The sequence below is a fragment of the Vibrio pomeroyi genome, from assembly GCA_041879425.1.
In the GTDB taxonomy this organism is placed as follows: Bacteria; Pseudomonadota; Gammaproteobacteria; order Enterobacterales; family Vibrionaceae; genus Vibrio; species Vibrio pomeroyi_A.
Genome location: CP090854.1, coordinates 1,787,815 through 1,845,485, shown reverse-complemented (window position 1 = coordinate 1,845,485; position 57,671 = coordinate 1,787,815). Strand labels below are relative to the sequence as shown.

Annotated in this window: 53 protein-coding genes (2 of these 53 only partly in view); 34 read left to right on the top strand and 19 right to left on the bottom strand. The window is 44.5% G+C overall.

Translation table 11 applies throughout. The features are described 5' to 3' along the window. Both L0992_08375 and L0992_08370 read left to right on the top strand, forming a co-directional pair. Positions 1-723 carry the 3' end of an AAA family ATPase gene (locus L0992_08375; protein XGB65745.1) on the top strand. Its footprint begins 1,623 nt before the window's first position, so only the last 723 of its 2,346 coding nucleotides appear in the window; its start codon lies off the left edge, out of view; it ends in the stop codon at positions 721-723. Position 724: 1 nt separating this feature from the next. Continuing rightward, entirely contained in the window at positions 725-1,612 is an 888-nt protein-coding gene (locus L0992_08370; protein XGB65744.1) for a mechanosensitive ion channel family protein, read from the top strand. Positions 1,613-1,748: 136 nt separating this feature from the next. Here L0992_08370 and L0992_08365 read toward each other — a convergent pair whose 3' ends face one another. The 3 genes from L0992_08365 to L0992_08355 form a co-directional block, all read right to left on the bottom strand. Continuing rightward, complete coding sequence (locus tag L0992_08365; GenBank protein XGB65743.1) at positions 1,749-3,368, bottom strand: methyl-accepting chemotaxis protein; 1,620 nt, start codon at positions 3,366-3,368, stop codon at positions 1,749-1,751. A gap of 272 nt (positions 3,369-3,640) precedes the next feature. After that, on the bottom strand, positions 3,641-5,668 hold the full coding sequence (locus L0992_08360; GenBank protein XGB65742.1) for a cache domain-containing protein: 2,028 nt from the start codon (positions 5,666-5,668) through the stop codon (positions 3,641-3,643). Continuing rightward, positions 5,658-7,121, bottom strand: a complete 1,464-nt coding sequence (locus tag L0992_08355; GenBank protein XGB65741.1) for a sigma-54 dependent transcriptional regulator — start codon at positions 7,119-7,121, stop codon at positions 5,658-5,660. The genes L0992_08360 and L0992_08355 overlap by 11 nt, the downstream gene beginning before the upstream one ends. 302 nt (positions 7,122-7,423) lie before the next feature. Between L0992_08355 and L0992_08350 the strand changes: the two genes are divergently transcribed. From L0992_08350 to L0992_08330, 5 genes are all read left to right on the top strand, one after another. After that, positions 7,424-8,230 carry a substrate-binding domain-containing protein gene (locus tag L0992_08350; protein ID XGB65740.1) on the top strand — a complete coding sequence of 269 codons (807 nt, stop codon included), beginning with the start codon at positions 7,424-7,426 and terminating at the stop codon, positions 8,228-8,230. Between the two features lie 210 nt (positions 8,231-8,440). Further along, the gene (locus L0992_08345; GenBank protein XGB65739.1) at positions 8,441-9,139 is read left to right on the top strand and encodes an ABC transporter permease; all 699 of its coding nucleotides are present in this window, start codon (positions 8,441-8,443) and stop codon (positions 9,137-9,139) included. A 10-nt stretch (positions 9,140-9,149) separates the two neighbouring features. Further along, positions 9,150-9,869, top strand: coding sequence for an energy-coupling factor ABC transporter ATP-binding protein (locus tag L0992_08340; protein XGB65738.1), 720 nt, complete (start codon positions 9,150-9,152; stop codon positions 9,867-9,869). Beyond that, a complete protein-coding gene (gene mobA, locus L0992_08335; protein ID XGB65737.1) occupies positions 9,847-10,431 on the top strand; it encodes a molybdenum cofactor guanylyltransferase MobA in 585 nt (194 codons plus the stop codon). Before L0992_08340 ends, mobA begins: the two co-directional genes overlap by 23 nt. Beyond that, complete coding sequence (locus L0992_08330) at positions 10,431-12,248, top strand: bifunctional molybdopterin-guanine dinucleotide biosynthesis adaptor protein MobB/molybdopterin molybdotransferase MoeA (GenBank protein XGB65736.1); 1,818 nt, start codon at positions 10,431-10,433, stop codon at positions 12,246-12,248. The genes mobA and L0992_08330 overlap by 1 nt, the downstream gene beginning before the upstream one ends. 120 nt (positions 12,249-12,368) lie before the next feature. Here L0992_08330 and L0992_08325 read toward each other — a convergent pair whose 3' ends face one another. Then, positions 12,369-14,549 carry a GGDEF domain-containing protein gene (locus tag L0992_08325; GenBank protein XGB65735.1) on the bottom strand — a complete coding sequence of 727 codons (2,181 nt, stop codon included), beginning with the start codon at positions 14,547-14,549 and terminating at the stop codon, positions 12,369-12,371. A gap of 179 nt (positions 14,550-14,728) precedes the next feature. Here L0992_08325 and L0992_08320 point away from each other — a divergent pair, with 179 nt between their 5' ends. Beyond that, positions 14,729-14,995, top strand: a complete 267-nt coding sequence (locus tag L0992_08320) for a DUF2960 domain-containing protein (GenBank protein XGB65734.1) — start codon at positions 14,729-14,731, stop codon at positions 14,993-14,995. 172 nt (positions 14,996-15,167) lie between these two features. Here the strand turns inward: L0992_08320 and nagK are convergent, their stop codons facing one another. Beyond that, the gene (gene nagK / locus L0992_08315) at positions 15,168-16,076 is read right to left on the bottom strand and encodes an N-acetylglucosamine kinase (GenBank protein XGB65733.1); all 909 of its coding nucleotides are present in this window, start codon (positions 16,074-16,076) and stop codon (positions 15,168-15,170) included. A 163-nt stretch (positions 16,077-16,239) separates the two neighbouring features. Beyond that, complete coding sequence (locus L0992_08310) at positions 16,240-16,986, bottom strand: DTW domain-containing protein (protein ID XGB65732.1); 747 nt, start codon at positions 16,984-16,986, stop codon at positions 16,240-16,242. A 72-nt stretch (positions 16,987-17,058) separates the two neighbouring features. Here L0992_08310 and L0992_08305 point away from each other — a divergent pair, with 72 nt between their 5' ends. Beyond that, the gene (locus tag L0992_08305) at positions 17,059-17,862 is read left to right on the top strand and encodes a sterol desaturase family protein (protein ID XGB65731.1); all 804 of its coding nucleotides are present in this window, start codon (positions 17,059-17,061) and stop codon (positions 17,860-17,862) included. Between the two features lie 291 nt (positions 17,863-18,153). Here the strand turns inward: L0992_08305 and L0992_08300 are convergent, their stop codons facing one another. Then, entirely contained in the window at positions 18,154-20,208 is a 2,055-nt protein-coding gene (locus tag L0992_08300; GenBank protein XGB65730.1) for a methyl-accepting chemotaxis protein, read from the bottom strand. 104 nt (positions 20,209-20,312) lie between these two features. Here L0992_08300 and L0992_08295 point away from each other — a divergent pair, with 104 nt between their 5' ends. Further along, positions 20,313-20,798, top strand: coding sequence for an NlpC/P60 family protein (locus L0992_08295; GenBank protein ID XGB65729.1), 486 nt, complete (start codon positions 20,313-20,315; stop codon positions 20,796-20,798). 87 nt (positions 20,799-20,885) lie between these two features. On the opposite strand, the gene L0992_08290 is transcribed toward L0992_08295, so the two are convergent. Continuing rightward, positions 20,886-21,230, bottom strand: coding sequence for a DUF3802 family protein (locus L0992_08290; protein ID XGB65728.1), 345 nt, complete (start codon positions 21,228-21,230; stop codon positions 20,886-20,888). A 546-nt stretch (positions 21,231-21,776) separates the two neighbouring features. On the opposite strand from L0992_08290, the gene L0992_08285 reads away from it, so the two are divergent. Both L0992_08285 and L0992_08280 read left to right on the top strand, forming a co-directional pair. Then, positions 21,777-22,643: a fructosamine kinase family protein gene (locus L0992_08285; GenBank protein XGB65727.1), complete on the top strand. Its 867-nt coding sequence runs from the start codon at positions 21,777-21,779 to the stop codon at positions 22,641-22,643. Between the two features lie 63 nt (positions 22,644-22,706). Then, complete coding sequence (locus L0992_08280) at positions 22,707-22,910, top strand: CPXCG motif-containing cysteine-rich protein (protein ID XGB65726.1); 204 nt, start codon at positions 22,707-22,709, stop codon at positions 22,908-22,910. Positions 22,911-23,017: 107 nt separating this feature from the next. On the opposite strand, the gene L0992_08275 is transcribed toward L0992_08280, so the two are convergent. Then, complete coding sequence (locus tag L0992_08275; GenBank protein ID XGB65725.1) at positions 23,018-23,626, bottom strand: riboflavin synthase; 609 nt, start codon at positions 23,624-23,626, stop codon at positions 23,018-23,020. A 427-nt stretch (positions 23,627-24,053) separates the two neighbouring features. On the opposite strand from L0992_08275, the gene L0992_08270 reads away from it, so the two are divergent. Then, positions 24,054-25,424 (top strand): MATE family efflux transporter, encoded by a 1,371-nt coding sequence (locus L0992_08270; GenBank protein XGB65724.1) that lies wholly within the window; start codon positions 24,054-24,056, stop codon positions 25,422-25,424. Positions 25,425-25,548: 124 nt separating this feature from the next. Here L0992_08270 and L0992_08265 read toward each other — a convergent pair whose 3' ends face one another. Next, the gene (locus L0992_08265) at positions 25,549-26,391 is read right to left on the bottom strand and encodes a DNA ligase (GenBank protein ID XGB65723.1); all 843 of its coding nucleotides are present in this window, start codon (positions 26,389-26,391) and stop codon (positions 25,549-25,551) included. 336 nt (positions 26,392-26,727) lie between these two features. Between L0992_08265 and L0992_08260 the strand changes: the two genes are divergently transcribed. The 21 genes from L0992_08260 to L0992_08160 all read left to right on the top strand — a co-directional run bounded on the left by L0992_08260 (position 26,728) and on the right by L0992_08160 (position 53,366). After that, positions 26,728-27,057, top strand: coding sequence for an STAS domain-containing protein (locus tag L0992_08260; GenBank protein ID XGB65722.1), 330 nt, complete (start codon positions 26,728-26,730; stop codon positions 27,055-27,057). A 62-nt stretch (positions 27,058-27,119) separates the two neighbouring features. Further along, the gene (locus L0992_08255; protein ID XGB65721.1) at positions 27,120-27,953 is read left to right on the top strand and encodes an OmpA family protein; all 834 of its coding nucleotides are present in this window, start codon (positions 27,120-27,122) and stop codon (positions 27,951-27,953) included. Continuing rightward, the gene (locus L0992_08250; GenBank protein ID XGB65720.1) at positions 27,950-30,049 is read left to right on the top strand and encodes an SLBB domain-containing protein; all 2,100 of its coding nucleotides are present in this window, start codon (positions 27,950-27,952) and stop codon (positions 30,047-30,049) included. The genes L0992_08255 and L0992_08250 overlap by 4 nt, the downstream gene beginning before the upstream one ends. Then, positions 30,049-30,738, top strand: coding sequence for a chromosome partitioning protein ParA (locus tag L0992_08245; protein ID XGB65719.1), 690 nt, complete (start codon positions 30,049-30,051; stop codon positions 30,736-30,738). The genes L0992_08250 and L0992_08245 overlap by 1 nt, the downstream gene beginning before the upstream one ends. A gap of 554 nt (positions 30,739-31,292) precedes the next feature. After that, the gene (locus L0992_08240) at positions 31,293-32,285 is read left to right on the top strand and encodes an ABC transporter substrate-binding protein (GenBank protein XGB65718.1); all 993 of its coding nucleotides are present in this window, start codon (positions 31,293-31,295) and stop codon (positions 32,283-32,285) included. A 160-nt stretch (positions 32,286-32,445) separates the two neighbouring features. Then, positions 32,446-33,345: a proline/glycine betaine ABC transporter permease gene (locus L0992_08235; GenBank protein XGB65717.1), complete on the top strand. Its 900-nt coding sequence runs from the start codon at positions 32,446-32,448 to the stop codon at positions 33,343-33,345. Beyond that, positions 33,338-34,570: a glycine betaine/L-proline ABC transporter ATP-binding protein gene (locus L0992_08230; protein ID XGB65716.1), complete on the top strand. Its 1,233-nt coding sequence runs from the start codon at positions 33,338-33,340 to the stop codon at positions 34,568-34,570. Before L0992_08235 ends, L0992_08230 begins: the two co-directional genes overlap by 8 nt. Positions 34,571-34,949: 379 nt before the next feature. Then, positions 34,950-35,354, top strand: a complete 405-nt coding sequence (locus L0992_08225) for an Hpt domain-containing protein (GenBank protein ID XGB65715.1) — start codon at positions 34,950-34,952, stop codon at positions 35,352-35,354. A 164-nt stretch (positions 35,355-35,518) separates the two neighbouring features. After that, the gene (locus L0992_08220) at positions 35,519-37,033 is read left to right on the top strand and encodes a sigma-54 dependent transcriptional regulator (protein XGB65714.1); all 1,515 of its coding nucleotides are present in this window, start codon (positions 35,519-35,521) and stop codon (positions 37,031-37,033) included. Next, positions 37,014-38,150 carry a glycosyltransferase family 4 protein gene (locus tag L0992_08215; GenBank protein XGB65713.1) on the top strand — a complete coding sequence of 379 codons (1,137 nt, stop codon included), beginning with the start codon at positions 37,014-37,016 and terminating at the stop codon, positions 38,148-38,150. Before L0992_08220 ends, L0992_08215 begins: the two co-directional genes overlap by 20 nt. Before the next feature lie 204 nt (positions 38,151-38,354). Then, positions 38,355-39,728 carry an O-antigen ligase family protein gene (locus L0992_08210; GenBank protein ID XGB68653.1) on the top strand — a complete coding sequence of 458 codons (1,374 nt, stop codon included), beginning with the start codon at positions 38,355-38,357 and terminating at the stop codon, positions 39,726-39,728. A 93-nt stretch (positions 39,729-39,821) separates the two neighbouring features. Continuing rightward, positions 39,822-40,607, top strand: a complete 786-nt coding sequence (locus L0992_08205) for an acyltransferase (GenBank protein XGB68652.1) — start codon at positions 39,822-39,824, stop codon at positions 40,605-40,607. Further along, on the top strand, positions 40,600-41,718 hold the full coding sequence (locus L0992_08200; GenBank protein ID XGB68651.1) for a glycosyltransferase: 1,119 nt from the start codon (positions 40,600-40,602) through the stop codon (positions 41,716-41,718). Before L0992_08205 ends, L0992_08200 begins: the two co-directional genes overlap by 8 nt. Next, a complete protein-coding gene (locus tag L0992_08195; GenBank protein ID XGB68650.1) occupies positions 41,715-43,139 on the top strand; it encodes a Wzz/FepE/Etk N-terminal domain-containing protein in 1,425 nt (474 codons plus the stop codon). The genes L0992_08200 and L0992_08195 overlap by 4 nt, the downstream gene beginning before the upstream one ends. Before the next feature lie 376 nt (positions 43,140-43,515). Further along, positions 43,516-44,616 carry a glycosyltransferase gene (locus L0992_08190; protein ID XGB68649.1) on the top strand — a complete coding sequence of 367 codons (1,101 nt, stop codon included), beginning with the start codon at positions 43,516-43,518 and terminating at the stop codon, positions 44,614-44,616. Beyond that, complete coding sequence (locus tag L0992_08185) at positions 44,613-45,800, top strand: glycosyltransferase family 2 protein (GenBank protein XGB68648.1); 1,188 nt, start codon at positions 44,613-44,615, stop codon at positions 45,798-45,800. Before L0992_08190 ends, L0992_08185 begins: the two co-directional genes overlap by 4 nt. Positions 45,801-45,809: 9 nt before the next feature. Next, positions 45,810-46,469 carry a sugar transferase gene (locus tag L0992_08180; GenBank protein XGB68647.1) on the top strand — a complete coding sequence of 220 codons (660 nt, stop codon included), beginning with the start codon at positions 45,810-45,812 and terminating at the stop codon, positions 46,467-46,469. A 174-nt stretch (positions 46,470-46,643) separates the two neighbouring features. Beyond that, the gene (locus L0992_08175) at positions 46,644-47,522 is read left to right on the top strand and encodes a LysR family transcriptional regulator (GenBank protein XGB68646.1); all 879 of its coding nucleotides are present in this window, start codon (positions 46,644-46,646) and stop codon (positions 47,520-47,522) included. Positions 47,523-47,621: 99 nt separating this feature from the next. Continuing rightward, positions 47,622-48,731: an efflux RND transporter periplasmic adaptor subunit gene (locus L0992_08170; protein XGB68645.1), complete on the top strand. Its 1,110-nt coding sequence runs from the start codon at positions 47,622-47,624 to the stop codon at positions 48,729-48,731. Between the two features lie 9 nt (positions 48,732-48,740). Then, a complete protein-coding gene (locus L0992_08165; GenBank protein XGB68644.1) occupies positions 48,741-51,851 on the top strand; it encodes an efflux RND transporter permease subunit in 3,111 nt (1,036 codons plus the stop codon). A 12-nt stretch (positions 51,852-51,863) separates the two neighbouring features. Next, a complete protein-coding gene (locus tag L0992_08160) occupies positions 51,864-53,366 on the top strand; it encodes an efflux transporter outer membrane subunit (GenBank protein ID XGB68643.1) in 1,503 nt (500 codons plus the stop codon). An 87-nt stretch (positions 53,367-53,453) separates the two neighbouring features. On the opposite strand, the gene L0992_08155 is transcribed toward L0992_08160, so the two are convergent. The 9 genes from L0992_08155 to L0992_08115 all read right to left on the bottom strand — a co-directional run. Beyond that, positions 53,454-53,669 (bottom strand): DUF6434 domain-containing protein, encoded by a 216-nt coding sequence (locus L0992_08155; GenBank protein ID XGB68642.1) that lies wholly within the window; start codon positions 53,667-53,669, stop codon positions 53,454-53,456. Positions 53,670-53,727: 58 nt separating this feature from the next. Next, the gene (locus tag L0992_08150) at positions 53,728-54,060 is read right to left on the bottom strand and encodes a YnfA family protein (protein ID XGB68641.1); all 333 of its coding nucleotides are present in this window, start codon (positions 54,058-54,060) and stop codon (positions 53,728-53,730) included. A gap of 43 nt (positions 54,061-54,103) precedes the next feature. Further along, entirely contained in the window at positions 54,104-54,517 is a 414-nt protein-coding gene (locus L0992_08145; protein ID XGB68640.1) for a hypothetical protein, read from the bottom strand. A gap of 44 nt (positions 54,518-54,561) precedes the next feature. Beyond that, entirely contained in the window at positions 54,562-54,984 is a 423-nt protein-coding gene (locus L0992_08140; protein XGB68639.1) for a hypothetical protein, read from the bottom strand. Positions 54,985-55,230: 246 nt separating this feature from the next. Next, a complete protein-coding gene (locus L0992_08135) occupies positions 55,231-55,710 on the bottom strand; it encodes a GNAT family N-acetyltransferase (protein XGB68638.1) in 480 nt (159 codons plus the stop codon). Positions 55,711-55,837: 127 nt separating this feature from the next. Then, on the bottom strand, positions 55,838-56,392 hold the full coding sequence (locus tag L0992_08130; GenBank protein ID XGB68637.1) for a nucleotidyltransferase family protein: 555 nt from the start codon (positions 56,390-56,392) through the stop codon (positions 55,838-55,840). 73 nt (positions 56,393-56,465) lie between these two features. Then, entirely contained in the window at positions 56,466-56,921 is a 456-nt protein-coding gene (locus tag L0992_08125) for a GNAT family N-acetyltransferase (protein ID XGB68636.1), read from the bottom strand. Between the two features lie 158 nt (positions 56,922-57,079). Further along, entirely contained in the window at positions 57,080-57,517 is a 438-nt protein-coding gene (locus tag L0992_08120) for an NUDIX pyrophosphatase (GenBank protein ID XGB68635.1), read from the bottom strand. Between the two features lie 124 nt (positions 57,518-57,641). Then, positions 57,642-57,671 carry the 3' portion of a hypothetical protein gene (locus L0992_08115; GenBank protein XGB68634.1) on the bottom strand. It continues 492 nt past the right edge of the window, so the window shows 30 of its 522 coding nt (coding positions 493-522); its start codon lies beyond the right edge, outside the window; its stop codon occupies positions 57,642-57,644.

Here is a 57,671-nt window from a genome sequence, read left to right as displayed (position 1 = left end):
ACTTACTTAATCGCGATTGATAATGCGCAGCGCCTTGTTAAACCTATGGTTGGCGGCCTTTCTGATTTGATTCGTTTAACTAACTTGTTGCGTCGTTCTAAAAAGAATCACCGCATTGTGATGTCGATTGCGAAATCGAGCTGGCGTTTTGTAGACAGAGCGCGTGGTGAGCGTCTGTTGTTTGATTTGGTGTGCTTCCTTCCTCGTTGGACAGAGAAGCAAGTCGGTGAACTGCTAACAAGCCGTATCAACACACAACTAGAAAAGCCTCTGTCGTTTGATGGTTTGGTTGTACCTAAACAGTGGGACCAAGATGAGATGTCAGAAGAAGAACGTGCGCGCCAAGGCTTCTATCGTATCTTGTGGCACTACTCAGATGGTAACCCGACTGTTGCCCTGCGTTTCTTCCGTTTGTCTCTGAATCGAAACAAAGAGACGGATCAAGCAGTCGTGAGATTGTTCCACGTACCTGAAGCACAAGAGCTGGAAAACATGCCGAAACCTATGTTGGCTGTGTTGCGCTCTATCGTGCAGCTGGAGATAGCTTCTCCTGAAGTACTGTCTGAATGTACTCAGTTAAGCATTGCGGAAATAACCGGGATTCTGCGCTACTTCGAGAGCCGTGGTTACATTGGTTGGAATGAAGACAAGGCCAAGATTTCCGATCACTGGTTCCGTCACATTACTAACGTTCTCGACCGTCAACATTTATTGGTGAAGTAAAATGAAGAAGTTATTTGTCCTATTACTTGTTGGCTTAGCGACAGCGGTAAGTTTCCCGACTTACGCAACGGAAGAGTTAGCCAATGTAGAAAACATCTCGAAGATTGCGAGCCTAGTACGATGGAGCGGCGTGTTCTTCTCGCTCATCGTGATTGGTGCGATGTGGTTATTGCTTAAGTTCATCAACTCGATGGTGACAAGCTTTGGTAGCCAATTCGTGCAATACCGAATGCTGCTGCAAAAGCTTCAGTCGTTTATGCAGTTCTTCATCTATGTGAGCACGGGTCTTATCGTGTTCATGATGAGCTTCCGAATCAACGACCAAATATTGGCTCTGATTGGTGGTACCCTCGCCGTGTCTGTCGGTTTTGCGCTTAAAGACTTGGCAGCATCATTCATCGCCGGTATCACGGTAATGATTGATAGACCGTTCCAAGTTGGTGACCGAGTCACGTTTGAAGGTAACTACGGCGACATTATCACTATCGGTTTACGTTCTGTACGTATGAGAACGTTGAATGACGACATCATTACGATTCCGAACAACAAGTTCTTAAATGAAGTGACCACCAGTGGTAACTATGGTGCGTTGGATATGCAGGTGGTGATTCCGTTTTATGTCGGAATGAATGAAGATATCACCCTAGCCCGTGACTTGATTCAAGAAGCGGCGTCTTCAAGTCGTTACATCCACTTACCAAAGCCCGTGACTGTTCTGGTTAAGCAGACGATCACCGACAACTACCTAGCGATACAGTTGACTTGTAAGGCTTATGTGGTGGATACCGCGTATGAGAAGTTGTTTGAGACCGACATTACGCTGCGTGTGATGAAAGAGTTTAAGAAGCACAACATCAATCCACCGAAAATTTCAGTGGCAGCGCATTAGTCGCAGTTGGGTTAACGCTCAGAGAGCGAATTAATCTTCTAGTCAGCAACAAGCGAAAACACCTCCGAACTTATCTCAAGTGCGGAGGTGCTTTTTTATGAGGTTTTGTCTTTGTTAACGCTAAGTGCTTTTAGGTTTACACCTTAAAGTATTTCAACTGCTCTGTTAGGTGCTCTGTGGTGTTAGCCATTTTCTGGCTATCCTCTGCTAGCGATTGTGAGGCTTGCAGTACCTCATTAGCCGCTAAGTGAATCCCAGTGACACTTTCACTCATTTCCGTCGCTACTGTGCTCTGTTGTTCCGACGCCGCGGCAATCTGAGCCACCATGTCATTAGCGTTGTGAAGCTCATTCACTATCACATCCAGTTGTTGCCGTGTTTCGTTAGAAGCAACGACACTGTGGTCGACTTTCTCATTACTGCTTTGCATCGCTTTAAAGGTACGCTCAGCTTGCTGAGTCAGCTTTTCAATGGTTGATTGCACTTCGTTGGTCGAGTTCTGAGTACGACTCGCTAGGTTTCGCACTTCATCAGCCACAACCGCGAAGCCCCTACCTTGTTCACCCGCACGCGCTGCTTCTATCGCTGCGTTCAGTGCCAACAAGTTTGTCTGTTCTGAGACATCACGAATCACACCAACAACCTGGCTAATCTCAGTCACGCCAGATTGAAGATCTTTTACTAAGTTATTCGCTGTCGAAATGTTCTCTGAAACCTGCGAGATGGTTGTCGACGTTACCTGCATGTTCTCGTCGTTCTGATTTGCATGATCGACCACCTTATTGGTGCTCGCAGCTGTGTTCTCAGCATTCACTGCAACATCTGAGATAGTTGCACTCATTTCAGTCATCGCTGTAGACAGTAATTCCAACTGCGCATGTTGTGAGTTAACACTGGTTGCAGCCTCTTCACTGGCTTGGGCGATGTGACTTGCCATGTTGCTCGATAAGTCCGCTGACTCATTGGCAGTGCGAAGTGTGCTTTGCAGTTTATCGAGCATGGTATCGATCTGATGGCTCATATCACCTAGCTCATCTTTACGTGTCATGTTCATGCGTACACGAAGGTCGCCATCGGCAATCTTATGGGTGTTATCGATAAGCTTATTCAGTGGCACAAGGATATTGTTGGAAATCGCGTAGCCCATTGCGAACAGTAAGCCTGACAAAACAACTGCTACCATTCCTTCCTTAATGGCTAAGGCATAAAACGCCTCTTGGATATCCGCGACTAAGATTCCAGAGCCGATTACCCAGTTCCATTCAGGAAATAACTGAACATATGAGATCTTATCTTTGAGTTCGCCTTGAGGGCTCATCCATTGGTAATCAAGAAAGCCTTCTTCTTCAGGAGTACGAGATATGGTCACCATTTCTCGCCAGTGATGCTTACCTGCGCCGTCTCTCAGGTTTCCGGCATTGGTGCCATTGAGTTCAGGCTTTAATGGATGGCTGATGATGTTGAGTTGTTGGTTCAGAATCCAGAAGTAATTGGTGTTGTCATAGCGAAGCATATTGATGGCTTGTAGCGCGCGTTCCTTTGCGACCTCTTCACCCAGCACACTGCGTTGGTCGTAATAGTACCTTGCCAAACTTACCGCGGTTTCGACTTGCGCACTGAGCTTATCTTGTCGCTCTTCCATAGAGCCTGCGCGCTGTTGCATTAAATTAAACGTCGATGCCATTACCAGTAGAACGACCGATAAAATGACGATAGAGACGAGTTTTGATTTGATAGATAGATTACTTAATTTCATAGCTGACTGACTTTATTATTTGTTTTGATTATGGATTTTCGACCAAGTTATCAAAAATCCGTACAGTTCAGATGATATGCATCAAGATCGAAAGATATACACTGTGTTACATAACAAAAAAGAGGTATCCGTCAAACCGACAGAGGTTGAGGTTTGGCTAGCGATAGATTAGTAGTGCAGAATATTCGTGCTTGGGCTAAAACGTTCGTGTAATAGCCCAGCGCGTTAGAAATACTATCGGGTGATAATATCGGCGAATGGGTTGTTAGAACTTATAGATTTGATACCAGCAATTGAGGTGTCGCTTTTTGTTGAAGATAGATACTAAAGCGGCTTCCTTTACCGACTTCGGATTCAACACGTATTTCACCGCCCGTTTGGCTCAAGATACTTTGAGAAACGGATAAGCCTAAGCCTGTACCATCTCGCTTAGTCGTGTAGAAAGGCGAGAAAATACGTTTCAGCTGCTCTTCCTTGATGCCACAACCTTCATCTTCTACATGAACAATCGCCCCATGAGACACGCCATTTTCGACCCAGTCTTCACTTGAGATCGTCAATGTGCCCTGTCCGTCCATTGCGTGGATCGCGTTCATCTGTAGATTAACCAGAATTTGCAGCAATTGGTTTCGGTTAACTTCGACAGACGTTTTCGCGTGCAGCTGTGATACGTACACAATGCCTTTCTTCTTGGCGCCCGTTTTCACAAGCGTAATGCTCTCATCTACGATTGGGTTGATGTGTTGCCACGTGATCTCATCCTGCACACCACCGTGTCGGCTGTATTGAAGCAGACTTCGTGTGATGTTTCGGATGCGATCAATCTGCTCCATAATGGCGTGGACTTCTTCTTCTACGCGGCTCACTTCATCACCCAGCTCAAACTTCATCAGCTCAACGTTGCCAAGAATCACAGCGGTTGGGTTGTTAATCTCGTGGGCAATACCCGCGGTTAACTCACCTAACGCTGCTAACTTTTCATTAACCACCAGCTTATCTCTGGCTTGATTGAGCAGTTTGATGTGCAGTTCGAGTTCTTCCGTTTTCTCTTTCAAGCTAGCCGTACGTGAGTGAACTTTGCATTCCAGTTCAGAAGCCGCTTGTTGAATCTCTTGATTACGTTCATGAAGCAAATCCAACATCTTGTCGAACTGTTTAGCAAGTAAGGTAAGCTCATGTTGATCATCCAGCCCTAACGTACCAATTCGCTTGTCTTGTCCCATCTGGACTAGCTTGACGACCTTATGAATGCGTTCTATAGGGTTGAAAAGATCGCGCGCACCTCTGTGAACGATCAAACCTGAAACAAGCAGCAACAGAACGATAGTAATGCTGATTTCGCCAAGGTTAGTCAGGTAGGTTTCAATGAGCGGCCAGATTAGGTAACCGGTATATAGCATGCCGATCACGTTGCCAAACTGGTCGTGAATTGGTTGATAAGCCGTTATGTACCATGCATCGTATACATATGCTCTGTCGAGCCACTCTTTGCCCTCGTTTAAGACTTTAGAGTGAACCTCGTGAGAAACTCGCGTACCAATTGCACGCCCTGCACTGTCTTCACTGCTTAATGGCACGTTAGTGCTCACACGAAGGTCGTCAAGAAATACGGTGACGGTTCCTACATGACGGTTGAAGCCCTCTCTCTGCGGATAGATCAGGTTGCTGATTTGATCGACCAACTGAGTGCTGTTATTCAACAAGATCCCGCCATCAAGAAAGCCGATCACATGATCATTTTTATCTTTAATGGATACGACAGTACGGCTGACCAAGCCACGTGTTTCAACATCATGACCATTAAGCATCGGAACCTCTGCCTTTTTGGCAAGATCACGATCTAAGTAATTGAGTTCATTGCTGTCTAACACACTGAAAAATGATGATTTATGAGTGAGGTTCAGGTATTCAAGCTTCTTCTCCATGCTTTCTACGCTGCGCCAACGTAAAAAATCGAGCTCATATCGTGACTTATTCTCAGAAACCCAATGAATAAGTTCATTTTGAGAAACGTCACTCGCTAGCTTCATTTGAAAGTTGTAAGACTCAGCAAATGCGCGCACGTTATAAGCTTGCTGGTTTTGAATCAGATGAATACTGTTGTCTGCGACGTCGAGACGTTCATCAACATCAATCAAAGCGCCTTGCCACGTATAGTGAACAGACCAATAAAAGGTGATCGCAACGAGCGCACACAATGTAAGAAAGATCGGTGCTGACGTGAGAAACAGTAAACGGTAACGCACCATGGTCTTGAAACGGAACGCCCACTTTGACCACCACTGACGTCTAATCGGCATATTCAGAGCCTTCTGTATTCCAATCTTTGTATTTACGCTCTAGCGTTTTGCGTGCAACGCCAAGATCTCTTGCTGCAGCAGACTTATTGCCATCATGAAAACTTACTAGCTGTTCGATATGGGATTTTTCCACTTCTTTGAGCGTCCAAGTGTTTGGGTAGCCCTCTGCAGCGTCTGTGTTATTCAAGTTTGGCACTTCTGCGCCGTGTGACACCGTCACTGAAATACTGGTTGGAGCCGGGTCGCCATTTACTTCACGCCAATAGTGAGCTGGTGGCTTGTCTAATAGAATGCAACGTTCTACTAAGTTCTTAAGCTCACGGATATTGCCTGGCCATTCGTATTCGTTCATCGCCAAAATGTCTTCATGTGCCCAATTTGGAACGGGCATGCCTAGCTCACTTGATAATAGACGAGTGAAGTATGGAACCAGCTCAATCAGATCAGACGGACGCTCTCTTAGTGGCACCACATCAATCTTCAATACATTCAATCGGTAGAAAAGATCGCGGCGGAAGTGTCCTTTGTCGACCTCTTCTTGAAGGTTTCGGTTGGTCGCCGCGACGACACGCACGTCGACTGCGATCTCTTTCTCACTGCCGACAGGTCTGATTGTTCGTTGTTCTAACACACGTAAAAGCGCAGCTTGCATTGGCAGTGGCATTTCACCTATCTCATCAAGGAAAAGTGTGCCGCCGCTCGCCACTCTGAACAAGCCTTCACGATTTTTCTTCGCACCAGTAAACGCGCCAGAGGTGTGACCAAACAATTCGCTTTCCAAAAGTTCTGGAGCAATCGCGCCACAGTTAATTGGTACAAAAGGCCCAGTTCGCTTGCTGGCTTCATGTACGCCGCGTGCAACCAACTCTTTACCTGTGCCCGACTCGCCTTCAATAAGAACAGATGCTCGTGATGGTGCGAACTGGCTGATGAGCAGCTTTAATTGTTTGGTTTTGTCTGAACTGCCGATTAGCTCGGTTTTGATATGACGGCTAACATCGCGCTTCAACGCGTATTGCATTCGTTGGTCTAGACGTTTATCCATGCAACGCAGTACAGCTTGTATCAACTGCTCAAGGTTGAACGGTTTTAGGATAAAGTCAGAAGCGCCAAGCTTAAGTGCTGAAATGGTCATCTCTAAATCGGCATAGCCGGTCATAAAGATCACATCAGCTTTTCGGTCACTGTCGTTAAAGGCTTCTTCCCATTCAATACCAGAACGGCCTGGAAGGTTGATATCGAGAACAATGAGATCGAAGTGTTCGTTGCAACGCAGAACCTCGGCTTCTTCTACTGAACCTGCGCTCGACACCTTGCCAAAGTACTTACCTAGTGCTTTCTTAAGAATTGCCTGCATCCCAATTTCATCGTCAACAACCAAGACAGAAAATGCCTGATATTGAGTCAATGTGTTTGAATTGAGATGAGACGTACTTGAACTAGGTAAAGACATAATGATCAGCCGATAGGGAAAGTTGGGACAGAGTGTACCAATTAACCTTTTGATCAACAGGGTCAAAGTGCGACATTTTGTCCTAGCTCATGTTTTGATTCATTTTATAGGGTCAAATGGCGCAGTTTTGTCCGAAATAACAGCAATTTAATGAAATCTGATGCATCATTTATTGGCATTAAGCTTGCTTATAAGGTGATGATTTCTAATTACAAGAATTAGCATCTTATGTACATGCCCTTTTTTGAGCCCTTTAAAACGAAGGCATGTCATTCATTTATAACAGAATGGACATAATAATAATGAAAGCAATTCCCCTAACTATTGCAGCTCTATCTATCGTCAGTTATTCGGCTAGCAGCGCAGAAGACACCACGCATATCAAGCTTGCGACAACGACAAGCACATATCACTCTGGCCTACTGGATTACCTACTGCCTGAATTCGAAAAAGATTCTGGCATTAAAGTAGATGTCCTAGCTGCGGGTACAGGTAAATCTCTTCGCATGGGTGAAAATGGCGATGTGGATTTGGTGATGACTCACGCACCAAAGGCTGAAGCGAACTTTGTTGAAAAAGGCTACGGCGTTTTACCTCGTAAACTGATGTACAACGACTTTGTGATTGTTGGCCCTCAAAGTGACCCAGCAAAAATTGAATCTCAAAAAGCAGTGGCTGATGTATTTAAAGCAATCGCAACCAACAACGTGACGTTTGTGTCTCGTGGTGATGATTCAGGTACGCACAAGAAAGAGATGGGCATTTGGGCACAGACCAAAATGGAACCAAACTTTGGTGGCTACCGCAGTGTTGGTCAAGGCATGGGCCCTACTCTGAACATGGCGTCTGAAATGCAAGGCTACACCATGACAGACCGTGGTACATGGTTGGCTTACCAAAACAAACTGGATCTTAAAATCCTTTTCCAAGGCGACAAGAACCTATTCAACCCTTACCAAGTGATTCTTGTTAACCCTGAACGCTACCCAAGCATTAACTACCAAGCGGCGAAAGTATTCAGTGATTGGTTGGTGAACCCTAAAGGTCAGAAACTGATTAACGACTTTAAACTGCACGGCAAACAGCTGTTTATAGCGAGCGCAGAGTAGTTTTTCGTTAGCGTAGATTCGTTTATAACAAGCTGAGAATGGTTTGTTGTAAGTGCTAATTCCAATTAGCGCTACGCTTAACTAATCAGTTAACTGAAGCAATTAAAGAAACAATAGCTGGCCAATATAGGCTCAATAATATTGTGTCAGCTATGATTAACATCAGTCATTACCGATAAAGACCCATTATCGATTCACACGAGATACTTCATGACCCTATGGCAAACAACGCTTGATGCATTGAATTTACTAGTCAGTTTTGACCAAGAACTGTGGCAAATTGTAGCGGTATCCTTCAGCGTATCTTTGTCCGCCATTTCATTGGTGATTATTCCTGCAATCATCATGGCTTTCATATTGGCTTATACCGAGTTCCCCGGTAAATGGGCGCTGCTGTCAGTGATCAACACCTTGCAAGCTATCCCTACCGTGGTAATTGGTTTGTTGATGTACATGATGCTCTCTCGTTCCGGCCCATTAGGTGACTGGCAATTGCTGTTCACTCAAAAGGCGATGATTCTGGGTCAGATGCTGATCTGCTTCCCTATTCTGGTTGCGATGATGCACGGCGCGCTGCAAGCCAGTGACCGTCGAGCAGTAGAAACGGCACGCACTCTTGGTGTCTCAACGACTCGAGTTGCGTGTACCTTGATCTGGGAAACTCGTTTTCCTCTACTTGCAGCTGCCATTGCTGCCTTCTCTCGTATCGTCACTGAGGTGGGTTGTTCAATGATGGTAGGTGGCAACATTATGGGAATGACTCGAAATATCCCAACGGCTATAGCTATGGAAAGTCACAAAGGCGCATTCGCACAAGGTGTCGCGCTTGGCATGGTTTTATTAGCATTGGCATTAGCCCTTAACTTTTTCCTTTCCAGTGTGAGAGGAAAAGGCTATCTAAGAACTTAGGAACGCTGTCATGAGTATAAAAATAACAACGCAGCAAATTTCAATGCGCTACAAAGAGCGTGTTTTGTTCCATATCCCTGAGCTGTCGATCGGCCCTAACGATGCTATTTATCTGAAGGGTGACAACGGTGTTGGTAAAACAACCCTCCTCAAAATCTTGTCAGGTTTAATCAAACCAAGCTCTGGCCGTATTCAATGTCCGACACAAAGTTGGCAACATAACCTGTTTCCTAGACTAAAATTCCAAGACATCATCTATCTCCATCAAACCCCTTACCTATTTGATGGCTCGGTGTACCAAAATGTCGCTTATGGCATTCGCTTTAACAAAGAGAGCCAAAAAGATAAGCGAGCTCAAATAATTAATGCTTTGAGGATGGTAGGTTTAGAAACCCTAGCAGACGAGCACATTTCTGTGTTGTCTGGTGGTGAGCGTCAACGCGTAGCAATGGCAAGAGCTTGGATTCTTAAGCCTTCAATCTTGCTGATGGACGAACCAAGTGCTTCTTTAGACAAAGAATCTATTGAAAGATTGGTGATTATGGCCGAAGATCTTCTTCAGAGAGGCGCGAGTTTAGTCATTACAAGTCACCAAACCAACGCGTTAACCGATTTGTGCAAGAAGCAGTGGTGGATCAAAGACAACACCTTGACCGAATCACCGCTTCTGCAAGTAATTAAAAAGAACAAAGCACAAGAGAATATTTATGCTGCTTCCAACGCAAACTAGTTGGGTTATTTTGGCTGGCGGACAAGCCAGCCGTATGGGCGGAAAAGATAAAGGACTCGTTGAGCTCAACGGTTCTCCGCTTATTCAATACGTTATAGACAAGCTGTCACAACAAGATGTCAGCATAACCATCAATGCCAACCGTAACCTCGACAGTTACCAAGCATTCGCTCCGGTTGTATCCGATTCGTTCCCTGATTACCCGGGTCCTTTGGGTGGCATTCACGCTGGCCTTAAAAACGCGGCAACAGATTGGGTTGGCTTTGTTCCTTGCGATAGCCCTCAAATCAGTGACGACCTTGTCGAGCGTTTTTGCGCTGCGGTAAAAGAAGACAGCGACATTCTTGTGGCTCACGATGGTGAATATAAACAGCCAGTTTTTACCCTATTTCACAAGCGCGTACTTCCAAAGTTAGAAGCCTTTTTAGAACGTGGCGACCGCAAGATCATCTTGCTGTACAAAGAGTGTGTGACTGAGTACGTCGATTTTAGCGACGCGCCAAACTGCTTTGTAAATCTCAATACGCCAGAAGAACTCACCCAATTCGGAACGCTTCAATAATGAAAGATTCAAAACAACGCCCTAACCTGCCTTTATTAGGTTTTGCTGCTTACAGCGGTACAGGCAAAACAACCGTACTTGAAGCGTTACTGCCTTTGTTTACCAACGCAGGTTTGAAAGTGGGTGTTCTTAAACACGCTCACCACGATTTCGATGTTGATAAGCCGGGCAAAGACAGCTACCGCCTACGTAAAGCAGGCGCGAATCAAATGCTGATCGCTTCGCGTAACCGTCATGTAATGATGACAGAAACGCCAGAAGCCGAAGCGGACTTTGATTATCTGCTGACTCGCTTTGATACCAATACGCTCGATTTGATTTTGGTTGAAGGCTGCAAGAACATCGCCTTCCCTAAGATTGAGCTTCACCGCGACGAAGTGGGCAAACCTTGGCTTTATCCAAACGATGACAACATCATTGCTATCGCCGCAGACAACAACGTTGAATCTGACCTGCCACAAATGGCGATCAGCGACTTAGAAGCCATTCGTGATTTCATCATCGACTATGCTCAGTCATTCGACCCTGCTTCTAAAACAAGTAAAGTCGCTGCGTGCGCATCATCAAAAGACAACACGCCAGTTGTGTGTTGTGACTCTTTCTCTCCAGCCGGCCTCACGGTGACTCAAGGTCAGCAAAAGATTGTTGATAGCATTGATGCACTTGAGCTGATTGAATCTGTTGCGCTAGAGCAAGGCTATGGTCGCGTATTGGCTGAAGATGTTATCTCGCCAATCAACGTGCCTCAGAACACTAACTCTGCGATGGACGGCTATGCCATTCGTGGTGAAGATTTAGAGCTAGATAGCTACCGTGTTGTTGCCGAAGTGATGGCTGGTCACAGCTACGACCAAACCGTTCAACAAGGTGAAGCTGTTAAGATCATGACTGGTGCACCAATGCCTGAAGGTGTTGATGTGGTTGTGATGCGTGAGCAAGCCGTTCAAGAAGGCGACACAGTTAGTTTCCCAGATGCGAAAATTTCAGTAGGACAAAATGTCCGTATGGCGGGTGAAGATCTACAAATTGGCCAACCTGTCTTTACGCGCGGCACACGAATCGAAGCACCAGAAATGGGTATGATGGCGTCACTGGGTTTCGGTACCTGCCCTGTTCTACGTAAAGTAAAAGTGGGCGTGTTCTCGACAGGTGATGAAGTTCAAGCTCCGGGTTGCGAGCAGAAACCAAACTCTATCTACGATTCAAACCGTTTTACTATTATCGGTATGCTTCAGAAGCTAGGTTGTGACATCGTCGATTACGGCATCATTGAAGATGACGAACAGAAGATGATGGATGTACTTCACGCGGCTTCTTTAGAAACTGATATGGTTCTGACGTCTGGTGGTGTGTCTGTTGGTGATGCTGACTACATCAAACTCGCGTTGGACAAACTGGGTGAGATTAATTTCTGGCGTATCAACATGCGTCCAGGCCGCCCTCTTGCTTACGGTAAAATTGAAGACAAACCTTTCTTCGGTTTACCGGGCAACCCAGTTGCGGTGATGGTGTCGTTCATTAACTTTGTAGAGCCTGCAATTCGCAAGCTGCAAGGTCAAACCAACTGGACACCAGTGAAAGCGAACGCGGTTGCTACAGAACAATTACGTTCTCGCCAAGGCCGTACTGAGTTCAGCCGTGGTGTGTTCTCAATGAACGAGTCTGGTGTGCTTGAAGTGAAGACGACGGGTAAACAAGGTTCAGGTATTCTACGTTCAATGAGCGAAGCCAACTGCTTAATCGAAATCTCACCAGCGGTTGATACCGTGAAAGTCGGTGAAACAGTGACGATCATTCCACTGCAAGGTCGTGTTTGATTTAGCACACCCTTGATTTAACATCACTTCCCAAGAAATAGACGAAGCCCGCTTATATCAAATATAAGTGGGCTTCTTTTTTGGTTCGTACTGAGAATCTAGAATGTTATACCGAGTTGTTTAAACGACCGTGGGTTTATCTAACGGACAATTGGATAAGTCGCAGTTATTCAGATAGCAGTCGATGAGATTGTAATTGTTACGGCCACTCTCTTTCACTCGGTACAGTTGTTTGTCTGCAATGTCACAAATCATCTTGAAGTTGCTATCTACGTTGCCACTAACAAGCTCAACGTTTACCCCGCCGATTGATAAGGTAAGCTGCTTGGCTCTGATCGCTTTTGGGCTAACTAACGCCAACTCAGCCAATGCATTTCTCAGCGTAACGACTTTCTCTTCGATATCTTCGCTACTTTGACCAAAGCAGATTGCCATGAACTCATCCCCGCCATATCGGAACAAGTAATCGTTCTTGGTCGAGAATGTACTTCTCAGTAAACGACTAAGAATACGAAGCGCTTCATCACCTTGTAAGTGACCATGGGAATCGTTGTAGGCTTTGTACTCATCAATATCAATCATCAATACTGCAAGCGACCGTTTCTGTGTATAAGCATTACGAATCAACACAGGTGTAATTTTGTCGAGTTGATAGCGATTCGATAAACCCGTTAATGGGTCTGTCGTACTCAACACCTCAAGCGTTTGATTCGCATTCTCTAAGCGCTGCCTTTGCTTTTGATTCTCAAGCGACACGGCAATGAAACTCGCCAAATGCTCGATTAACTGACAATGGTGTTGTTGATACTGATTAGGCAAATGATGCTGTACGGACAACAGCCCTATCACTCTTTCATTGAGAATGATCGGCGTCAGAATGATGGAGTTGGTATCCGGTTTGTCTTTAACAACCACCAAGTCATCATCTTTACGCGAGGCGTTATCAACATAAGGCTCTAGTGCATCATCGGTGACGCTGTTCAAATGCACGGTCGCGCGCTTACGAATGACATAAGTACCGACGGTTTGGTTATCTTGGCAAGTGACCTTAAGGTTTTGTACCAAACCTTGAGTATCAACAAAATATTGGTAGTCGAGTATGTCGGACTCGTCATCGTACAGCGCAATACCAAATTCGAACGTCGGCAGAATCGTGTTTATCTTACTTAGGATCTCAGGAAGCACGCTATAAAGGTCGGGAGCGGTAGCAATGAACTGACCGATATCAGTAATCGCGCCCATGTACTTTTGCATTTGGGTAAACACTTCGTGCTGTTGTTTGTCTCTTAGAGTATCCACGCTTTGCAAAATACGATCGCTTTGTTTGCGTTCGTAAGCCTTTAGGTATTTTTCTGAAAGCTCAATATGTTCTGTTTGCAGTGATGCAAGGCCATTGCAATCTTGTTGATGATGAAAGATCTTCGCCTTGGTCTTCGCGTAAATACTGTAGAAGTGGTAACTGTTTTTGAGCTCAAAGTTCTGCTCAAGGAAAAGACATCTTTCTTGGGCTTGTTCAAGCTCCCCTATTTCCACCAAATATCGAAACCAACACACCAAGTTTTCCATTCGGTTGTGGTCGTCGTTGATTTTCAGAAAATACTGTTCCGCTTGATAAAACGCATCGAGCACATCACTTGGCTCAACCCCACCTTGCTGAACCATAGTTTGAGCTAGGTATCCATGACACAGTGCGAATGTTCTATTGCTTGAGAGTGACTCGGCTATCTTCTTCGCTTCAGCGATTGCTCGAATCGCTTGGTCAAATTCTCCGGTATACGCACAACCATAAGCAAGGTTAAGGTGGCTAACCGCACAATCTAGCTGGCGGTTAGCATTCTGAGATGACGTTACCGCTTTACGCGCATATTGTTTTGCTTCTTCGAACTTTCCTAAGCTCAAATGCATGTCGCTTAGGTTGCAGTAGATGAGCGCTCGAATATTGTCATCAACAAGATGTAAGTTTTCTAACGTCTTTGCGTAACACGTATAAGCCGATTGGTAATCGCCACAGTCGTTATAAACCGATGCTAATAGACCGTTGACGAAAACAGTGAGTTGAACTTCTTCTGGTTGGGTTGCGTTTAGGCAGGTTTTATAATGTTCGACAGCATCAAGTAGATTGTCTTGGCGATCACTTTTGTACGCCTTTAGAAAAAGCGCAATAGACTCTGGGAACGGTTGATTATGGTCATGGCATATCTTTCTTACTCGCGCGTCGACGTCTTCTAATCCTTTGATTCCAGGATAGTTTTGAATTCGAGTAATGATTCCCATAATCTGAGGGTAAAGCGTATTGATCATAAATTAGATTTAAGCCGATCAAACATATAAATTGTACATAGTGTACCATAAAATATTTTTGCGACTTGCTGCACGCTTTATTGATATCGCTAATATTTCAAGATTTTTTATCATAACCTTGAGCCACGTACTGTTTTTATGTAGAGTGCGCGAAAGTAATAATCCTATTGGAGAGCATCATGGCTCGTACCATTCTGTATACCTATAAAGACGAAGACAAAGAGTTACTGTTTTCTAAACAAGAACACCGCACGATCCAAGAAGCTGTAGCTGCAGCTGAAGGTATCGATATCTCTGAGTATCTTAAAACTGAGCAACAGCTTGAGTTGATTTCTGATACGAAAGCGGTTCGTAACTACCAAGATAACTACTTCCGAAAGCTTGGCTTTACTAAGCTTACGTTGAAGCAAAAAGATAACCTTGGTGTTGGTAAAAAGAAGAAGTAAGCCCTCTGGCTCTTTTTCTTGGTATTTAGCTTCTAGGCTCTAGTTCAGGCTTTTCGTTTTGGAGTTAAGAGTTAAAGAAACGAAAACACCAAACAATAAAAAATGCCGAAGCCTCTTTCGAGATTGCGGCATTTTTATTTGGTTTGTTAATTAGTTCAACGTTAAGTCGCGATTACTTAATGTTAAGGAATGCAGCACCACGAACGCCGCCTGAATCACCGTGTTTCGCTTTGATGATCTTAGGACACTTCGCTACAGAAAGTAGGTACTTAGGCACACGCTTTGGCATCTCTTCGTAGATAAGCTCGAAGTTTGAAAGACCACCACCCAGTGCAACAACATGTGGGTCAAGACCAGTAAACAGGTTCGCGAAACAGATAGCCAATAGCTCCATAAAGCGATCAACGTGCTCAGCCGCTTTCGCTTCGCCTTCGTTGTATGCTTGAATGATCTCAATCGCTTTCTTCTTCTCGCCGTAGTAGTGCTCGTAAATCAACTCAAAGCCACGACCAGATAGGTAGCTGTCTAGACACCCTTTCTTGCCACATCCACAACCTAGTAGCGGTGCGTTGTCGCCAAGGTGGAACCATGCATCGATAGGAAGGCGCATATGGCCTAGCTCACCCGCAACGTGGTTACGACCAGAGAACACTTTACCTTCATAAACTAAACCGCCACCGAAGCCAGTACCTAGAATTAGACCAGCAACTGATGGTTCGTCTTTAAGCTCATCATCCCACGCTTCTGAAAGCGCGAAACAGTTTGCGTCGTTCTCGATTTTTACACTACGACCAATAAGCGCTTCTAAATCTTTACGTAGTGGCTTACCTGTTGAAGCTGGTACGTTAACAACAAGCATTGTGCCATCGTCTGCGTTTTCCATGCCAGGAAGACCAAGGCCAATTTTGCCTTCGCAAGAGAATTCGCTATCGTACTTTTTTACCAAACCAGCAATCGTATCAAGCAGTAACTGATAATCGTCTGTTGGTGTTGGAACACGCTCTGTTGCTACTCGCTCAAGTTTCTCATTGAATGCACCAAACTCAATTTTTGTGCCGCCAACATCGAAGCCGTAATACATGAAATCTCTCCAATTTTTCCCTAAATTCGGGCAAATAAATTTTTTAAATAAAACAACTGAGGAACATTATCCATAACACTCCCCCTACAAACCGTGATAGATAACAAACTTATCTCGTGTTCGAGTCTGTTTGAACAACAAGTCAGCACAAAGCGGTTAAAGGTTAGAGTGACGTCTCACTTTTACTGTGCTCTATGAAAGCGTTCAGGCTAGGTTTGGTCGGATCCGACTTATAACGAGTCTTACTTAGCATGTAGCTTTCGCGAAATGCCTCAAACCAAAGCTGTAAAGTCTTCGCGCCCTGCTCTTCACCTGCTTGTTTTAATACCAAGCTCGCCACTTCGGCTGTAGATAGATGTTGGTCGTTGTCTGACTTACGCATCATGTATTGAGAAACCGATTCTGGTTCAATCGATAACACAGGTAAATCTTGAAGGTACTCAGAGCGTCTGAAGATGCGTCTTGCTTCACGCCAGCTACCATCGATAAAAATCAGCAGCAGCTTTTTATTTGGGTCACGCATTTTTGGCAAGTCTTGAACCACTCGCGTTTTGTCATCGGTGTAATCTTCAGGGAACACAATGACAGGTTGATACTCGTCGTCTTTTAGTACATCCAACATCTCTGCGTTGGGTTCAGTTCTGTGCCAAAGGTAAACATGGCTGTCTTTCACGGTATCCACAATCAATCGGCCAGTGTTACTCGGCTTTAAGATTTCGTTGTCTGACAAGATCAACATGGTCGCGACGTTCGTATCAATGTCTGGTTGGTGTTCACAGATACAACAGTCTTGTTTGATTTTGCAGTACTCACATCGCACAACTTTACATCCGCGCGCATTAAACGGTTTGGTAGAAAGAGATAAACGGTGTTGGTATAAACGGTGGAAAGCGTGGATTCTCATGGACAATAACGACAGATAGAACTAGAAAAGTGGCACGATTGTACTTACAGTGGCTTGATAATGATAGAAGGAATTCTTATGCAGGACCCATCGCTACTTCGCCTTGTCTGTTTTATCACCGCTTTCATCTTGTGTGCGCTGTGGGAGTACCGTGCTCCTCGAAAAACACTGACTCAAAACAAGTGGTTTCGTTGGGGAAATAACTTCTCGTTGATGGCGGTTAATAGCATTTTGTTGGCAACATTAATTCCCGTAGCAGCGTTTCAAGCGGCTTTGATTGCTGAGCAAAACCAATGGGGTCTGTTTAATAACATCGTGCTTCCTTTTGAAATCACCGTGTTTCTCTGTGTCGTGTTGTTGGACCTTGCCATTTACACGCAACATCTCGTCTTCCACCGCATTCCCCTGCTTTGGAAACTTCATCGTGTTCATCACGCAGATCTGGATATTGATGTAACGACAGGCACACGCTTCCACCCGATTGAGATGATCTTATCAATGCTGATTAAAGTGGCGTTGATTTTTGTACTCGGCGTACCGGCTTTAGCGGTGGTGATATTCGAAGTGGTGTTGAATGTGAGTGCGATGTTCAACCATAGTAATGGTCGTTTGCCGTTATGGTTCGATAAGCAATTGCGCAAAGTGATTGTCACACCTGACATGCATCGAGTGCATCACTCTGTGATCGTCAAAGAAACGCATTCGAATTTTGGTTTCTTTTTATCGGTGTGGGACATTTGGTTCAAAACCTATCGCGCTCAACCTAAGCTTGGTCACGACAAGGTAAGCATTGGCGTCCCTGAGATACGCGATGGAAAAGAACAAAGGCTAGATAAGTTGATTACCCAGCCATTTAGATACAACGAGAAACCGAATAATTAGACGGAAACCAAAATATCACGTTGAACCAAGATATTACGCTTTGAGTTCGCGCAGGTGGCGGTAATTAGCTGCGATTGTTTGTACGCTGGTCAGCCTTCGTTTTGATCTGATTTGGGTGGTGATCAGTGGTGTTGCATCACTTATCTTCTTCCAACACATCATGCCTACTCTGTTTATGTAAGCACGTCATCATAAGTAAGTAGTTAACGAATAAACGAAAGGCAGAGTATCTAACTCTGCCTTTTTGATTTTTTACTTACGAGTGAATACTGAAACTATGAGAACTTATCGTTATTTCGCAGCATCAAACTGGTATTTATGAAGCATAGCTTGTTGGTGTCCTGCGATTTCTGCCACCTGCTCTGAGCTTTCAATCATCGATTCAAGCTGTAATTTAGTATTCTCGCCTTGTTCGGAAACACGAGTGATGGAATGTGTCACATCGACCGTTGCACGAGCTTGTTGTTCTGTTGCCACCATGATTTGTTCAACACGTCCTTTAATCTGGCTAACTGCTACCTCGATTTTTTCAAAAGCTTGCTTCACATCGCCACTGGTTTGCAGTGCATTGGCCATTTCACTTCGAGATTCAGTAACAGACGTTCGAGAGCGATCAGCTGCAGCCACCAGCTCATTCATCATATTGCGAATATTGGTGGTTTGCTGAGACGTGCCACTCGCCAATTTGCGTACTTCGTCGGCAACGACAGCAAAGCCGCGACCTTGCTCGCCTGCTCGCGCTGCTTCAATGGCCGCATTCAGTGCTAACAAGTTGGTGTTTTCTGCAATGCCACTGATCATGTCGACCATTTCACGAATCTGTTTCACGCGGCCATCAAGGTCGGCCATTGATTCTTCGTTCATGCTTAGTGAATGTTCTAACGCTTGTAAACGTTGCTGGTTAAGCCCCACCACTTGGCTACCATTGACTGACTCGTCTTCGGCAACTTGTGCATCGTCATTGGATGCGTTCGAAATACGTGCAATTTCACCGATTGACGCTTCCAGTTCAGTAATCGTAGTGATCATGTTCTGTAGCGATTCGTTTTGCTCATTCAAGCTAGAATTGGTTTGTTCTGCAGCGTCGTGGCTTACTTCAGCCGTTTGGTAAAGCGTTTCACAGTTACGAGTTACCAAGCGAACTGAGTCTGCGGTCGAATCGACGACGGTATTCAGTTTCGAGGCAATTACTTGTAACTCTAATGGACCCACCAATGCACTGTGCTTCGAGAAATCGTGGTTTGCGAGCAAGCTTAATTGTTGAGTCATGTTTTTCAGTCCTTTGTTTACCCAGCGGCGTAGTACTAACCATGAGATCACAATGATCACGGCGATTACTAGCCCACTAATAAACAACACACGGTCAATGTTGGTGATGGTCTGATTTACGAACAGTTCGCTTTCATCAATCAGGTGTGCAGCGGTCGAAGATAACTGGTTCAATGTATTAATAACGGTATTCGCCAATGTAATCACTTGGGCTAGGTTCTGCTCTTGCTGCTTAACCAGTTCCAATTTAAGCAGTATTTGTCTAATCACGCCTTCGTCTGTGAAGCCCTCTTTTACCATCTCATAAGGTGCGGTAAGGCTTGCGAACTCCGCGATGTCTGGGTGCCAATCAGCAAAGTCACTGTAAGCTAAGTTAAGGCCAGCGATTCGGTTTCTTAGTTGGCGGTATTCGTCTTGTGCTTTATCGATGTCAGATTGCATCATTAGCATTAAGAAGGTGTTGGCCATTGCTGACGCGCTCGATGTAAAGCGGTTCGCAGCGTCACTGGCTTCTGGATTGTCCTCGACTAAAAACGAACTGATTCGGTTCATTTCTGGTCCGATAGAGCCGACACCGTAACGAAACTCGCCCATTTTGCTGTCGATCAGGTTCTGTTTACTTTGAATATCAATTTGCGCCAACAGAACCGTATTGGTCATCTGTTGCAGTTGAGCCATATCATCAATAAGGATTTGTTGCTGTTCTAAAGAGATCGCATCAGGAAAAGATTGGGAGATAAAAAGGAGTTCCTCTAGGATCGCGTTACTCTCGGAAGCGAGTTGATCAATTGAGCCTCGTGTTGCGTTAAGTGTGTCTAAATCGGTTGATTGAGTGCTGTAAGTGAGAAGTTTGACTTGTTCTAATACGCTTTGCGTTAATTCTGCGTTGTGAAGTGCGAGTGGTAACGCCTGTTCCGATAGCGTATCGAAATACCCTCCGACTCGCTCAACACCTCTTATACTGACCATAGATAAAAAGCTGACAAGTAACAGAATGGAAATAAAGACAGCACTAACGGTTTGGATGAGCGAGAATGTATAACGTGAGGGTTTTATTGATAAATTTGTGTCGGGCATGTGAAATCCAGTTTGACTACGAAAAGAGATATCCTTAAGTTAGTCCGTATACTAGAAGTCCTTGATGACGCTTTTATTTCATTTTTTTTTCAGAAGAGTTACATATGAAATTCAGAAAAATGCTTGCAGTTACAATAACTTTCGCAACATTAGCTGCATGTAGCTCGCCCCCGTCTCCTTCTCAGCTTAGTCAAACCGCACAGAAACCTTTATCAAAGTCAGAACAATTGACTACAAATGCTTATATGAGCGTGTATGAGCAGTGGAAAGGTGTGCCGTACCATTTCGGCGGAACGTCATTTAGAGGTGTAGATTGCTCCGCTTTTGTACAGATTGCCGTCCAAAATGCGACCCAACAAGCCCTACCAAGAACCACAAAAGATCAGAGCCAAAAGGGAAAAGAAATTGCGTATGAACAGGCAACGAGTGGCGACTTGGTGTTTTTTAAGACATCGATGACAGTGCGACACGTTGGCGTTTACTTAGGAAACAACCAATTTCTACATGCATCTACATCGAAAGGTGTGATTATATCGAGGTTGGACAACCCTTATTGGGCTTCCAAGTTTTGGCACTTTAGGCGTTTATAGCGGTTCAAGAGATTCACCGCTGAACGACATAACATCAAACGTTACGGCTTAAACGCCTTTTACTATTTTGGATTGATACGCGAATAGTTAGTCGTATTTAGCGACAGCCGTATCAAACAGGTTTTTCACTAACGCGATGTATTCGTCTAGGAATACGATCTGTTCGTTAGTCGCCTTCTTAGCCCACACACCTGCTAATACTTCACCTAAATCCGCAACAACGGCGTCTGCTTCTTTCAGCAGTTGAAAACGTACACTCGCGTGCAGTTCGGGGTTTTGTTCGAAGATAGCCATGATGTTCGTTGAAATCATGTCTGTAATAATGTCTTCGACACTTTCATTTCCTGTATCACCATTACCATTGGTAAATACGTCTAGGTTGAATGATAGGTGCTCGATTAAAGCTAGATAGCCATCGGTTTCTACAACCACAATAAATCTCCGTTTTAAGCTCTTAAGCAGATTAACACGTTCTAGGCTAATACTATGTAAATGAAGTCATTTGTCATCATTTTATTGCTAAAAGTAATATTAAAATGATCTTTGCTAGCATTTAAGCTCAAAATTGAATCAATCTACAAACAAAGCAGAGAAATAGGACTTAACAACGGTTTCAAGTGCGATCCTGATGGGCACTCCCCCCGCCTTCCACACGACGCAATTAGTGGACTATTAGTAATTGCTAAAATTTAAGCGTAGACAATAGCAACCCACCTGCGATTTTCTAGTGAACGACCTCGAATTCCATGCCGAATGTGAAGCTAGTTCCAAACAAGAACGTCTTGCCGTCATACATTTTTTGTCGATTAATCAAAGGCATTGAAACTGTGTCAGGTCACAAATCCGCTAATTGATTCATATTGAGATGAATTAGAGCTGTGAACATTGACCAGTACGTCTATAAATTACTCAGATTTATCCTAAACTATTGCTATTAAACGATAGTATTTCAAATCAACAGTTCTGTGAGGATTTCCTATGTGGCAGGCCATTTCTCAACAGCTTTCAGATACGCTTTTGTTCAACTTTCAGATAACTGAACGTACGAAGGTCTCTGGTGGTGACATTAACGATTGCTATATGATCAGTGATGGTAATGAACGTTACTTTGTTAAAGTGAATCAGCGTGAATTTCTACCCAAGTTTGAAATTGAAGCTGAGAACCTGCGTTTATTAAGAAATACTTCCACCGTGTATGTGCCCGAGCTTGTTCTTATTGGGAAAACCAAAGAGTGCTCGTTCATTATCCTCAATTACTTACCAACTAAACCATTAGAAACCGGCAACAACAGTTTCGATTTTGGTGTTCAACTCGCCCAGCTGCACCAATGGGGAGAGCAAAAAGAGTTTGGTTGCGATCAAGACAACTACATCGGCAGTACCCTTCAGCCTAATCCGTGGCATAAAAAATGGGGACGCTTTTTCTCAGAGCAACGCATCGGTTTCCAACTTCAACTGCTGAAAGAGAAAGGCATTGAGTTCGGTGACATCGACGATATTGTCGACGTGGTGAATATGCGACTTGCAGGCCACAACCCTCGCCCTTCTTTGCTTCACGGCGATCTTTGGAATGGCAATGTCGCCAACTCGGCGTTTGGCCCAATTTGTTACGACCCGGCTTGTTACTGGGGGGACCATGAGTGTGATTTGGCGTTAACCGAATTGTTCGAAGGCTTCCCTAAAGAGTTTTATGAAGGTTACCAAAGCGTCATGCCGCTCGACGTTGGCTATACTGATCGAAAAGATATTTATAACTTGTACCATCTTCTCAATCACTGTAATCAATTTGGCGGTCATTACTTGGCACAAACCGAAGCGTGTATTCAGAAGATTCAAGCAGTTTAATACCAATTACAGCTGTTTATAACCGAATACGATTGGTATCAGTTACAGTGAGGAGAATTTGCCATGCATAAATACACAGAGAAACATGTCTCCTGTCCGCATTGTGGACACGGTATCAACATCACGCTTGATGCATCTAATGGTAGCCAAGACTTCTATGATGATTGTCCAGCGTGTTGCAATGCCATTCATTTGGATATGCAGGTCGACGAGGTAAGAGACAGAATCAACCTTTCGATTGATGCCGATGATGAACAAGTATTCTGATAATCAGTTTCTCGTTTAAACCAGGATCAAAAAAGAGCACATGAGGTGCTCTTTTTGAATTTGGTCGTCGGTGTGATTTTTCGCCACCAACACAATGTACGTACCGGCTATTTCTGGTTCGCTAATACACGCTCGACAGTATCAACAATTGCCTGTGTTTGAGGATCGAACTCAATGTTCACTTGGTCGCCTACTTCTCGGCCGCCAAACAAAGTACGATTCAGGGTTTCTGGAATCAGATGGACAGAGAAACGGTTCTCTTCCACTTCGCCAATCGTCAATGAACAACCATCAACGCCAATATAACCCTTGCTCAACACGTACTTCATCGATTCTTCTGGTAGTTCGAACCAAAGTGTACGGTTGTTTTCTGTCTTAATCACATCAACTAGGTTAGCCATCAGAGTAATATGGCCAGACATGCTATGACCGCCAATTTCATCACCAAACTTTGCTGCACGCTCAACATTCACTTTATCACCAACATTCAGTTGGCCTAAGTTCGTCAATCGCAATGTCGCTTGCATTAAATCAAAAGCAATCTGGTTTCCTGAGATTTCCGTTACCGTCAAGCAACAACCGTTATGAGCTACTGAAGCACCAATGGCTAATCCTTCAACCATTTCGTCGCTTAGCTCAATGGTATGAGTTTGAAACGACTCTTTTTTGTTGATAGCAACCAGCGTTGCCATGCCTTGAACGATACCTGTAAACATAAGATTCCTATTTAGCATTCTAGGGCGTGTTGACCTTTCGCGGTTAAATTTTGTTCGAGATAAAAGCGTTTTAATCGCGGCGAGGGAGAAGTAGCCTAGTCATTCTAAGTAAATCTCCCTCAACAAAGAGTAAAACGCTTGTAGCCGAACCCTTCGGGCAGCGTTTGCTGGCCATTTTTACTACGTTATCGGATTCTCATGTAGGCTAGCTACACATCGACGCCTCTGCCTTGTATAAACGGCCAGCAACTCGCTGCAAAAATCAGCTCGAAAGATCAACACGCCCTAATAACAGTTTTTCATAGCAGTTATTGTGACATTTCTTTATGATTCGTCCAGTGGAAGCTTAAGATCATTGTCTCTGAATCCTTCAGAATGGCCTTTCCTACACTATTATTCTAATTTTCCCTCTTATTTGGAGCTGTTTGTGCATCGTTACAAAGAAGAATCCTCGAATCTAATTAAACTTGCGACCCCAGTATTGATCGCATCCGTTGCACAAACTGGAATGGGTTTTGTTGATACCGTAATGGCCGGTGGCGTAAGTGCTATCGATATGGCTGCGGTTTCGATTGCGGCAAGTATCTGGCTACCATCAATCTTATTTGGTGTTGGCCTATTGATGGCGTTGGTTCCTGTCGTTGCACAACTGAATGGTTCTGGTCGACAAGTAAAAATTCCATTTGAAATTCAACAAGGCGCATTTTTAGCGCTCGTCATCTCTCTTCCAATCATTGGCGTGCTGTTCCAGACACAATTGATATTGGAGTGGATGGACATTGAACAACTCATGGCAGAAAAGACCATAGGTTATATGAATGCGGTGATGTTCGCTGTACCTGCATTTTTGCTGTTCCAAACCTTGAGAAGCTTTACCGATGGGATGTCTTTAACTAAGCCTGCAATGGTGATTGGTTTTATTGGCTTGCTATTAAACATCCCGCTTAACTGGATGTTCGTATACGGAAAGCTTGGTGCTCCTGCATTGGGTGGTGTTGGCTGTGGCGTTGCAACGGCTATCGTATATTGGGTGATGTTTGCACTGCTGTTCGCTTACGTTTTAACATCAAAGCGTTTAGCTAAAATCAACATCTTCGGTACTTTCCATAAGCCGCAACTTAAAGCTCAAATTCGCCTGTTTAGACTTGGTTTCCCAGTCGCAGCCGCTATCTTCTTCGAGGTAACCTTGTTTGCGGTTGTTTCCTTGTTGGTTGCCCCACTTGGCTCATTGATTGTTGCCGCGCACCAAGTGGCGATCAACTTCTCTTCGTTAGTCTTCATGATTCCAATGAGTATTGGTGCCGCCGTGAGTATTCGCGTCGGTCATAAGCTGGGTGAAAACAACACTGAAGGTGCAAAGATCGCGACACACGTGGGTATCATTGTTGGTTTAGTGACTGCATTAATGACGGCAGCATTGACGGCAATTTTCAGAGAGCAGGTTTCATTGCTGTACACAGAGAATACCGCGGTAATCACCGTTGCAATGCAATTACTGTTGTTCGCGGCGGTTTATCAATGTACCGACGCTATTCAAGTGATTGCTGCAGGTGCGTTACGTGGCTACAAAGACATGCGCTCGATCTTCAACATTACCTTTGTGGCTTACTGGTTGCTTGGCCTTCCTATCGGCTACATCTTAGGAATGACAGATTGGATTGTTGAGCCTATGGGAGCACACGGTTTCTGGGTTGGCTTCATTATTGGTCTATCTTCAGCAGCGACCATGCTTGGTATGCGCCTTCATTGGATGCATAAACAAAGTGATGAAGTACAATTGGAATTCAGTTCTCGATAATCTAGCCAGAAACAATTGTCATAACTAGCATTCGTGTAACCCGTAAAGACATAAAACAAAAAAGAGCTCTGATTTTCAGGGCTCTTTTGCTTTCTAAATTATTAAAATCGGATGACTAAACGACTCAATAATCACTCTTCTCTCGGACAAATCTTGCGAACTTTGGTTTACCGTTTTGAGTAAGGCCGTTGTAGCGAAAAGTAATACGGCTGCCAATCTCGGGTGGCGACAATCTCATTTTGTCAGTAAATCCACTGCCAATATAAAATTCTACGCCCTGTTCGTTGTGAACTAGGATAGAACCCATCATACCTTTGTATTTGCCCGTCCCGGTTTTATAACCAATCACTGTCGCTTCAGCATCATGGTGTCTTTTGAGTTTTAACAAATCATTGCTGCGACCTGCTTGATAGCGGCTAGTGATCTTGCGAAGCATCAAACCCTCGCCGTCTCGTTCATCTACGTTGTCTAGTTGGTGGAACAACGTTTCTTCATTCTTAATGGGTGAATGTTCAACATAACCGACGTGTGACTCATCGATCACGCTCACCCAATGCAATATGTTGTAATAACGCTTTTGGTAATCTCCGGCTGCACCTGGCATATCGAAGAGCATGAAGTCGATCTGTCGCCAAGCGTTATCGCTAGGTGTGTGATCTAACACAGTAGATTGAACAAGATGGAATTTCCCTCGTCCAGCCCACAGCTCTCCCTCTAAGTGCACTTGTGGCAAGCTCTCTGTAAACCACTTTGGTGCGTAAATTCGATTACCATTTCTTGTATAAAGATGCTTTCCATCCCATAAGGCTCGAATACCATCGAGTTTCTCACTCGTCCAATACTCAGAGACATCTATTCCTTGTTTATAGGTATTGGCTAATACTAACTGTTCAGGCGGTAAATAAGATGAGTGGGATGGCAATGAAAATGCCAAGAGTGTTGCAACCGCCAATTTGGTTAATCTCATCATCTACTCCCTATCCGCTTTCTGTTTTGATCTGCTATTTACTCGAGTACTTTTTCCTTCAAGTATTTTTATCCTATGTGGTCTCGAATTACGGTACGTGAGATTTCCTTAGAGATGCGATCCAATCTTCAGTCTTATTTAACTTAACGTTTCATTCGCAATATCAATCAATTGTGACTCTCAAAAATTCATTCATTTTTACTTCTCATATTGAGAAGTGGCGTTTCTCAATATGACACCCACCCAAAGAAAAACTCTAACTAATTGAAAATAAACAACATAAAAGTTGGCACATTCAGTGCAATTCTAAACTCATGCACTCAAGGAGATATCATTATGGAATTACGCAAAATTGACCTAAACACAACAACGCTGACCCTTTCTATTTTCGGTGATTTAGACGCAGCGGGTAGCCGCGATGCACAGACAGACATTGACGATGTGATTTCAAATGATGGTCACCAAGAGATCGAAGTCGATTTCAGTGAAGTGCAGTTTTTGGACTCTTCAGGTGTAGGCGCGATTGTTTATATGTTCAAACGCCTAACTGAACGTGAAAGAAATATGCGCTTGGAAAACGTATCAGGTCAGCCACTAGAAATTATGAATCTACTGCGTATTGGCCACGCTATCCCTGTTAACTCAAAAAATCCTACCAATTCATGAAGATCCACTAAGCTAGAAGTAACTAAAAATAATAATAAAAAGAAAAAACAAAGGACGTTGGCATGAAAAAACTTAAAAACTACATAGCCCTTTCTCTGTCTGTCCTAGTTCTGGGTTGCACAAGTTACCCAGAACAAGGCACCGGAGGTTTAGCGGAAAGTTACGACTCGATTAACTATCAGAACTCTGACTTCTCTCCTGTCATGCCCGATGAGCCGCTTGGTCCTGAACACGGACTACGTTTTGATTGGCAACTAGCAAAACTACATTTAGATGCCTTAATCCAAGAAGGTGCGCGCTGGTGCTTCCCTGCTGCCGTTGTTCAAGCCATAGAAAAGCAAAATCGTATTGCTCGCGAGCTACAAGGTGGTCTGTTTCTGGATGCCGCCAACGACCTTGTTATCCAAAGAAAACGTCTTAACGAACTTGAAGTCCAACTCGACTATGTTACTTCGCAAGCTCGCTGCGAACCGCCTAAAAATGAAAACCAATTCCGTATGCAGTTGTCTGTGATTGAACAGCTGTATGACTTGTTAAACGTTGATAATCAATTCGCGCAAGACTCTACCGAAGTGAACCCTAAGTACATGGGGAAACTGGCTGAGGCGTCTTACATTCTAAAAGAAAACAAATCGTTAGACTTAATTGTTACTGGACACGCAGATGCGACAGGCACTGAAGAGTACAACGATAAGTTAGCACTTGGACGAGCAAAACAGGTCGAACGTTACCTCACCATCTTTGGCCTTAGTCCACAACGAATCAAGGCTGTGTCTGTGGGTGAAACGGTACCGCTTTTTGAGGGTGAAACCGCAGGTACTCTACTAACTAACCGCCGAGTGAGCATTGAAATTATCTCGCCCAAGAACGCAGCGAAGATGGGAGGTGCACTATGAAAACACTAATCACATTGTTCATCACATTTTCTCTTTTCTTTGCGAGTTTTGTTCAAGCTAATGACGAGTTTTCAGACGCTGTGCAAGTCGGTGACCTGATCCAAGTTAATGTTCCCGGCGAAAGCAGCCTAAACACAGGCTTTCAAGTCGATAAACGTGGACGTATCACTCTTCCAGAAGTGGGAACGGTATTCGTTGCAGGTTACGACACTGAGCAGTTGAACAAAGTTGTCCTAGAGGCTCTGTCTACTGCTTATAAAGATCTTTCTAACGCATCTGTGTATGTGAAAGAGCAGCAAATCATCATTTATGTTCAAGGCTATGTAGAACAACCGGGTGAATACACGCTTGCATTGGGCTCTAGTATCCAAATGGCGCTGTATGCAGCTGGCGGTTTACGTCCGGGCGCACAGCTCGACAAACTGATCTTAAAACGTGGTGCCGACAAAAAAGAGTTCAACTACAAACGTTTTCTAGATTCCGGTGACGAAGCTAACCTACCGACACTGCAATCGCTAGATTCTTTATTTGTTCCAGCTTCCCCACTTGTTGGTAATATCGAACAAGAGTTTGATGCAGCAAAGCTTGCTAACTCTGGTGACAGTGCGGATTCGCGCAACGCCATCAAGGTGTTTGGCGAGGTGAACGCACCCGGCTCGTTTACTTACAAAGAAAACACTGACCTAGTTGATGTACTGATGCGCTCTGGAGGCGTAACCCGTTATGCCAGCGTCGAGCAAATTCGAGTAATTTCAAACAACACACCCACTCTGTTCAACCTTAAGCGCTACCTAGATTCTGGGGATGAAAGCTTGTTGCCCGCTCTGCAACCCGGCTCAACCATTTTTGTTCCGAAACAAGAAGAAGAGATTAAATCGGGTGCGAATATGGTCTACGTAATGGGTGAAGTCGCCGCTCCCGGCGCTTTCGAAGGCAAACGCGATGCGACCTTCATGGATATCCTTGCGAATGCAGGCGGCCCAACTCGATTCGCAGAGTCACGACAAATTCGAGTAATCAAAGCGGATGGCAGAGTGCTTAAGTTTGATTTAGCGGCTTATACAGAAGGCTTACCTAACTCTAACCCACCGAGCATCAAAGCTGGCGATGCTATTTTCGTTCCAGAGAAAACCGACATGAATGAGAAGTCTTGGTTGAAGATTACGCCAGACAGAGCAGTAAATGTAATTGGTGAGGTGAACCGACCTGGTCGTATTGAATGGTCAGATGAAATGAACTTCATGGGATTACTCGCTCACGTTGGTGGCCCTACGCTACGTGCTGACACCTCTAAAATTGAAGTTGTGACGGGTAGAAAGCTAGTCGTGTTTAACCTAGATGATTTTATCCGTAATGGTGCGCCAAGAGACCAAATGCCTCAAATTCGCGCGGGTTCTATTGTGCGTGTTCACGACTTACCACAAGATCCTTCGGACAATAAATCACAGTGGGTTCGTCAAAGCTCTGATGCTTCGATTTACATCTTCGGACAAGTGAATGCCCCCGGTCGTTACCGCTTCACCAAAGATATGCACTTTCTAGATATCTTATCTGCAGCCGATGGTCCAACCAAAGATGCCGACATACACAATGTACGTGTGACACACCGTGATAAAACCTACTCTCAAGTGAGTAAGTTAAACCTGTCACTGTACTTCGAAACAGGTGATGAATCATTGCTGCCAAACGTTACCACCGGCGACACCATCTACATCCCTGAGAAAGGCAAAAACTGGTTAGATACACCCAAAGAAGAGACGGTTCGAGTACTGGGCGCAATCAACAATCCAGGTCGTTATGTGTTTAACGACAACATGACCATCTTAGATATCTTGGCAGAAGCGGCAGGCCCTACTGACAATGCTTACGTAGAGAAGATTACTATTGTGAACATGTCTTGTTGCCAAGGCCAAGCTCGTACCTTCGACCTTGTTGAGTTCAGTAAAACGGCGAACATCTACAACCTACCAGTGCTGCGTGCTGGTGATACGATTTACATTCCAGACCGTCGTGAAAGCTTTATCGAGAAAGCCCGTGTTGGCTTGGATGACATCCTACGTATTACCACCACCATCGTGTTAATAGGAGCGTTATAATGACTATTTCAGCAACGCATGCCGAAGTTGAACAACTGTACTTAGCTTCTGAACTGAATGGACAACGGTCAATCTGTGTGACCGCTTGCCATTCTGGTGACGGCGTAACATCTATCGCAACAGCATTGGCCGAGCGCTTCTTGTTAGCAGGTCACTCTACCTTGTATGTAGACCTTAACCTATTCAACTCTGCGTTTAAGAACTTGCACATGTTTGAAGAAGAACACACAACGCAGCTCATTGAGCACGTAGAGTCTCAGCGAATGTTTATTGGTGTCCCTGCTCCGCAAGTTGCATCAACCCAACTTGCTTACAAAGATCCAGCGACCCTTAAACAAGCCGTGACGCAGTGGTTAAACAAATACGACCGTGTAGTGATTGATACATCACCGCTGCTTAATATCAACAAAGGCAATATTCCTGCTCAATCTGTTGCAAGCGCGTGTGATTGTGCGTTACTTGTCGTTGCTTATGGTGAAACGTCGAGTCATCACCTAGAGCAAGCCAAGAAGCTTCTCGATGCACAAAGCATCTCACTGATGGGTTGTGTAATGAACATGAAGGGCAACCCAAGCTTCGCTCAAGAGCTGATTAGACAAATCAATCGAATGAAGTTTCTTCCGTCTAAGCTTCGTGACCGCTTAGCCAACAAGCTTTATCAAAATGAGTTTTTGAATCTACCTATGTAGCATCTCCTACACGGTATGCCCGCTGTCATTTTAAAAGTGACAGCCTCTACTCTGGTTAGCTTTAGAAGCAATCCCCACTCTATCTGAATAAATCTTAGTTTGTTATTTTTGACGAAATTAATGCTAAAAATAAGATTTTTCAGAACATTCAACGCATTTCACACACGCCGACTATGGGCTTACCACCTTCAATTCCCTTCAAAGATCAACAGCCCTACGCCTAACTTTCGCGGTAATGTGACACAGACAGTTAAAGCGCCATGTAAATCGCATCAAAGATGGAATTCGTACGATTATTCCCTAAGATTATAAATAGAGGTGGTTTTTGACGAATTTGTAATAGTTTGACAAAGTTATCCGATGGCTGTGAAACACAGGGGATAAATCAAGCAAATCACACTTTATGCTTTGTTGGTTTACCTACTCATACTCCCGCCATCCCTCCTTCTGCTCAAATGGTTCAAATACACGGAAAGGATCACCATCGAGCAATTTAGTTAGTCAACAGACCTTGATTAGCTTGGTTGTATTATTAAAGAGAAAGGAAACTCAATATGAAATACAAGTTAAGCTCCGTATTTTTGTTAGTTGCAGCAGCCAGTGGTCATGCTAACGCTGGAGAATGTGGCAGCGTAACAATCGCAGACATGAACTGGAACTCTGCAACTTTAATCGCCAACATTGACCAATTTATCCTAGAACACGGATACGGTTGTGATGCTGAACTTATCCCTGGCGACACAATGCCAACTGGTACGTCGATGATTGAGAAAGGTCAACCGGATGTTGCACCAGAACTTTGGAGTAACAGCCTAAAAGATGCCCTTGATAAAGGTGTTGAAGAGAAACGTCTTCGCTACGCAGGTAAAGCACTTGTGAATGGTGGTGAAGAAGGTTTTTGGGTTCCAGCCTACCTCGTTAAACAAAACCCAGAAATGGCAACCATTGAAGGTGTACGTAAAAACGCCTCTTTGTTTAAGCACCCTGAAGACCCAGATACATCCGCATTTTACAGCTGCCCAGCAGGTTGGAACTGTCAAATCAGTGCCGCTAACTTGTTTGACGCACTTAACCTAGAAGACAGTGGCTTTACTATTGTTGATCCAGGCTCGAGTGCCGGTTTATCTGGTTCTATCGCGAAAGCTTACGAACGTGAAGAAGCTTGGTTTGGTTACTACTGGGCACCGACTGCGGTTCTTGGTAAGTACGACATGGTTAAAGTCGACTTTGGCAGTGGCGTTGATAAAGAAGAGTTCATCAACTGTACGACTCAAGAAGGCTGTGAATCACCAAAAGCGACCATGTACCCGCCTTCACCTGTCCACACTATTACCACTGAAAGTTTCGCGTCACGCGCACCGGAAGCGTATGACTACTTTACAAAACGTGGTTTCACCAACGACAAAATGAACGCACTTCTTGCTTGGATGGAAGACAACCAAGCCGATGGTGAAGAAGCGAGTATACATTTCTTAAGCGAATTCCCAGAAGTATGGCACCCATGGGTTTCAGACGAAGTCGCTAAGAAAATCGAAGCTGAGCTGTAATTGCTAGATTTAAAGACTAGCTATATTTCAGCAAAAACTAGATTTCACTAAAACGGAAATAACGTCGCTATACTTGATGTTATTCATAATTCGGAGCCTTGTTCTTACTCATATTCAGTGAATATTAAGGACAAGCCGCTCCGAACTATAAGGATATAAAATGGCCGACAGCAATTGGTTATCAAGCTTTCCAGAGATGGAACGCTCTGATTTACGAGCAATAAAAAAAGCGCTAGATGGTGCTTACCGCGAATTTTCCCGTGAATACGGCGAAACGATTGAATCATTATTTGACCCTCTTCTCTCTTTCCTTGTTTGGTTTGAAAAACTCCTCATTTCTACTCCGTGGCTGATCGTTCTTGGTGTGTGTACTGCCTTGGTATACGCCGCGAGCCGATCATGGAAACTGGCATTAGGTTGTGTCGTTTCACTGCTTCTCATTGGTTACTTTGGAATGTGGGAAGATACAATGCGGACACTCAGTATCATCACTGTGTGTACCTTAGTTTCGATTTTCCTAGGTATCCCGATTGGTATTGCGATGGCGCGTTCTAATCGTGTGCAATCCGTCGTGACACCGTTACTCGATATCATGCAGACCATGCCTGCATTCGTTTACCTGATCCCAGTGGTTATGCTGCTTGGTATCGGTAAAATCCCAGGTCTAATCGCTGTTGTTATCTACGCAATCCCTCCTGTAATTCGTCTAACTAACTTAGGCATCCGCTTGGTTGATAAAGAAGTGCTAGAAGCGGCAACCGCATTTGGCGCGAGCAAGAAACAGCGTTTGTGGGGTGTTCAATTACCGCTAGCCATGCCAACGATTATGGCGGGCATCAACCAAACTATCATGATGGCACTGTCGATGGTGGTTATTGCGTCTATGATTGGTGTTAAAGGCTTAGGCCAACCGGTTCTTAAATCCATTACCAACCAATACTTCACATTGGGCTTAATGAACGGTTTTGCCATTGTTGCCCTCGCGATTCTATTCGACCGAGCTTCACAGGCTTATGCGCGAAGAACCAATGCGCACCTAGGAGGATTCAAACATGACTAAACCATTAATCGAAATTAGTGGCCTGTTTAAAGTGTTTGGCCCTAAGCCGCAGTCGGTGATGAACAGAGTTAAGAACGGTGAACACAAAGACGAGATTCTTGCAGATACTGGCCATACTGTAGGTTTGAAAGAGATTAACCTCGAAATCAATCGTGGCGAAATCTTCGTTATCATGGGGCTTTCAGGTTCTGGTAAGTCGACCTTGATTCGACACTTCAACCGTTTGATTGACCCAACCGAAGGCAAGATCACAGTTGAAGGCATTGATGTAATGAGCCTCAACACTAAGGAATTGGAAGAGTTCCGTCGTCATAAAATGTCGATGGTATTCCAGCGCTTTGGCCTAATGCCCCATCGAACTGTGGTTGAAAATGTCGCATACGGGTTAGAAGTTCAAGGCATCAAGAAAGAAGATCGTTTAGCGAAAGCCAACGAGTGGTTAGAAACTGTAGGTTTGAAAGGTTACGGAAATCAATACCCTGCTCAACTGTCTGGCGGTCAACAACAACGTGTCGGCTTATCACGCGCTCTGTGTACTAACGCCGAAATCTTGCTGATGGATGAAGCCTTCTCGGCTCTCGATCCTTTGATTCGTAGTGAAATGCAGGATCAACTTATCGAGCTTCAAGAAAAGCTTCATAAGACGATTGTTTTTATCACCCATGACTTGGACGAAGCTCTACGTTTGGGTGACAGAATCGCAATCCTCAAAGACGGTGAGTTAGTACAACAAGGCACGCCACATGAGATTTTGTTGAACCCTGCCGATGATTACGTCGAAGCGTTTGTAAAAGACGTTAACCGTGCCCGAGCATTGACTGTAGAAACAGTGATGCAGCCTCCTCTATACCGCATTACTTCGGAAACCATTGAAGGTGCTCTTGCTCAGATGAAGATGCTGAAAAACGATTACGCTTATCACGTGACCGATGACGGCTATCAGGGCTTAGTGACCCAAGAAAGCCTGCAAGATGCGATTGAAGATTCCTCAGTGCATGATTTCAGTGAAGAGATTTACGAAGAAGTGCCAGCGGTTCTCCCTGATGCAGTGATTGAAGAAGTACTGCCAGACACCATGTCTTGTGACTACTCTCTTCCTGTTGTGGATGAGGAAGGTAACCTTAAAGGTGAACTTGAGAGAAGTGCTGTAGCCGATATCTTCTCTGAAAATAGCGAGGAAGATGTAGAACCTTCCCCAAAGCCAAAGATTGATAAAGCCTCTTAGCTTAAACACTGTTTTACTTTAGTTAAGCAAGATTCAACTGTTAGCTTAACAACGTACTACTTACAAACTTAACCTAGGCCACTGTATTGATTTGATGCAGTGGCCTTTTGTTTTGTTCAGCCTTTTCTAAGGCCGCTTCGCTTTACCATTCGTTTGTTAGACACTTAAGTGCATATTTCATAAGTAAAAACACATGAAATCAACTTGTTACATCCATAGTTTGATTGTTCAAAAACGTCCCTCAACACGATTTAATACCATAGTTTTTAAGGCAAGCAGTTGAAATTATTCTAGAAAATGACTAAAACTTAATAGTACCAATGAATATTAAGCTCAAGCAGACGTATTGGATTACGACTTAACAAAAGGACTTCGTTTGATGAATTCGACTTTAACGTCAGACACACCTCAAAATGTAACTAACCAAGTAGACCTCGAGCTTGTTGATGAAAGCGTTCTGGAACAAATGATTCGAGACACCAGTGCGGACATCATCCCCATATTAATCGACCATTACGTGGCAGAATCACAAACTCGTTTGGTGGCGATCAGAGAAGCAACAAGCAATCGAGATGCTCAAACACTCGAGTTTGAAGTACATACTCTCGGCAGCACTGCGCTTTCGCTAGGTAACCGCCCATTGGGCGAGTTATCACGTGCTTTAGAGCAACAATGTTTAGAGCAGCAACATGACGAAGCGTTTCTGCGAATTGATGAGTTGCTCGAACTTGCAGACCGCTCAATCGAAGCCCTACTTGAACGAAAAGAAGTGGGATTCAGCTGATCGTTTTTTCACTACTTATGTATCTATTTACTGCGCACTCCCACAACACAAATCGATATTAAGAGATTGCATGCGGTAGATAACAATTACATTCAAATCGTATTGATGGTTGCATGTCACTATGTTATTGATTGGTTAGGATAAAGTTTCAAAAGGAATACACAATGCGCCCTAAAGTATTGTTAGTTGAAGACTCCACCTCCCTCGCCGTACTGTACAAACAGTACGTTAAAGACGAGCCCTATGATATTTTCCACGTCGAAACAGGCGCGGAAGCGAAGACCTTCATTGAAAGGCACTCTCCACAGCTTGTTATTCTCGACCTTAAGCTGCCCGACATGCCAGGCGAAGAAGTCTTAGATTGGATTACTGCCAACGAAATACCGACCGCAGTTATCATCGCGACAGCGCATGGCTCAGTAAACATTGCTGTAGACCTTATCCAGCGCGGTGCGGAAGACTTCTTAGAGAAACCCATTCAAGCTGATCGACTCAAGACATCTGTTCGCTTACATCTAAAGAGAGCGAAACTCGAAAATCTTGTCGATAACATGCAAAGCAAGTTCGATCGTGACCGCTTCCATAATTTCATCGGCTCTTGCCTACCCATGCAGGCGGTTTACAAGATCATTGATTCGGTAGCGCCAACCACTGCTAGCGTGTTTATTAACGGCGAAAGCGGTACCGGTAAAGAAGTGTGTGCGGAAGCGATTCACCAAGAGAGTCAGCGGAATGGTAAACCTTTCGTGGCTATTAACTGTGGCGCAATCCCTCGAGATCTAATGGAGAGTGAAATCTTCGGTCACGTTAAAGGCGCGTTTACCGGCGCGACAACCGACCGCAAAGGCGCAGCGATGCAAGCGCATGGCGGTACACTGTTTCTCGATGAACTTTGTGAAATGGAACTGGAGATGCAGAAGAAGCTTCTCAGATTCTTACAAACCGGTACGTTTACTCCACTTGGTGGTAACCGCGAGATTAAAGTGGATGTCAGAATTATCTGCGCAACTAACCGCGACCCACTGGTTGAGGTAGAAGAAGGACGGTTTAGAGAAGATCTTTACTATCGTGTTCACGTCGTGCCTATCGAGATGCCACCGCTCCGTGAACGAGGAAGTGACATTGTCACTCTATGCAATCACTTCTTGAAGCTGTACGCGAAGCAAGACAAGAAGAAGTTCAAATCAATAGACAAAGAAACGCAGAACCTATTTAAACGTTACACGTGGCCAGGCAACGTGCGCCAGTTGCAAAACATCATCCGTAACATCGTGGTGTTGAACAATGAAACGAGCGTAACCAAAGACATGCTGCCCCCGCCAATTAATAAAGCGGAAAGCACAAAGCCAAAGAGTGTGACACCAATTAGAAACGTCGCGCCAGTAGCTGTTAACGTCCCTGATCCTGTAGCCGAAACTAAACTGCCGCCTATTACACCTGAAGAGCTGGAACAGACACCAGCACCTCAAGTGCAAAGCGAACCAATGACACCTGCGTTCACAACCATCGAAGGTGCTATTCGTCCAATGTGGCAGATTGAACGTGAAGCCATTCAACATGCTATTAACCATTGCGATGGTAACGTGTTGAATGCCGCCGTGTTATTGGAGCTCAGCCCTTCTACGGTTTATCGTAAGAAACAGGCTTGGGAATCGGAAGATGAGTACAATCAAGCCTAACCTCGAAGAGCTTAATCAAAACCATTCTCTTGAGGCTCAGGAGTTGGCAAATCCTGAGCCTCAAGAGATTTGGCTGTTAATCGACAGCCAAACCTTTGGAGGAATCGAAACTCATGTCATTGAGTTAGCGTTAGGCTTGATTGAGCATCAACGTAAAGCACGAGTGATACTTCTTACCAAGTTCGAACCTCTTCCCCCTATCATCACTCGTTTGACTCAACTTAAACTTCCTTTTTGTCATCTCAGCGACATCGCACCAAGTCAGGGTAATGCCTTGTCACAACTGAAACTGGCTATTACTCAATTCCAACCATCACACATCCATGCTCATGGCTACAAAGCGAGTATTTTCGCTAAGCTAGCCAAGTTAACAACGAGTAGTTCAGATAAGCCACGACAAATAACAACTTATCACGCAGGCGAAACTCCAACTGGAAAAGTGTGGTTCTATGACTTTTTAGACCGCTACACGAGCGTGATTTCTGATCATTCATTGGTGGTAAGCGACAAAATTAAAGAGAAGCTCCCTTCGAAAAGCACCCTACTCAACAACTTCATCGCGATTCCTGAGCATTCACCTTCACCTAACGTTTCTGACGAAACTCAGATGCCAGATTCGACTCATCACATTGGATTTGTTGGTCGCTTAAGTCATGAAAAGGCGCCAGACCGATTTGTTACGCTTGCTCAAGCTAACCCAGCTCAGCATTTCCATCTATTTGGTGATGGCCCGGAGAGGCAAGCGTTAGAAAGCAGTAATCAAAAAAATCTCACGTTTCATGGTCACCAAACCAACATGAGCAGCGCGTGGCAAACCATTGACGTTTTGGTTGTTCCATCCAGATACGAAGGGTTACCCATGGCAGCGCTCGAAGCTATGGTGCGTGGAATACCTGTTATCGCAACAAATGTTGGCAATCTCCCACAGTTGATTGAACACCAAACCGGCGGCTATATCGCACAAAGCGAAACACAACTGCAAACATATTTACTTGAATGGCTTGCCCTTTCTAGCCAAGAAAAATACGCCATGAGCCAAAAGGCTAGAAACACGATTATTGAACACTACTCCCCCCAAGCTGTCATTCCACAAATATTGGCGTGCTACGGTAACTAAACGTCTTCAACTTCGCATACCTCTGTGAATAAACTTTAATTAATGCAGCTGCCAATTTGATTCTCATTTTGAACAACGGTTAAACCAGCCATTGCCCACTTTAAAAAACACAATAAATACAAACATTTAAATTAAGTTCGTATCTGGCATTCACCTTGCTATTACTTTATTTAGTTGGAAGTTAGCTAGGTGAAGGAAAATACAATGCGAGACCAAGTGAATCGAACACCGTTAATTGTCGGACTCTCTTTCTTGAGCCTGATTATTGGCGTTGCTTGGTATCTGGTCCCTCACCCAGTTGTTGTTATTGTCCTTGCTTTCATTCCCTTAGGTGCCCTGTTCGTTATCAACAAAGCATTTTGGTTTGTACTTTTGTTTGTGGTGTTTTCTTTCTTTCGGATTCATGAGGCGCTACCACAACTTTATCCACTTAAAATACCTTTACTATTGTCGATGGGCGCTTTGTCCGCTCTTTTATGGCATTCACTGATCAGTAAAGAACTAAAGATCTTTTGGCACCATTCATTCAATTGGCTCGCGATATTCTGGGTCTTAACCACCATAGGGGTTGTCTTTGCCTCTAATAGACCTATCGCATTAGCAGAATTCACGGGGGTTTATTGGAAGATTATTGTCATGACCCTCGCAATTGCTTGGCTCGTGAATACCACAGAGAACTTGGCGAAAACAGCGATGACTATCATTTACGCCGGAGCTTTGGTCAGTGCGATTGCGGTCTACAACTCCATAAACGGTATTGGATTGGTCGAAGGTTCAAGGGTCACCATAGGACGAGACTTTGGCTCTATGCTCGGTGACCCGAACGATCTGTCACTCGTGCTTATGTTCCCACTCGCCTTCACAATTAGCCAAGCGAGTACCCCCGGCATTTCCTATTTCAAACGAATTATCAGCGCGTTAGTTTGCGTTTTGTTGCTTGCCGCTATCATTGCGACTCAAAGTCGTGGTGGATTATTGGGGTGTATCGCTGTAATTGGCATCTTTGCGTGGAAGTTGGTTCGTTCTAAAGTCTTGTTAATTTCGTTAGGTTCAGTTGCTGCCGTTGTGCTTTATTTGGTTGCGGGAATCTCCGATCGAGCATCTGGCGGCGCCGCAGAGCAAGGCATCGATGAATCTGCCATGGGTAGGATCTACGCATGGGAAGCAGCAATAAAAATGGCGATAGACAACCCGTTGACTGGTGTTGGGCTAAACAACTTCTTCTCTAACTACTTCTTTTACAGCTCTCATTGGGACGGTCTTAATCACGCAGTGCACAGTACTTGGTTTGGCGTGTTAGCTGAAACGGGCTTTATCGGCCTGATTGTTTTCGTCACTCTGATTGTCTCATTGATCAAAACTTCGCGCGTAACTCTCGAAAGGCTTTCAAATTCTACGACACACGTGCCACCAGAACTTAACGCTGTGGCTTACGCTGTTTACGCTGGGCTTATCGGTACTATTGTGTCGGGAACCTTCCTAACTCAGGGTTTCAACTGGCCCATTTACATACTCGCTGCACTCACTGTATGTGTCTCCAACGTATCCCAAACTGCTTGTCAAAATGAGAAAATCTAAAAGCCTTATTTTAACCCATTGAAAAATAGTGAGTTAGTTTATGGCACAGTATATGAAAGTACTCCTATATAACAATACATAAGGAGTTTCATTATGACGTCAGTATCTATCCACCAATTCAAACATTGGCTTAAGTTTCATCCTAATTCTCGAATTAGAAATGTCTTTTTCATTTTGAAAAACATCAGAAGCGCAGAGCTGCCTACCCCTCAAATACTTAATCGCTGCCTATATCAAGCGCATAAGCTAATGGTGCACTTGGTTTCTGGCTTTACGCGATTCTTCTACTGGACTCCGGCTTTCAAAGGTCGTGTGGCTCAATGTGGTAAACGCTTGTATTTGTATGGTGGTCTGCCTTTCGTCAGTGGTCCTGTACAGATTTCGATTGGAGACAACTGCCGTATCTCTGGCCACACTACGTTCTCTGGTTGTACTCAACCACTTGAAGGCTTGGAACACCCATTATTGTCGATTGGTAACAATGTTGACATCGGTTGGCAGTCGACTATCGCCGTTGGAGGTAAAGTGGTTATCTCTGACAATGTACGCATCGCAGGCGGTGCGTTCCTATTTGGATACTCTGGACACCCACTTGATGCAAAACGCCGAGCACTAGGTGAAGGCGATGACCCTCAGCAAATCGGCGATATCATTCTTGAACAAGATGTATGGCTTGGTACGAATGTCACGGTAAAAGGCGGAGTCACCATTGGTGAAGGCGCTGTGATTGCTGCTGGTAGTGTAGTAACAAAGAATATCCCTGCCTTTGCAATCGCAGGTGGTAACCCAGCTCGAGTTGTCGGTCAGATTAAATCCGTTGAAGTGACAGAATCCGATGTGTTCGATTCACTAGAGACTCATGGAGGTGACCATGCGTGATTTAATCGTATTTGGTGAAGACTTTGGTGGCCTGCCTTCATCGACTCAACATTTAGTTCGTCACCTTGCTAAGCAACACAAAGTCTTATGGATCAACTCTATTGGCCTAAGACAACCGAAGCTGTCCGCTAAAGATGCGGCAAGAGCGTTCAACAAATTGTTTGGCAAGACCAAAGCCGTCACTCAAAACATGCTCGACTCTGAGGGACACGATAATATTACTATCGTTAACTTAAAGACAATCCCTGCGCCTGCTTCTCAATTTTCTAGAAAGTTGGCTCAGCAAATGATGCTGCACCAACTAAAGCCAGTTATTGCGGAGCTAAATCTTAACGCGCCTATCTTATGGACTTCTCTTCCGACAGCTGTTGATTTGTGCAGACACTTAGGCGAATCATCTGTGGTCTATTACTGCGGCGATGATTTTAGCGCACTGGCTGGTGTTGACCATGACACCGTTGCACAGCACGAATCGGAATTGATCGATAAGGCGACTCTTATATTCGCAGCTAGCAAAAAATTGATGGATAAATTTCCAAAACATAAAGCGCACTTGCTACCACATGGTGTCGACGTAGACCTATTTTCAACACCCGCACCAAGAGCAAAAGATTTACCGAGTAACCATCGCCCTATAGCGGGTTTTTATGGCAGCCTTTCTAAATGGCTTGATTATGAAATGATTGATCATGTTGCCAATGCGATGCCGGAATGGGACTTTGTTTTCATTGGCCCAAACGAGCTTGATACGCTTATGCTACCTAAGTTGAGTAACGTACATTACCTTGGCCCACGTCCACACCACACGCTGCCAAGCTATTCTCAACACTGGGATGTAAGCCTGTTGCCGTTTGTTGATAACGAGCAAATCCGAGCTTGCAGCCCACTCAAACTAATGGAATACCTTGCGGCTGGCACGCCAATTATCACAACACCGTTCCCTGCTTTGCTCCCATACCAAGAGCACGTAACCACGGTTGGCAGTGCCAACCAAATGATTTGGGCGCTTGATCATGCGCGTCAGCTAAGCAATTCACCTATCTCTGTCGTCGAACAAGACAGCTGGCAGAACCGTGGTAACTTCGTACATTGGATGTTGGAGCTATTATGAATAATCTGAAATTGCGCTTATTGGTCATCATCAATGCGATGTGGCGCCAACGCTACGTTATCGTTCTGCCAATGCTTATTTTGCCGTTTGTAGGCTTTGGTGTGAGCAAGTTGGCTCCGACTAAATATGACGCGCATACTAGTATGTTGATTCAAGAAACGGCCAAGATGAATCCCTTCTTGGAAGACATCGCCGTTTCGACCATGCTAAAAGACCGACTTAACGCATTGAGAACACTGCTTCACAGTCGACATGTGCTTTACTCGGTCGCTGATGAACTGCAATTAACCACGCCAGATATGCCTGAAATTGAGAAACAAGAGATCATTACTGACCTGTCTCAGCGTTTGTCGGTGACTCAACTTGGAAAAGATTTTCTAAAAATAAGCTTAACCTCCAATACACCAACAGGAATGGAAGCAACGCTGCGCTCGGTGAGTGAACATTTCATTGAACAGTTGCTCGCGCCGGAACGTTCATCGATTGAAGACTCAAGTAACTTCTTAAAAATTCATATCGACAAACGGAGTGTCGAGCTTGAAGAAGCGGAAGAAGCTTTAGCCTTGTACATGAACGAAAACGTGCAATCGACGCCAGAGGTACAAAGCCAAAGTTTGAATCGATTAGCATCACTCAAACAAACACTGGCGGAAAAAGAGGCTGAATTATCGGGTGTCGAAAAAAGCTTAGGGTCAATCGACCAACAACTTTCAAGAACCAACCCAGTGATAGGTAAATTAGAGGACCAGATCATCGACATTCGAAGCGACCTTACCTTGCTACAAGCTAAATACACAGACAAACACAGCGCTGTACAAGCTAAAGTCCGAGAACTAGAAAGACTTGAAAATGAGCGAAAGAGTTTGCTCGACGTAACCCAGCCAACGATGAACAGCGACCAGCTTTGGGACATCGCAAGCAGCACGACACTGAACAAGCTTTCTGATACCCAACCTCTTTTGGTCACTCAACTACACAGCCTACAACTGGTTCGTGCTCGCTTTGAGTCTTTAACTGAAGAGACCAAAAGTCTTCGTACTATGATTTTCGAATTAGAACACAAGGCGAATAACTTCGGCGAAAATGCAAAAGAGATGTACCGCCTTAAACGTCAAGTTGAAATCAAGCGTCAACTATATGATGAACTGACAGAGCGTTATGAAATGGCTCAGCTAACGGGTTCGCTTGGTGTATTCGAACAAAACAAACGTGTGAAGATTATTGATTTGCCTTTCACACCGAGTATCAAATCTAACATGCCGACTTTTATCTTTATTCTGGCTGGATTCGTTGCAGGTATCGGATTGGGTGCTGGCTTAGCTGTGTTGTTCGAACTGTTTGACTCTTCAATCAAACGCAAAGACGACATCGAAGATATTTTGGGTGTTCCTGTGATTACCGTTATCCCTAAAATTAGTTAGTCAGCCTCAAAGCCATATTTTGACTTGTTAGCTTCACAGCTTTCTAATTTCCTAGCTTCGTGCTTCCTAGCTTCCAAGTACTAAACGCCAACACTCGCTTGGCGTTTTTCTTTTATACAGCCTTAAGTTTTAACGCCAATTTCGATTTAACCAAGCCCTATGATTCAAACTGCCATTCAATCGCATTTTGTTTTGATTCCCATTTTGAGAAATGAAAGCCGCCCTAGGACAAAACGTCGTAAGTAATTGAAAATTAGATGCTATTTAGTTGGCACAACTCCTGCAATCTCCTTGTGTAGTTAAACGTTTTAAAGAAGTTACTTAAAGATAAACGTCAGAAAGGCGAAACAAGAATTATAAAGGCAGGGTCCGAATTATGAATACGCATTTAACGAAGCATGGCAAAAAGATCATACACGTTGTTCAGCACCTTGCGCCGGGTGGGCTAGAAACCCTAACTCTGGATTTACTGCGCCTTGCCAAGCCAACAGACCAAGTATTGATTGTCAGTTTAGAAGGTACAAAACAAGAGTCGGTCAACAATTGGCCGAAACTAGAGCCATACAAAGAGCAGATCGTCTTTTTGGATAAAGCACCAGGCGTACAATTCAACATCATTATTAAGCTAATTAAAGCCTTCAATGCGATTCGCCCTGATGTGGTTCATACCCACCATATTGGCCCACTGTTATACGCTGGTTATGCCGCTCGCGTAACAGGGGTTCCAACTCGAATCCATACCGAACATGACGCTTGGCATCTGAACAACAACAAACGTCGTCGATTACAAGCGCTTGCTTTAAAGGCCGCTCAACCAACGTTAGTCGCCGACGCAACACGTGTTTATAACCAACTACGCACCGCTTTTTCTTATGAGAACATCATTACCATCAAAAATGGCGTTGATTGTAAGAAGTTTAAGCCAATGTCGAAAGAACAGGCGAGAGCAAGTCTAAACCTGCCGACAGACAAACACATCATCGGTTGTGCAGGTCGACTAGAACATGTCAAAGGCCAAGATCAACTCATTAAGGCACTGACTCTTCTACCTAAAAACATGGTTGTCGCATTTGCTGGCGGCGGTACGAAGCGCAATCAACTAGAGCAACTCACTAACCGCTTGAATCTGAGTGACCGAGTCATCTTTCTTGGCCTAGTTGAAGACATGACCACGTTTTACGGATCGTTGGATACCTTCTGCCTACCTTCACGTCATGAAGGGCTGCCGCTTTCTACACTCGAAGCTCAAGCGTGCAATATTCCAACCGTCGCTATGGACGTTGGTGCTGTCGATGAAACTTTGTGTCCTATCAGCGGAACACTCGTTAAAAAAGGCAGTATCACAGGATTAGCCAATGCCTTGTTAGAGAATCAAAATGAACGCTTTTTATCACCTCGACACTACGTTCTTGAGAACTTCGACATCATCAAAATGGTTTCGTCATACAACGACATCTCAGAAGGAGCTTACGCATGATTGATTGGTTGCTTGCGGGACTGTGTTTGTTTTCAGGTGCGTTGATTGTCTATCATCACGCAGCCTACCCTTTGTTACTGCGTTGGTATGCGAAAGGCCACCCTGCACGTCAAGTTGAAGAGAGCCATCGTTGTTACAAAGATGAGCAGCAAGATTGTACGTTACCGACTATCACCATTCTTGTTCCCGCCTTTAATGAGGAGCAATGGATAGCAGACAAGATTCGTAATCTCGCTTCGTTAGATTATCCAAAGAAGAAGCTGGAAGTGATCATCGCTTGTGATGGCTGTACCGATAAAACCGTCGATATCGCTCAGATGACCATCCAAGAAGCAATGTGCAGTGATGTTTATTTTGAGATACATGACCATAAAGTAAACCGAGGTAAAGTCGCGGTTGTTAATGAAGAAGTGACACGTATAACCAGTGACATTACAGCGATGAGTGATGTATCTGCCCTTATTTCATTGGATGCCTTGCTTATTGCCGCCGCTCACTTTGAAAGTGACAAGGTTGGAGTGGTAAACGCAACGTACCAACTTTGCCCAACAGGCAACGAAGGTGAAAACACCTATTGGCAGTATCAAACCGCGGTTAAAGAGTCAGAGGCTTCATTAGGTTCGAGCCTAGGTTCTCATGGCGCTTTCTACTTATTTAGAACTCACCTATTTGAACTGCTTCCACTCAACACCATCAATGATGATTTCATCTTGCCGATGCGAATCGTTAAACAAGGTTACATTGCAGAATATGAAACCCAAATGGTGGCATTAGAGTTAGAGGCATCGAATCTAGAAACAGACTTCAAAAGAAGACTTCGTATTTCGGCGGGCAACATGCAACAAGCGATTCGACTGTTTGGCTTGTTCAGCCCCAAGTTCAAAGGCATCGCGTTTGCGTTCTTCTCAGGAAAAGGCCTGCGCCTACTCACTCCATATTTAATGATTGTGTGCTTAGTGTGCTCAATCTTACTCAGCAACTACTGGTTATTTGAAGCATTGTTATGGGCTCAAGTTGCTGTTTATACCATTGGCATACTTGGCTGCATCTTGCCAAAGCGTCTAGTAAACAAACCTATTTCATTAATCTCTTATTTGATAGTTGGACACTATGCCAACTTCATTGGTGGCATTCGTTACCTAATCGGACTAGAAAACTCACCTTGGACACGAGCGAATCATTAAGGACTTATTATGATGAACATTGAACAGCTATCTACCCAAAACCTATACCAATACAAAATCTCACGTGCTAAACGTACTTTCGATTTCGTAAGCTCACTGATTGCTTTGATTTTGCTAGCACCCGTATTTCCGTTGATTGCGATGGCGATTGCACTCACTTCTCGTGGCCCTATTTTCTACCGTCAACTGCGTGTAGGCAAATCAACACCGGAGAAAATGGAAATCTTTGAGATCATGAAGTTCCGTAGCATGTACGAAGATGCAGAAACTCGCTCTGGTGCAGTTTGGGCTACCGAGAATGACCCACGAATCACACCCGTTGGCCGCTTTTTGAGAAAGACACGTCTTGATGAGCTGCCACAACTGATCAATGTATTGAAAGGTGAAATGTCTCTAATTGGCCCACGCCCTGAACGCCCTACTTTTTACACCAAACTAGAGAACGAAATTCCTTACTTTGCTGACCGTACATATGGTGTAATGCCTGGTATCACAGGGCTTGCACAAGTGAATCAAGGTTACGACACCTGCATTGATGATGTACGTCGTAAAGTTGGTTTCGACCACAGTTACGCATTAAGCCTGTGTTCAATGAAATCTTGGATCGCTGCCGACCTAAGCATTATCACTAAAACGATTGTGGTGATGGTCGATGGCCGAGGCCGTTAAAACTAGACTTTGCAATCAATTGTAAGTATCCGTCTAACCTAGTCCCGCGCTTTTTGATTCAAGTCCTATAAAAACCAATGAGTATGTATTTACTCATTGGTTTTTTCGATTTTATATACCATTTGATATACGATACCGCGAAACATTCCTAGCCTGTGTTCGAAGGACCTTTCAATGAAAATCGAAGATCTTAAATTGTTCACCACCGTGGTCGAGCTTGGTAGCTTTACCGCCGCTGCGAATGCATTAGACCTTCCAAGAGCGAACGTTAGTCGCCGTATCAACGACTTAGAGAAGTCTTTGAACATTCAGTTGTTCTTTCGTACAACACGCAGTTTGTCAGTCACAAAATCCGGCGAACTCTATTACAACGAGCTATTGAAAGCCTTAAGCGCACTTGAAAAGGCCAATCACATGGCGTCTAACTTGTTGGAAGTGCCACATGGTCGAGTCAAGATAGGTTTGCTACCTGAAACTGGTGACATCGTTCAAGCCACCCTATTCAAATTCCAAGATCTTTACCCAGAGATTGAACTTGATATTCGCAGCATCAGTAACGGCTTTATCGACATGTACCGCCAAGGATTAGATCTTGCGATGCATGGTGGTCGTTTAAGAGATTCTAATGTTGTCGCGCGTAAGGTAATGGATTTGCGCCGTATTTTCGTTGCTAGCCCTGAATACATTGCTAAATCAGGTAAACCTACAACGCTTGAAGAGCTGTCTAAATTTCCGTTTGTTTGTTTCCGTTGGCCGAGTGGTGATGTTGATAAAGAGTGGGAAATATCAGGCCAAGTTGTAAAGGTAGAACCGTCGATTGTTAGTGACAGTATTGGCTTTGTGAAGGGCGCATCTACCCGTCATCGAGGTATCGCCCTGTTGCCTCAGTTAATGGTGAGACAAGAGCTTAAAGAAGGCTCACTGATCAACCTTTTTCCTGATCACACCATGCAACAAGAAGAAGCTTGGTTGTTGTATCCACAACGCAAAGCACTCAGCCATGCCAGTCAATTATTGATTGATTTCTTATTACAAGAATTGCCAAATCTCTAATTATTGTCATGAATAGTGTGACAGTGTTATACCGTTAGCACTGATTATCTCTAGTCTTCATCTCGATAGAATTGCTCCATCAATATTTAGGAGCAATTCATGATGTCCATCTATCGCTACTCTCTACTCGCAGCCACTCTTCTCCCTCTTATCGGTTGCAACCAGTCTGTTTCTATGGAGCCAACTGCAGATTCATCTAAAGTAACGGCAGAGCGTCCAATTCAAGTCGTACAACTTGAATCTAAACCTCAACAAGCCAGCAAAACTTTCACAGGCAAACTTCAATCGGTTGAAACGGCAGGTGTGGCTTTTCGTGTTCCCGGTACCATTCAAGAATTGTTAGTCAAAACTGGCGATAGCGTGAAAAAGGGTCAAGCGATTGCTCAGTTAGACCCACACGATTACCAAGTGGCGTTAGAAGAGTTACAAGCACGCGCGTTAGAAGCCAAATCAGCACATAAACTCGCAAAAGCAGAATTAGCTCGCGTAAAACAAGCGATTGATGACAATGCAATTGCGGACGTGAACTTAGATCGAGCGATCAGCGGCTATGAACGCAGCGAAGCTGCCGTAAAAGTGGTTGAACAAAACATACGCCGAGCAAAAGACTCGGTTCGCTACACTCGTCTGCTTGCCCCATTCGATGGTGTGGTTGCCTCTTCTAATTTCGACCAATACGAACAAGTGCTGCCGGGTGTTTCGGTTTTCACTATCCACAAGCCAGAACAGCTTGAGGTGACCATTGATGTGCCTGAAAACCTGATTCATCAATTCAAAGCCGAGCAACAAGCCACCATCAGTTGGTATCACGCAAAGAAGTCTATTACTGGTCATGCGACTGAGATTTCTACACTCCCTCACCCAATCAAACAAACCTATTCGGTCACCTATCGTCTAGACGATTTAGAACATGGTGACACGCTCAGTTTGTTACCAGGCAAAGCGGTTACCCTCACCACACAACTGGGTGAAAGCAGCGACAATTTCTGCCTCCCTTATTCTTCCATCGTTAACCAGTCAGGCAACGAACAGGTATTCACCATCAAAAACTCGCAAGCCATCTCTGTGCCCGTCAATGTCGCTTCATTCGGTAAGAATACCGCGTGTGTCGAATCAGAACTTCACAATGGCGACTATGTGGTGGTGAGTGGCGCGCAGTACGTGCAAGAAGGTCAACATTTCTCATCAATCCAAGTAAAAGATCTGTAGGTACGCACCATGAACTTAGCTGACTTTGCCATAAAGCAACGAACCTTCGTCCTGTTCTTCACTGTATTAAGTATTATCGCTGGCCTGTACTCCTATTTTGACCTCGGTAAGCTCGAAGACCCTAGCTTCACTGTCAAAACGGCGGTTGTTGTTACGCTCTACCCCGGCGCATCAGCCGAAGAAGTGGAACAACAGGTAACAGATACGGTAGAAACAAAGCTTCAAGAGATGGCGAACTTAAACCGCCTGCGCTCATTGTCTCGTCCGGGCATGTCGATGGTGTTTGTCGATTTAAAAGAATCTTTGAACTCAAAAGAACTGCCACAAGATTGGGATTTACTGCGTCGTAAAGTATCAGACATGAAAATGCTGCTACCGAGCACAGCACAAATCAGCATTGTGCAAGATGAGTTTTCTGAAGTGTACGGCATGCTTTTCTCTGTGTACGGTGAAGACGCTTCTCCTTCAGAGCTACGCACTTATGCAGAAGAGTTACAACGTCGCATTAAAACCGTAGATGGCATTAAAAAAGTAGAACTGCATGGCGTACAACCTCGCGTCGTACATATCGATATTCCAGACGAACGTTTAGCGCAGTATGGTTTGTCGATGGCTCAGGTTTGGAGTCAACTCAATACACAAAACGCCACATTTGATGCGGGTAAATTTGCTGCAGACAGTGAGCGCATTCGTGTTCAGCAATCTAGCCAGTTCACTTCACTCGCTGATATTAACAACCTGATGATCAAAGGTGGTGTCAGTGATTTAGGGACGGGTCTAATTCGACTTGGTGACATTGCTGATGTGACCATGGGTTACCAAGAGCCAATGATGACGGAAAACCGCTACAACGGCGTACCAGCAGTCACTCTTGCAATGAGCCCAGTCTCTGGCGTGAACGTTGTATCTCTGGGTGACGACATCAATCGAGTGGTTGACGAGTTCCAAGCATCACTGCCCTTAGGTGTTGAAGTTGCGACTGTTGCCAACCAACCTGAAGAAGTTCAGAAATCGATAGATAACTTCGTAAGCAACCTGCTTGAAAGTGTCGCGATTGTGTTTGTTGTATTGTCGATCTTCATGGGGCTAAAGAGTGCAACGATTGTTGGTTCAAGCCTGCTATTGACGATTCTACTCACGCTAATTTACATGAATATTGCGGCGATCGATTTGCACCGTGTGTCGTTGGGTACGTTTATCCTTGCGCTCGGCATGTTAGTTGATAACGCAATTGTGATCACCGATATGATGATCGTGAAGATCAACAAAGGCATCGACCGAACTGCAGCAGCCATTGATTCTGTGAAAGAGACAGCGACACCCTTGTTTGGCGCAACAGTGATTGCGATTATGGGTGCAAGTCCGGTTATCTTCTCTCAAACCGATGCCGCTGAATTTGCCAGTTCAGTGTTTTTAATCATAGCATCTTCGCTACTGTTGTCTTGGTTTGTAGCCATGACCTTCACTGCTCTTATGTGTTGGATGTTCATCAAACCAACCAAACAAAACACCGACACCAAAGTAAGCTTGTACCGTAAAAGCGTCAACTGGACGGTCGATAATCCAATCAAAGCGTTGACTGCACTCGTCCCACTTATTCTGGTCACCGCGTTTGCAATTCCGAACATAGCGATCAACTTCATCCCGCAAGCGGATCGCCCTATCTTGTTCCTTGATTACTGGCTACCGAATGGAGCGAAGATAGAGCAAACCTCACAAGACATTGAACGCATTGAAGCATGGCTACTTGAACAGCCAGAAGTGACTAATATTTCAACCTATGTGGGCGCTGGCGCACCGCGTTTCTCGGTAACCATTGAGCCTGAACCGTTCGACCCTGCTTATGGTCAGATCTTGATTAACGCTGTTGATTATCCATCACTCAGCACACTGATTGCTCGTGGTGACAAGTGGCTAGCGAAAGAGTTTCCTGACGCCAATCCGCGATTCCGAGGTTTAAAACTAGCGACCTCAGATAAATTCAGTGTCGAAGCTCGCTTTTCAGGCCCAGATGTTGCCGTGCTGCATGATCTGTCGAACCAAGCGAAAGCCATCCTAAAAGCGCACCCTGATACCAAATACGTGCGCGACGATTGGCGACAAAAAAGCAAAGTGCTTGAGCCCATCATCAACCAAGACAAAATTCGTCAGGCTGGTATTAACCGAGCAGACATCGCATTCGCAATGAAGCGCGCCTCTGAAGGCATGCCACTGGGTCGAATGAACCTAAACGATGAGCTGATCACCATTCAACTTCGAGGCACAGATCGCAACCTAGAATCACTAGAAACGTTGCCTGTTCGTTCGCTATTGGGCTTACACAGCGTGCCTTTAGGACAAGTGGTGGATGGTTTTGAACTAACAAGCGAAGAAACTATGATTTGGCGTCGTGACCGAGTGAAAACCATTACTGCACAAGCCGGTGTTGGCCGTTACACCACTCCTGCTGCCGTTAGAAACTCAGTAATCGACGACATTGAAGCCATCGCGCTTCCACCGGGCTACAGCCTTGAATGGGGCGGCGAATATTACGACGAACATAAAGCGGTCAGTGACATCCTAAAACAACTGCCAAAAGCGATGTTGTTGATGGTGGTTATTCTGGTCGCGATGTTTAACGGCTTTAAGCAACCTGTGATTATTCTCACCACTTTACCGCTTGCGGCGACGGGCGCGACATTCAGCTTGTTGTTATTGGATAAACCATTCGGCTTTATGGCATTGATCGGCGCAGTCACGTTAACAGGCATGATCATCAAAAACGGTATTGTACTGATGGACCAGATCGAACTTGAACGTAAAGACGGTCGCACACTGTCGGATGCCATCAAAGAAGCGACGGTAAACCGCACTATGGCAATCTCAATGGGCGCACTCACAACAGCACTCGGCATGATCCCGCTACTTACGGATCTCCTGTTTGACCAAATGGCCGCGACGATTATCGGTGGCTTGGCGGCTGCAACCGTGTTGTCTCTGTTCGTTATGCCTGCGTTGTACAAACTCTTCTACCGAGGGGAAGAGATGGTAAGCGTGTCTGATGCCATTAAAGATGCGGTGGTCATGCTTGATGCAACGCCTAGCAATACAGACAAACAGCAAACCAACATCACTCAATAAGGAGCAGTAAACATGTATCTATTACCTAAGTTTAAAGTGGCTCCTATTGCCCTAGCCTTGTTACTGACGGGCTGTGCGATTGGTCCTGATTATGAAGAGCCGCAAACCACCATGGCAGAAACCTTCTTGTATAGCCAAGATAGTGAAAGCCAGAGTGAAACAGGCCAACAACACAACCATTGGTGGACGCAGTTCAATGATCCAACGCTTAACCAGTTAGTGGCCGAGGTTCAAAACCAGAACATCCCGCTAAAACTGGCAGCCGAACGAATCAACATGGCGAACTCATACAAGACTGTCGTTGAATCTTTCAAAGTGCCGACTGTGAATGTTGGTGGTGGTTACTACAACTATCAATTGAGTGAGAACGACTCCCTACTCGGTCCTGTATTTGGCGCGTCAGACGCAGTTGAATCAGCCACTGGTATGTCGTTGCTTGAAGCACAACACGATGGTGGCTTTTTAGGAGCGAGCATTGCGTGGGAAATGGACTTGTTCGGACGTATCGACAGACAATCCAACGCAGCAACAATTCGAGTAGAACAAGCTGAGATATTCCAATCGGGGTTGAACACCTTGATTACTGCAGACGTGATTCACAACTACTTGCAATACCGCGGCGCGCAAGAACGCAAAGCGATAGCAATGGAAAACATCCAAGACCAACAACGCACACTTGAGTTGGTAACCAAAGTGGTTCGCAGCGGTTATGGCTCTGAGTTAGATCTCGCTCAAGCCAAAGCGATGCTCGCAGCGACAGAGTCGATTATTCCGCAGTTAGAAATTGCCGAACAAGTTCACAAGCAACGTATGGCGGTGTTGTTGGGTGAATCGCTAGCGAACGTCAACCAACGTTTAGCGGGCGAATTTACTTTGCCAAGAATGAAAGATGTTATCCCTACAGGGATACCGTCTGACTTGTTAGAGCAACGCCCAGACATCAGAATAGCAGAACGTGAAATGGCTGCGATTAACGAAGAGCTCGGTGCGAGTATTGCCAATCGCTATCCAAAGTTCTTCTTAACAGGAACCCCTGGCGTTACCGCTGGAAGTTTTGATGACTTGTTCAGTAGCGACTCATTTGGTTGGGCTGCGTCTGTAGGCATCAGTTGGAATGTGTTTGATGGTGGCCGAGGTGAAGCTTTGGTAGAGATGAACGAGGCAAGATTTCGCTCGGCCGCACTTAACTACCAACATTCGGTAGACAGTGCTTTTGCAGAAGTAGATTCAAGCTTGTTTGCCTATGGTCGCAGCCAAGAGAATCAAAAGCGTATTGATGAAGCCACCCTCGCCGTCGATAACGCAGTCAGCAAAGCCAAATCGTTATACAAGGCTGGCCTAGTGGATTACTTGTCGGTATTGGATGCTCAAAGGCAACAGAAAATGATGCAGGACCGCCAAGTGGCCGCTAAGTTGCAAACGGCCAATACCACAATCGCAGTATACAAAGCACTGGGCGGTGACTGGAAAGTCGCAAGCGAAGCACAAAGTGTCGAAGTAGCTTCTGTGAATTAGAAAATCGATACACTACTCACCTAAGCAAAAAGCAAAAAAATACCGCTGAATCCATCAGCGGTATTTTAGTATTCCTATAAAACGTTATTACTTAATTTGGTTGCGCTTCGCCCACTCTTGTACGGCATCACCCATCGTCAAACCTGTTGCGTTCTTCATCCAAAGCATGAAATCACGATTGAACTTAAACTGCTCACCAAACTGGGATTTGAAAAATCGACGAACATTCTGAGTCGTTTTGTAGCTATCCGTTATCAACGTATTCTCATCAATATGATTCTTGTGCCAATCAACTTTTCCCATGCTACCTAACTCTTCCTTAAGAATACGCGATTCAGTACTCGCCAATGCTGTTATCTAGTTACACGTTTTTCGGTGCGAACATAATGATCGCCATACCAAGCAGTGCTATCGAGCCGCCAACCATATCCCACGCTGTCGGCTTTTCACCATCAACCAGCCATAGCCAAACTAATGCCACCGAAATATACACACCACCGTAAGCCGCATAGACACGCCCTGTCGCCGTAGGATGTAACGTGAGTAACCAAGCAAATGCAGCAAGGCTTATTGCCGCGGGGATCAGTAACCAAATACTCTTATCTTCCCTTAGCCACAGATACGGTAAATAACACCCTACTATTTCCGCTATCGCCGTAACGACAAAAAGACCGACCGTTTTAAATTCAATCACAACTTACCTTACCAATAAAAACCAACGCGTGTATTTCGTTTCGCTAGGCGCACTTGCTCAAGGCGCGTTTCAAGTCTTCTGTATTCTTACAGCCGATATAAAACTGTTTCCCATCACTTAAACTTAACTTCAACGCCGAGCCAATTGATGCATTATACAGCCATCCATCACTCAACATTCGGATACCAATCCCTTGATACCACTTCGTTTGGTAAAAAGATGTGTCAATGATATCAGATACCTTCACAGTTTTGCGTAAGAACCCAAAGCCGAAATACCAAGTCAGTATGTCGCTTTTGAGCTCAATGGTCATGGAGAAAAACAGAACGGCAATTAAGGCGTTGATTGACAGTGCAAACAAGGCTCCGTAACTACTTTCAGAGGTAAACACGATAAACGCGCTAATCACGCAGAGGATCAAAAGTAATCCTTTGTTAAGTTCCTTACTGTAAAACATCGTTCAAACTCCTTTAGGCGAACGTGTTAATGGTTGAGCTAACCTTATCTTACAGCTAGCTTCCTAAATATCCGAGGTACGTAATGCAGGCAAATTCCAACAACCAAGCCAAGTAACATCGCCTTGATACTGCCAAACCAAAGTATCAAACCGGAATAGCCTTGAGCAGGCCCTAACCCGTCTTTATTAACCACATCGGTCAACATGAATCCGTTCCAAAACAAATGGAGCAACACTGTAAAGAGATGCGCGCAAATAGCAGCGGTTCCGAGTAACGCATATCTATCAGCGGTACTATCTCGACAAAATAAGAAAACCAATACAAAGGTAAAAATCAAAGGTGCAGCCAACGCCAACGACACAGTGATCGCTTCTAAGTCACTCTGGCTTCCATAGCTATAAGTGCTAAATACCATTGCCATTGATAGCAAAATCGGCACAAGTGCAGTCCAAGTAATTCTGTTCATTTCCGTTCCCTGTCTTAATAGTTGGTTTGATGAAAATTCGATAATCGACAGGGAATGTTAATTACCAAAAATAGCGCACCTAAAATGCACTTATATCTCTATAACTCGATATAAAACCCAGTCTTGGGTGAATCTCATGTAACGCAGTTTTACGTTGGTTGCTGCATTACACATAACATGATGTGTTCACCCAGAGTTTGAACAGTGTAATTAGCCTATGTCTTAAATCGAGAGTTCAACTGAGACTTAATTACCGACCCTCGACATGATAATGATGTCTATAAGTTCGTCTTCAACCAGCACTGCGTTGCGTTTTGTCCCCTCGACTTCAAAGCCAAATGACTTGTACAGCGACAACGCAGCAGCATTGTTCGCATGAACTTCCAATTCAAGGCGTGCTAGATCCAACTCTTTGTCACAATAAGACACCAAGTGTTCTAATAAAAAACGACCCACGCCCTTTCCACGGGAGGCTTTTGCTACGGCAACCCCAAAAGAAGCAGAGTGTTTTAATCTTGGTTTTGTCGAGAGATTTAACGCTAAATGCCCTAAAAGTTCGCCATCTTTAGCAATGGCAACGAAATGGCGTTGGTTGTCATTGAACATCGCATCAAACTCTTCCCGCTTGATATCAGCTGAATAGCGATTGTTGTTCACGACTTCTTTATCTGTATAAATGTCGTATAAGGCTGGCAGATCAGCTAAATGCATTTCTCTGATTTTCATAAACAAGTAAGCTCCAAACGTTTTAAAGACGAAAGCTAATAATTTAAGCGATAACTAAGAACTTTGTACACTACGCAGTTCTTAGTTATCGCTTCCCGTGCCCTTTAGGTTCATTGGGAATTGGTCGTCAATTCCAAGATAGCACTCGCACTTGGGGCCATCGAGCTTTGTAACTAGCTGTCATTTTGTTGTAGTTCGCTTCGGTCATTGCTCGTTTGTTTGGCTTGATCAACATGTTAAAAGCGTCTTCTAATCCATAAGGAGCAAAAATTCTTACATGATTGGACTGTTCTATAGTAAACCCAATAGCGAACGCGGATAACCAAGATTCAATACCTTGCTCAACACGCTCATATGGCTGAATGGAACATCCGAACTTCGTCGAATAGCGCTCATGGATAGTTGCTTGATTTTTTACATCGATATCTACGATATGACTTAACCGTGAGCGAATGCGACTTTTAAACTCACCTTCACTGGCGATCTGAGAACTGTCGAAATAAACGATATCAAAATCCTTTACCTGATCGAGAAGTGGTTTATTTTCAATGCTATTCCAGATGACTTGAGTAATAACGCCACCAGCAATATAGAAGCTTGGCAACCCTACTTCTCGACACACTTTAGCAGTCTCAACTAACTCAGGAACTTGATGGATTAAATATTCAAGTTGTTTGTTCATACTGGCCTATTAGAGCATGCTAAAGGTGAAGAAGATTGAAATGAATCACTGAAGCAGATTGTGAGCTGATAGCCTACAACGCGAGTTTGAACCCTTCATGCGTTGCTTTGAATCCAAGTTTTTCATAGAACCTGATGGCATCTGGGCGCTGCTTGTCGCTTGTTAACTGAACGATTGTACAGCCTTTGTTTTTTGCCAGTTCGATAGCGTGTCCGAACATTTGCTCACCGAAACCTTGTCCACGATAGTCACTATGGATTCGAACACCTTCGATAAGACAACGCCAACTACCAATATGAGTCAGATACGGAATAAAGGTTAGTTGAAGCATGCCGACCAGAGCGCCTTCCAGTTCAACAACCAGTAATTCGTTATTTGGATCGCACGCAATCGCTTCGAACGCTTCAACATAGCCACGATTCAACGGAATAGACGCATCTTCTCTTTTACTACCAAGTGGGTCATTTGAAAGCAAAGCAACAAGACTTTCCAAATCTTCAAATTCAGCTGAACGATACTTTAATTCCATCTATAGGTCCTTATTACTTCTGATGACTAGCGCCGCATTAAAGTGCGAGCAATGCGACTACAAAGCTTAACCTTACCATCGTTAAAATCGAACTCAACTATGGGATGGAAAATGCCATGCGTTGGGAATCATTTTTGAACGGTTTGTTATGCGACTTTTCAAAGCATGCGATTGAGCCTTTGATTAAGCTCCCACAAGGCTATTCTGTTTGAGTCATATTTTAAAAGTTCACTCGCCTCTTGAAAGCTGCACCAACGAAGTTTTATATGCTCATTTGATAACTTAGGCTCAGTAGACACCCGAACTGAAAAACAATATTCAGGTACTACAAACGGATGATTAGTCCACTCTTCATGACCAGAATAGTACACTTTGGGGAGCATACACATTGAGTCCAATTGCTTCCAATTACAGCCAATTAAACTAGCTTCTTCTTTAAGTTCGCGCTTTGCTGCCTCGAGAGTAGTTTCACTATCTTCACCACCGCCTGAAATAGCTTGCCATACACCATTATCACTTCGTTGCCCGATTAAGTAGCGAGGTTGTCCATTGAGTGTTTGATACGGAAATATTAATACTTGAAACGGTGCTCTCATTGATTTATTCCTTTAATCGAATCACGCTGCATTAAAGTTAGAGCAACGCTACAACGATACAAAACCACATCAATGAACGCATAGCAAAAACGCCAAGCGTTGCGAATCATTATTGGACAGTTTGTTATATTCTATTTTGAAACGCTGCTTTTAC

Bases quoted from the DNA above. Each gene is read 5' to 3' on its own strand.
- L0992_08370 (XGB65744.1), top strand. From the start codon at position 725: ATGAAGAAGTTATTTGTCCTATTACTTGTTGGCTTAGCGACAGCGGTA.
- L0992_08365 (XGB65743.1), bottom strand. From the start codon at position 3,368: ATGAAATTAAGTAATCTATCTATCAAATCAAAACTCGTCTCTATCGTC.
- L0992_08360 (XGB65742.1), bottom strand. From the start codon at position 5,668: ATGCCGATTAGACGTCAGTGGTGGTCAAAGTGGGCGTTCCGTTTCAAG.
- L0992_08355 (XGB65741.1), bottom strand. From the start codon at position 7,121: ATGTCTTTACCTAGTTCAAGTACGTCTCATCTCAATTCAAACACATTG.
- L0992_08350 (XGB65740.1), top strand. From the start codon at position 7,424: ATGAAAGCAATTCCCCTAACTATTGCAGCTCTATCTATCGTCAGTTAT.
- L0992_08345 (XGB65739.1), top strand. From the start codon at position 8,441: ATGACCCTATGGCAAACAACGCTTGATGCATTGAATTTACTAGTCAGT.
- L0992_08340 (XGB65738.1), top strand. From the start codon at position 9,150: ATGAGTATAAAAATAACAACGCAGCAAATTTCAATGCGCTACAAAGAG.
- mobA (XGB65737.1), top strand. From the start codon at position 9,847: ATGCTGCTTCCAACGCAAACTAGTTGGGTTATTTTGGCTGGCGGACAA.
- L0992_08330 (XGB65736.1), top strand. From the start codon at position 10,431: ATGAAAGATTCAAAACAACGCCCTAACCTGCCTTTATTAGGTTTTGCT.
- L0992_08325 (XGB65735.1), bottom strand. From the start codon at position 14,549: ATGATCAATACGCTTTACCCTCAGATTATGGGAATCATTACTCGAATT.
- L0992_08320 (XGB65734.1), top strand. From the start codon at position 14,729: ATGGCTCGTACCATTCTGTATACCTATAAAGACGAAGACAAAGAGTTA.
- nagK (XGB65733.1), bottom strand. From the start codon at position 16,076: ATGTATTACGGCTTCGATGTTGGCGGCACAAAAATTGAGTTTGGTGCA.
- L0992_08305 (XGB65731.1), top strand. From the start codon at position 17,059: ATGCAGGACCCATCGCTACTTCGCCTTGTCTGTTTTATCACCGCTTTC.
- L0992_08300 (XGB65730.1), bottom strand. From the start codon at position 20,208: ATGCCCGACACAAATTTATCAATAAAACCCTCACGTTATACATTCTCG.
- L0992_08295 (XGB65729.1), top strand. From the start codon at position 20,313: ATGAAATTCAGAAAAATGCTTGCAGTTACAATAACTTTCGCAACATTA.
- L0992_08285 (XGB65727.1), top strand. From the start codon at position 21,777: ATGTGGCAGGCCATTTCTCAACAGCTTTCAGATACGCTTTTGTTCAAC.
- L0992_08280 (XGB65726.1), top strand. From the start codon at position 22,707: ATGCATAAATACACAGAGAAACATGTCTCCTGTCCGCATTGTGGACAC.
- L0992_08275 (XGB65725.1), bottom strand. From the start codon at position 23,626: ATGTTTACAGGTATCGTTCAAGGCATGGCAACGCTGGTTGCTATCAAC.
- L0992_08265 (XGB65723.1), bottom strand. From the start codon at position 26,391: ATGAGATTAACCAAATTGGCGGTTGCAACACTCTTGGCATTTTCATTG.
- L0992_08260 (XGB65722.1), top strand. From the start codon at position 26,728: ATGGAATTACGCAAAATTGACCTAAACACAACAACGCTGACCCTTTCT.
- L0992_08255 (XGB65721.1), top strand. From the start codon at position 27,120: ATGAAAAAACTTAAAAACTACATAGCCCTTTCTCTGTCTGTCCTAGTT.
- L0992_08250 (XGB65720.1), top strand. From the start codon at position 27,950: ATGAAAACACTAATCACATTGTTCATCACATTTTCTCTTTTCTTTGCG.
- L0992_08245 (XGB65719.1), top strand. From the start codon at position 30,049: ATGACTATTTCAGCAACGCATGCCGAAGTTGAACAACTGTACTTAGCT.
- L0992_08240 (XGB65718.1), top strand. From the start codon at position 31,293: ATGAAATACAAGTTAAGCTCCGTATTTTTGTTAGTTGCAGCAGCCAGT.
- L0992_08235 (XGB65717.1), top strand. From the start codon at position 32,446: ATGGCCGACAGCAATTGGTTATCAAGCTTTCCAGAGATGGAACGCTCT.
- L0992_08230 (XGB65716.1), top strand. From the start codon at position 33,338: ATGACTAAACCATTAATCGAAATTAGTGGCCTGTTTAAAGTGTTTGGC.
- L0992_08225 (XGB65715.1), top strand. From the start codon at position 34,950: ATGAATTCGACTTTAACGTCAGACACACCTCAAAATGTAACTAACCAA.
- L0992_08220 (XGB65714.1), top strand. From the start codon at position 35,519: ATGCGCCCTAAAGTATTGTTAGTTGAAGACTCCACCTCCCTCGCCGTA.
- L0992_08215 (XGB65713.1), top strand. From the start codon at position 37,014: ATGAGTACAATCAAGCCTAACCTCGAAGAGCTTAATCAAAACCATTCT.
- L0992_08210 (XGB68653.1), top strand. From the start codon at position 38,355: ATGCGAGACCAAGTGAATCGAACACCGTTAATTGTCGGACTCTCTTTC.
- L0992_08205 (XGB68652.1), top strand. From the start codon at position 39,822: ATGACGTCAGTATCTATCCACCAATTCAAACATTGGCTTAAGTTTCAT.
- L0992_08200 (XGB68651.1), top strand. From the start codon at position 40,600: ATGCGTGATTTAATCGTATTTGGTGAAGACTTTGGTGGCCTGCCTTCA.
- L0992_08195 (XGB68650.1), top strand. From the start codon at position 41,715: ATGAATAATCTGAAATTGCGCTTATTGGTCATCATCAATGCGATGTGG.
- L0992_08190 (XGB68649.1), top strand. From the start codon at position 43,516: ATGAATACGCATTTAACGAAGCATGGCAAAAAGATCATACACGTTGTT.
- L0992_08185 (XGB68648.1), top strand. From the start codon at position 44,613: ATGATTGATTGGTTGCTTGCGGGACTGTGTTTGTTTTCAGGTGCGTTG.
- L0992_08180 (XGB68647.1), top strand. From the start codon at position 45,810: ATGATGAACATTGAACAGCTATCTACCCAAAACCTATACCAATACAAA.
- L0992_08175 (XGB68646.1), top strand. From the start codon at position 46,644: ATGAAAATCGAAGATCTTAAATTGTTCACCACCGTGGTCGAGCTTGGT.
- L0992_08170 (XGB68645.1), top strand. From the start codon at position 47,622: ATGATGTCCATCTATCGCTACTCTCTACTCGCAGCCACTCTTCTCCCT.
- L0992_08165 (XGB68644.1), top strand. From the start codon at position 48,741: ATGAACTTAGCTGACTTTGCCATAAAGCAACGAACCTTCGTCCTGTTC.
- L0992_08160 (XGB68643.1), top strand. From the start codon at position 51,864: ATGTATCTATTACCTAAGTTTAAAGTGGCTCCTATTGCCCTAGCCTTG.
- L0992_08155 (XGB68642.1), bottom strand. From the start codon at position 53,669: ATGGGAAAAGTTGATTGGCACAAGAATCATATTGATGAGAATACGTTG.
- L0992_08145 (XGB68640.1), bottom strand. From the start codon at position 54,517: ATGTTTTACAGTAAGGAACTTAACAAAGGATTACTTTTGATCCTCTGC.
- L0992_08140 (XGB68639.1), bottom strand. From the start codon at position 54,984: ATGAACAGAATTACTTGGACTGCACTTGTGCCGATTTTGCTATCAATG.
- L0992_08135 (XGB68638.1), bottom strand. From the start codon at position 55,710: ATGAAAATCAGAGAAATGCATTTAGCTGATCTGCCAGCCTTATACGAC.
- L0992_08130 (XGB68637.1), bottom strand. From the start codon at position 56,392: ATGAACAAACAACTTGAATATTTAATCCATCAAGTTCCTGAGTTAGTT.
- L0992_08125 (XGB68636.1), bottom strand. From the start codon at position 56,921: ATGGAATTAAAGTATCGTTCAGCTGAATTTGAAGATTTGGAAAGTCTT.
- L0992_08120 (XGB68635.1), bottom strand. From the start codon at position 57,517: ATGAGAGCACCGTTTCAAGTATTAATATTTCCGTATCAAACACTCAAT.